At 61.7% G+C, this 56,792-nt stretch carries 54 protein-coding genes (1 of these 54 only partly in view); 42 read left to right on the top strand and 12 right to left on the bottom strand.

The features are described from left to right. Window positions 1-69 precede the first annotated feature (69 nt). The 18 genes from ACZ9H4_RS24470 to ACZ9H4_RS24385 all read left to right on the top strand — a co-directional run bounded on the left by ACZ9H4_RS24470 (window position 70) and on the right by ACZ9H4_RS24385 (window position 15,202). A complete protein-coding gene (locus tag ACZ9H4_RS24470; RefSeq protein WP_408147663.1) occupies window positions 70-336 on the top strand; it encodes a UDP-glucose 4-epimerase in 267 nt (88 codons plus the stop codon). A 360-nt stretch (window positions 337-696) separates the two neighbouring features. After that, window positions 697-1,386 carry a CBS domain-containing protein gene (locus ACZ9H4_RS24465; protein WP_476121384.1) on the top strand — a complete coding sequence of 230 codons (690 nt, stop codon included), beginning with the start codon at window positions 697-699 and terminating at the stop codon, window positions 1,384-1,386. 43 nt (window positions 1,387-1,429) lie between these two features. Beyond that, on the top strand, window positions 1,430-1,945 hold the full coding sequence (gene phaP / locus ACZ9H4_RS24460) for a TIGR01841 family phasin (protein ID WP_476121382.1): 516 nt from the start codon (window positions 1,430-1,432) through the stop codon (window positions 1,943-1,945). Between the two features lie 323 nt (window positions 1,946-2,268). Continuing rightward, window positions 2,269-3,744 (top strand): F0F1 ATP synthase subunit beta, encoded by a 1,476-nt coding sequence (gene atpD / locus ACZ9H4_RS24455; RefSeq protein ID WP_408325592.1) that lies wholly within the window; start codon window positions 2,269-2,271, stop codon window positions 3,742-3,744. Beyond that, entirely contained in the window at window positions 3,741-4,199 is a 459-nt protein-coding gene (locus tag ACZ9H4_RS24450; RefSeq protein WP_476121380.1) for a F0F1 ATP synthase subunit epsilon, read from the top strand. Before atpD ends, ACZ9H4_RS24450 begins: the two co-directional genes overlap by 4 nt. Beyond that, complete coding sequence (locus ACZ9H4_RS24445) at window positions 4,196-4,513, top strand: AtpZ/AtpI family protein (protein ID WP_476121377.1); 318 nt, start codon at window positions 4,196-4,198, stop codon at window positions 4,511-4,513. Before ACZ9H4_RS24450 ends, ACZ9H4_RS24445 begins: the two co-directional genes overlap by 4 nt. Next, window positions 4,506-4,799 carry an ATP synthase subunit I gene (locus ACZ9H4_RS24440; protein WP_408147676.1) on the top strand — a complete coding sequence of 98 codons (294 nt, stop codon included), beginning with the start codon at window positions 4,506-4,508 and terminating at the stop codon, window positions 4,797-4,799. The genes ACZ9H4_RS24445 and ACZ9H4_RS24440 overlap by 8 nt, the downstream gene beginning before the upstream one ends. Further along, a complete protein-coding gene (locus ACZ9H4_RS24435) occupies window positions 4,796-5,491 on the top strand; it encodes a F0F1 ATP synthase subunit A (protein WP_476121375.1) in 696 nt (231 codons plus the stop codon). The genes ACZ9H4_RS24440 and ACZ9H4_RS24435 overlap by 4 nt, the downstream gene beginning before the upstream one ends. Next, window positions 5,488-5,736, top strand: coding sequence for a F0F1 ATP synthase subunit C (locus ACZ9H4_RS24430; RefSeq protein ID WP_408325603.1), 249 nt, complete (start codon window positions 5,488-5,490; stop codon window positions 5,734-5,736). The genes ACZ9H4_RS24435 and ACZ9H4_RS24430 overlap by 4 nt, the downstream gene beginning before the upstream one ends. Before the next feature lie 9 nt (window positions 5,737-5,745). Further along, window positions 5,746-6,495, top strand: coding sequence for a F0F1 ATP synthase subunit B (locus tag ACZ9H4_RS24425; protein WP_476121372.1), 750 nt, complete (start codon window positions 5,746-5,748; stop codon window positions 6,493-6,495). Further along, the gene (locus ACZ9H4_RS24420) at window positions 6,473-8,029 is read left to right on the top strand and encodes a F0F1 ATP synthase subunit alpha (RefSeq protein ID WP_476121370.1); all 1,557 of its coding nucleotides are present in this window, start codon (window positions 6,473-6,475) and stop codon (window positions 8,027-8,029) included. Before ACZ9H4_RS24425 ends, ACZ9H4_RS24420 begins: the two co-directional genes overlap by 23 nt. Continuing rightward, window positions 8,026-8,877 (top strand): F0F1 ATP synthase subunit gamma, encoded by an 852-nt coding sequence (locus ACZ9H4_RS24415; protein WP_476121368.1) that lies wholly within the window; start codon window positions 8,026-8,028, stop codon window positions 8,875-8,877. Before ACZ9H4_RS24420 ends, ACZ9H4_RS24415 begins: the two co-directional genes overlap by 4 nt. Window positions 8,878-8,950: 73 nt before the next feature. After that, window positions 8,951-9,538, top strand: a complete 588-nt coding sequence (locus tag ACZ9H4_RS24410; protein WP_408147688.1) for a LemA family protein — start codon at window positions 8,951-8,953, stop codon at window positions 9,536-9,538. Window positions 9,539-9,755: 217 nt separating this feature from the next. Then, complete coding sequence (locus ACZ9H4_RS24405) at window positions 9,756-10,232, top strand: universal stress protein (protein WP_408325617.1); 477 nt, start codon at window positions 9,756-9,758, stop codon at window positions 10,230-10,232. Between the two features lie 103 nt (window positions 10,233-10,335). Further along, entirely contained in the window at window positions 10,336-11,289 is a 954-nt protein-coding gene (locus ACZ9H4_RS24400; RefSeq protein ID WP_476121364.1) for a universal stress protein, read from the top strand. After that, a complete protein-coding gene (locus ACZ9H4_RS24395; RefSeq protein WP_476121362.1) occupies window positions 11,286-11,879 on the top strand; it encodes a carboxypeptidase-like regulatory domain-containing protein in 594 nt (197 codons plus the stop codon). The genes ACZ9H4_RS24400 and ACZ9H4_RS24395 overlap by 4 nt, the downstream gene beginning before the upstream one ends. Before the next feature lie 2 nt (window positions 11,880-11,881). Next, the gene (locus ACZ9H4_RS24390) at window positions 11,882-14,356 is read left to right on the top strand and encodes a cation-translocating P-type ATPase (protein WP_476121360.1); all 2,475 of its coding nucleotides are present in this window, start codon (window positions 11,882-11,884) and stop codon (window positions 14,354-14,356) included. 195 nt (window positions 14,357-14,551) lie between these two features. Beyond that, window positions 14,552-15,202 (top strand): BON domain-containing protein, encoded by a 651-nt coding sequence (locus tag ACZ9H4_RS24385; protein ID WP_476121358.1) that lies wholly within the window; start codon window positions 14,552-14,554, stop codon window positions 15,200-15,202. Window positions 15,203-15,261: 59 nt separating this feature from the next. On the opposite strand, the gene ACZ9H4_RS24380 is transcribed toward ACZ9H4_RS24385, so the two are convergent. Together ACZ9H4_RS24380 and ACZ9H4_RS24375 are read right to left on the bottom strand one after the other, a co-directional pair. Next, on the bottom strand, window positions 15,262-16,260 hold the full coding sequence (locus ACZ9H4_RS24380; protein WP_476121356.1) for an LOG family protein: 999 nt from the start codon (window positions 16,258-16,260) through the stop codon (window positions 15,262-15,264). A gap of 83 nt (window positions 16,261-16,343) precedes the next feature. After that, window positions 16,344-16,925, bottom strand: a complete 582-nt coding sequence (locus ACZ9H4_RS24375; protein WP_408147702.1) for a lipocalin family protein — start codon at window positions 16,923-16,925, stop codon at window positions 16,344-16,346. 774 nt (window positions 16,926-17,699) lie between these two features. Here ACZ9H4_RS24375 and ACZ9H4_RS24370 point away from each other — a divergent pair. Continuing rightward, the gene (locus ACZ9H4_RS24370; RefSeq protein WP_476121354.1) at window positions 17,700-18,671 is read left to right on the top strand and encodes an acetyltransferase; all 972 of its coding nucleotides are present in this window, start codon (window positions 17,700-17,702) and stop codon (window positions 18,669-18,671) included. Between the two features lie 51 nt (window positions 18,672-18,722). Here ACZ9H4_RS24370 and ACZ9H4_RS24365 read toward each other — a convergent pair whose 3' ends face one another. The 5 genes from ACZ9H4_RS24365 to ACZ9H4_RS24345 all read right to left on the bottom strand — a co-directional run bounded on the left by ACZ9H4_RS24365 (window position 18,723) and on the right by ACZ9H4_RS24345 (window position 23,613). Next, window positions 18,723-19,319: a chemotaxis protein CheB gene (locus ACZ9H4_RS24365; RefSeq protein ID WP_408325632.1), complete on the bottom strand. Its 597-nt coding sequence runs from the start codon at window positions 19,317-19,319 to the stop codon at window positions 18,723-18,725. A gap of 581 nt (window positions 19,320-19,900) precedes the next feature. After that, window positions 19,901-21,013 (bottom strand): PAS domain-containing sensor histidine kinase, encoded by a 1,113-nt coding sequence (locus tag ACZ9H4_RS24360; protein ID WP_476121351.1) that lies wholly within the window; start codon window positions 21,011-21,013, stop codon window positions 19,901-19,903. Window positions 21,014-21,297: 284 nt separating this feature from the next. After that, window positions 21,298-21,615, bottom strand: coding sequence for a chaperone modulator CbpM (locus ACZ9H4_RS24355; protein WP_408325638.1), 318 nt, complete (start codon window positions 21,613-21,615; stop codon window positions 21,298-21,300). A 6-nt stretch (window positions 21,616-21,621) separates the two neighbouring features. Beyond that, window positions 21,622-22,563 carry a DnaJ C-terminal domain-containing protein gene (locus tag ACZ9H4_RS24350; protein ID WP_408147713.1) on the bottom strand — a complete coding sequence of 314 codons (942 nt, stop codon included), beginning with the start codon at window positions 22,561-22,563 and terminating at the stop codon, window positions 21,622-21,624. Between the two features lie 381 nt (window positions 22,564-22,944). Continuing rightward, entirely contained in the window at window positions 22,945-23,613 is a 669-nt protein-coding gene (locus ACZ9H4_RS24345; protein WP_408147715.1) for a nitroreductase family protein, read from the bottom strand. A gap of 86 nt (window positions 23,614-23,699) precedes the next feature. Between ACZ9H4_RS24345 and ACZ9H4_RS24340 the strand changes: the two genes are divergently transcribed. The 5 genes from ACZ9H4_RS24340 (at window position 23,700) to ACZ9H4_RS24320 (ending at window position 26,685) form a co-directional block, all read left to right on the top strand. Further along, window positions 23,700-24,068: a hypothetical protein gene (locus tag ACZ9H4_RS24340; RefSeq protein WP_476121348.1), complete on the top strand. Its 369-nt coding sequence runs from the start codon at window positions 23,700-23,702 to the stop codon at window positions 24,066-24,068. 170 nt (window positions 24,069-24,238) lie between these two features. Beyond that, complete coding sequence (locus ACZ9H4_RS24335) at window positions 24,239-24,781, top strand: hypothetical protein (RefSeq protein WP_476121346.1); 543 nt, start codon at window positions 24,239-24,241, stop codon at window positions 24,779-24,781. Window positions 24,782-25,090: 309 nt separating this feature from the next. After that, on the top strand, window positions 25,091-25,573 hold the full coding sequence (locus tag ACZ9H4_RS24330) for a CreA family protein (RefSeq protein ID WP_408325646.1): 483 nt from the start codon (window positions 25,091-25,093) through the stop codon (window positions 25,571-25,573). A 244-nt stretch (window positions 25,574-25,817) separates the two neighbouring features. Next, on the top strand, window positions 25,818-26,252 hold the full coding sequence (locus ACZ9H4_RS24325) for a YeeE/YedE family protein (protein WP_476121344.1): 435 nt from the start codon (window positions 25,818-25,820) through the stop codon (window positions 26,250-26,252). 1 nt (window position 26,253) lies between these two features. Beyond that, complete coding sequence (locus ACZ9H4_RS24320; RefSeq protein ID WP_476121342.1) at window positions 26,254-26,685, top strand: DUF6691 family protein; 432 nt, start codon at window positions 26,254-26,256, stop codon at window positions 26,683-26,685. A gap of 94 nt (window positions 26,686-26,779) precedes the next feature. On the opposite strand, the gene ACZ9H4_RS24315 is transcribed toward ACZ9H4_RS24320, so the two are convergent. The 3 genes from ACZ9H4_RS24315 to ACZ9H4_RS24305 all read right to left on the bottom strand — a co-directional run bounded on the left by ACZ9H4_RS24315 (window position 26,780) and on the right by ACZ9H4_RS24305 (window position 30,752). Further along, window positions 26,780-27,733: a 1-phosphofructokinase family hexose kinase gene (locus tag ACZ9H4_RS24315; RefSeq protein WP_476121340.1), complete on the bottom strand. Its 954-nt coding sequence runs from the start codon at window positions 27,731-27,733 to the stop codon at window positions 26,780-26,782. 39 nt (window positions 27,734-27,772) lie between these two features. Further along, the gene (gene ppsA / locus ACZ9H4_RS24310; RefSeq protein WP_476121338.1) at window positions 27,773-30,172 is read right to left on the bottom strand and encodes a phosphoenolpyruvate synthase; all 2,400 of its coding nucleotides are present in this window, start codon (window positions 30,170-30,172) and stop codon (window positions 27,773-27,775) included. A gap of 106 nt (window positions 30,173-30,278) precedes the next feature. After that, a complete protein-coding gene (locus ACZ9H4_RS24305; protein ID WP_408147727.1) occupies window positions 30,279-30,752 on the bottom strand; it encodes a hypothetical protein in 474 nt (157 codons plus the stop codon). A 370-nt stretch (window positions 30,753-31,122) separates the two neighbouring features. Between ACZ9H4_RS24305 and ACZ9H4_RS24300 the strand changes: the two genes are divergently transcribed. From ACZ9H4_RS24300 to ACZ9H4_RS24285, 4 genes are all read left to right on the top strand, one after another. Beyond that, the gene (locus ACZ9H4_RS24300) at window positions 31,123-31,773 is read left to right on the top strand and encodes a BON domain-containing protein (protein ID WP_476121335.1); all 651 of its coding nucleotides are present in this window, start codon (window positions 31,123-31,125) and stop codon (window positions 31,771-31,773) included. Between the two features lie 220 nt (window positions 31,774-31,993). Continuing rightward, window positions 31,994-33,739, top strand: coding sequence for an aspartate-alanine antiporter (aspT, locus tag ACZ9H4_RS24295; protein WP_476121333.1), 1,746 nt, complete (start codon window positions 31,994-31,996; stop codon window positions 33,737-33,739). A gap of 361 nt (window positions 33,740-34,100) precedes the next feature. Next, a complete protein-coding gene (gene mgtA / locus ACZ9H4_RS24290) occupies window positions 34,101-36,773 on the top strand; it encodes a magnesium-translocating P-type ATPase (protein ID WP_408325662.1) in 2,673 nt (890 codons plus the stop codon). Between the two features lie 805 nt (window positions 36,774-37,578). Beyond that, on the top strand, window positions 37,579-38,028 hold the full coding sequence (locus ACZ9H4_RS24285; protein WP_476121330.1) for a cytochrome b: 450 nt from the start codon (window positions 37,579-37,581) through the stop codon (window positions 38,026-38,028). Window positions 38,029-38,876: 848 nt separating this feature from the next. Here the strand turns inward: ACZ9H4_RS24285 and ACZ9H4_RS24280 are convergent. Further along, window positions 38,877-39,830, bottom strand: coding sequence for a DNA-binding protein (locus ACZ9H4_RS24280; RefSeq protein WP_476121328.1), 954 nt, complete (start codon window positions 39,828-39,830; stop codon window positions 38,877-38,879). Window positions 39,831-40,009: 179 nt separating this feature from the next. Here ACZ9H4_RS24280 and ACZ9H4_RS24275 point away from each other — a divergent pair, with 179 nt between their 5' ends. The 4 genes from ACZ9H4_RS24275 (at window position 40,010) to ACZ9H4_RS24260 (ending at window position 44,062) form a co-directional block, all read left to right on the top strand. Continuing rightward, on the top strand, window positions 40,010-41,179 hold the full coding sequence (locus tag ACZ9H4_RS24275) for a tyrosine-type recombinase/integrase (protein WP_476121326.1): 1,170 nt from the start codon (window positions 40,010-40,012) through the stop codon (window positions 41,177-41,179). Window positions 41,180-41,481: 302 nt separating this feature from the next. Then, window positions 41,482-42,102, top strand: coding sequence for a restriction endonuclease subunit S (locus ACZ9H4_RS24270; protein WP_476121324.1), 621 nt, complete (start codon window positions 41,482-41,484; stop codon window positions 42,100-42,102). Further along, entirely contained in the window at window positions 42,095-43,534 is a 1,440-nt protein-coding gene (locus tag ACZ9H4_RS24265) for an N-6 DNA methylase (RefSeq protein ID WP_476121322.1), read from the top strand. Before ACZ9H4_RS24270 ends, ACZ9H4_RS24265 begins: the two co-directional genes overlap by 8 nt. A gap of 114 nt (window positions 43,535-43,648) precedes the next feature. Then, complete coding sequence (locus tag ACZ9H4_RS24260) at window positions 43,649-44,062, top strand: hypothetical protein (RefSeq protein WP_476121320.1); 414 nt, start codon at window positions 43,649-43,651, stop codon at window positions 44,060-44,062. Between the two features lie 346 nt (window positions 44,063-44,408). On the opposite strand, the gene ACZ9H4_RS24255 is transcribed toward ACZ9H4_RS24260, so the two are convergent. Next, window positions 44,409-44,996 (bottom strand): DUF6602 domain-containing protein, encoded by a 588-nt coding sequence (locus ACZ9H4_RS24255; protein ID WP_476121318.1) that lies wholly within the window; start codon window positions 44,994-44,996, stop codon window positions 44,409-44,411. 56 nt (window positions 44,997-45,052) lie between these two features. Here ACZ9H4_RS24255 and ACZ9H4_RS24250 point away from each other — a divergent pair, with 56 nt between their 5' ends. The 10 genes from ACZ9H4_RS24250 to ACZ9H4_RS24205 form a co-directional block, all read left to right on the top strand. After that, window positions 45,053-45,772, top strand: coding sequence for an IS6 family transposase (locus ACZ9H4_RS24250; protein WP_476121316.1), 720 nt, complete (start codon window positions 45,053-45,055; stop codon window positions 45,770-45,772). A 617-nt stretch (window positions 45,773-46,389) separates the two neighbouring features. After that, the gene (locus tag ACZ9H4_RS24245; protein ID WP_476121314.1) at window positions 46,390-47,820 is read left to right on the top strand and encodes an aldehyde dehydrogenase family protein; all 1,431 of its coding nucleotides are present in this window, start codon (window positions 46,390-46,392) and stop codon (window positions 47,818-47,820) included. Window positions 47,821-47,976: 156 nt separating this feature from the next. Then, complete coding sequence (locus ACZ9H4_RS24240) at window positions 47,977-49,062, top strand: alanine racemase (protein ID WP_476121505.1); 1,086 nt, start codon at window positions 47,977-47,979, stop codon at window positions 49,060-49,062. A 118-nt stretch (window positions 49,063-49,180) separates the two neighbouring features. Continuing rightward, complete coding sequence (locus ACZ9H4_RS24235) at window positions 49,181-50,242, top strand: transporter substrate-binding domain-containing protein (RefSeq protein ID WP_476121312.1); 1,062 nt, start codon at window positions 49,181-49,183, stop codon at window positions 50,240-50,242. Between the two features lie 64 nt (window positions 50,243-50,306). Beyond that, a complete protein-coding gene (locus ACZ9H4_RS24230; protein ID WP_476121310.1) occupies window positions 50,307-51,596 on the top strand; it encodes an ABC transporter permease subunit in 1,290 nt (429 codons plus the stop codon). After that, window positions 51,596-52,732, top strand: coding sequence for an amino acid ABC transporter permease (locus ACZ9H4_RS24225; RefSeq protein ID WP_476121308.1), 1,137 nt, complete (start codon window positions 51,596-51,598; stop codon window positions 52,730-52,732). Before ACZ9H4_RS24230 ends, ACZ9H4_RS24225 begins: the two co-directional genes overlap by 1 nt. Before the next feature lie 69 nt (window positions 52,733-52,801). After that, a complete protein-coding gene (locus ACZ9H4_RS24220) occupies window positions 52,802-53,560 on the top strand; it encodes an amino acid ABC transporter ATP-binding protein (RefSeq protein WP_476121306.1) in 759 nt (252 codons plus the stop codon). Window positions 53,561-53,736: 176 nt separating this feature from the next. Beyond that, window positions 53,737-54,585, top strand: a complete 849-nt coding sequence (locus tag ACZ9H4_RS24215; RefSeq protein ID WP_476121304.1) for an ureidoglycolate lyase — start codon at window positions 53,737-53,739, stop codon at window positions 54,583-54,585. A gap of 288 nt (window positions 54,586-54,873) precedes the next feature. Next, complete coding sequence (locus ACZ9H4_RS24210) at window positions 54,874-55,845, top strand: ornithine cyclodeaminase family protein (RefSeq protein WP_476121302.1); 972 nt, start codon at window positions 54,874-54,876, stop codon at window positions 55,843-55,845. A 191-nt stretch (window positions 55,846-56,036) separates the two neighbouring features. Then, a protein-coding gene (locus ACZ9H4_RS24205) for an aldolase (protein WP_476121300.1) crosses the window boundary here: on the top strand, window positions 56,037-56,792 show its 5' portion. Its footprint extends 48 nt past the window's final position; 756 of the gene's 804 nt are visible here — the first part of the coding sequence; its start codon is at window positions 56,037-56,039; its stop codon lies off the right edge, out of view.

The following is a 56,792-nucleotide window of genomic DNA, read 5'->3' as shown; positions in this document are numbered from 1 at the left end:
TGCTTGCGGCGGCAGGCGCCGCCGCGCGTGGCGCATCGACGACGCATCTTAAGAAGCAAGGAGCGACTCATGACGATTTCGGGCAACGTGGGCGACGCCGACTGGTCGGTCGCCGCAACGACACATCGCACAGAGGGCGGTTTCGACTGCCATATCCAGCTGAGCCATCGCCAGCGCGAGGGAATGTTCAGGCACGCGTTCATGCACAGCAGTATCTTTCCCACTGAACGCGAAGCCGTACTGGCTGGCTTGCGCGAAGGGATGGACTGGATCCAGCTCAAGATGTCGAACACATTGTCGGTTCAGCCGCCGGAATGTCCTGCCGAGCCTAAGTGATGCGTGTGAGCGGTGGCTGGTTCCGCCCTGATCCATCCCTCGCTTTGCCTTCGTGCGCCCATCTTGACTTGCCGTGGTTCACCTCCGAACGATCCATCCGTACTGCGGGTGAAGAGAGAACGCGAGCCGGGCAGGCGCTCGCGTCCCCTTTAGCTTGTCGAACCTGCCGTTGCGGCACGCGGTCACGGTGGATAAACCGGCGTGTTCACGCGTCGGCCCTCGAGATGATCCATGTCAAACGAGTGCTTCGCGCGCGGGCTTAATCTAAAACTACACGAGGACCCGCCGACGCCCGGATACCGATGGCCGCAGCGGCGAATCCTCCGAATCGAAGGACCCTAACTGTTCAGGAGGCTTACCATGCGCGCATCCGATGTCATGACCAGCAACGTGATATCAGTTACACCCGACATGACCGTTCGTGAGGTCGCCAGAATCTTTGTCGACAACGGCATCAGCGGCGCGCCGGTTCTCGATGCCGACGGGCGAGTCGTCGGGATGATCAGCGAGGGCGATCTGCTTCGCCGCAGCGAAATCGGCACCGACGAGCGCACGCGAGCCTCGTGGCTCGATCTGTGGAGCGCGAGCCATGAAGCACGCGACTACATCAAGACCCATGCGGTGAAGGTACGTGATGTCATGAGCACCGACGTGGTGACCGTCGAGCCCGACACGCCGCTCGGCAAGGTGGCCGGCATGCTCGAAACACGGCGCATCAAACGCGTACCCGTGACCCAAGCGGGGCGGCTCGTGGGCATCGTGAGCCGCGCTAATCTCGTGCAGGCGCTCGCGAGCGTGCCGGACGAGCCGGCGACGGACGTTTCGCTCCCGGACGCCGAGATTCGCGCGATGCTGATGGGTGAACTGGCAGGGCATAAGTGGAGCTTCGCGGGACGCAATATTGTCGTCACCGACGGCGTCGTGCACCTGTGGGGCGTTTTCCAGTCAATGGAGGCCGTCGATGCGGTTCGTGTGGCAGCGGAGAACATCCCCGGCGTGAAGCGCGTGGAGGATCATACGGAGCCCTATCAAATGATGCCCGGCATTTAGCGGGTGGCGAACAGAGCGCTTCGGCAATCGACACATGGGAGGCATGATGGCTCAGAACTTTTCCGGGCAATGGCCTGGTACGGTAGGGGATGGCTTTAACACCCTGTTCGGCGTGACCACGCGGTACTTCGACGCTTTTGAACGGCTGAGCGCGTTGAATTTGCAGGCAATCCGGTTCGGACTCGCTGAAAACCAGGAGACCCTTGCCCGCCTGTGTGCTGCAAAAAGTCTGCCGGAAATGCTCTCTCTGCCGACCTTGCTCGCCCCGGCGGAATTCGCCCAGACGCTGTCGTACAACCGCCAGTTCTTCGAGATCGTGTCTGATCTTCAGCGGGGTTGCGCGCTTCAGGCGCCGCTCGACGCGGCCGGGGAGCCGCGTCAAGCGGACAACCTGCCTGGCGGCCTGGCCGCCCGGTCGCGCGTGGCCTGCGACGTTCCGGCAACGCCGCAGACCTCTGCGACGAGCGCAGGCGCGCACGCGTCACCCGCGACAACGACAACCGAACGCGAGATCGGGCAGCCGGAGAAGCAGGCGATCCTGCCAATGCGTACAGAGTAGCGGTCTCGCGCTGCCAGTCCGATTGGCGTTCGTTGCCGAGGAAGGTGTCGAAAATGAATCGGCCAGGCGCCTTCTGACGACCTTCGCGGTTGTTTTTCGATAAGTGCTGAGGTTACCCAACGAGGCCGGCCCGTCGATCTGCATCGTTCGGTTTTGAGGTCGGCTTCGCGTTCGGAGCGATTGGCCACCAATGGGGCGGCCGGCCTGTTCCAACTCGGCATGGCTCATGCCCGATCTCTCAAACAGTTGATCAAAATCACTTCGCCGACGCGTTCCGACGATATCTTTTCGACTGGTCATGAGCGGCCGTGGGAGGCCTGAGTATGTCGACTCGCCCAGCAGCAGCTTTTCCGGTCAGCCCATCGAGCGCGCGCGACGGACACGTTGTCGCCGTGCGGGGTGCGATCGTCGATGTCAGGTTCGGCGGGGACTCGCTCCCCTCGATTGGCGACGCACTCCTCGTCGTGCCCGACGATCTCGCGCCGGTGCTTGCCGAAGTGCAGGCGCACCTGAGCGAAACCGCGGTGCGCGCGCTGGCATTGCAGGGCACCGCTGGCTTGCGGCGCGGCACCCGCGTGCAGGCGCGTGGCGGCCCCATCGACGCGCCGGTCGGCGACGCCGTGCTCGGCAGGTTGATCGACGTGACGGGCGCGACTTGTGACGATGGACCGGCACTGCCGTCCGAGATCGAGCGTCGGCCGATTCACCGCGCAGCGCCGCCACTCGCCACGCAGAAAGGTACGACGGCGCTGTTCTCCACGGGCATCAAGGTGATCGATCTGCTTGCGCCGCTCGCCCAGGGGGGCAAGGCCGCCATGTTCGGCGGCGCCGGCGTCGGCAAGACCGTGCTGGTCATGGAACTGATACACGCAATGGTCGAGCGTTATGAAGGAATCTCGGTGTTCGCCGGTGTCGGCGAACGCTCGCGCGAAGGGCACGAGATGCTGCTCGACATGCGGACCTCAGGTGTGCTCGCACGCACGGTGCTGGTCTACGGACAGATGAACGAACCGCCCGGCGCACGCTGGCGCGTGCCTTTCACCGCGTTGACGATCGCCGAATATTTCCGCGACGAACGCCGGCAAAACGTCCTGTTGCTGATGGATAACGTGTTTCGCTACGTCCAGGCGGGCGCCGAAGTGTCGGGGCTGCTGGGACGCATGCCGTCGAAAGTCGGTTACCAGCCCACGCTGGCAAGCGAGGTCGCGGGTTTGCAGGAACGCATCGTCTCCGTGGGTGGTGTGGCGGTCACGGCGATCGAGGCGGTGTACGTGCCGGCTGACGATTTCACCGATCCCGCCGTGACCGCGATCGCAGCGCATCTGGACAGCATGGTCGTGCTGTCCCGCGCGATGGCGGCCGAAGGCATGTATCCCGCGGTCGACCCGATCGCGTCGTCGTCGATCCTGCTCGACCCGCTGGTGGTGGGCGAAGAACACGCCGCGGTGGCAACGGAAGTGCGCCGGATCATCGAGCACTACCGCGAGTTGCAGGATGTGATCTCGTTGCTGGGCATCGAAGAACTCGGCGCGGCCGACCGCGCACTGGTAGGACGCGCGCGGCGGCTGCAGCGCTTTCTCACCCAGCCCTTCGCGGTCACCGAGGCTTTCACGGGCGAGGCGGGCCGCTCGGTCGCGCTCGCCGACACGATTGCCGGCTGTCGGGCGATTCTCGCGGGCGAGTGCGATACGTGGCAGGAGAGCTCGCTGTACATGATCGGTGCGCTCGATGAGGGCCGGCGCAAAGAAGAGGCCGCCGAGCACCGCGCCGCCACCACGACCGGGGAGCAGGTGGCATGAGCAAGGGCGCTTTGAGGCTGACCATCGCGACGCCGTCGCAGGTGTGGTTCGACGGCGTGGAAATCGTTTCCTTGCGCGCGGAAGACCCCACCGGTTCGTTCGGCGTCCGAAGCGGCCATGCCGACTTCGTCACGCTACTGACGTCGTCCATCGTCCGCTGGACGGGAGCGGACAACGTGCCACGCTACTGCGCGGTGAGTGGCGGCGTGCTGCTGGTTCTGGGCGGCGCGACGGTGTCCATCGCTTGCCGCGAAGCGATTCCGGGCGAATCGCTGGAAGGGCTCGAGGCAATCGTTCGACACCGCCATGCCGACGAAAGCGATGCAGCGCGGCGCGCCCGTATCGATCAGATGCGGCTCCATGCGCGCGCGGTGCGCCAGATGTTGCGCTACTTGCGGCCGCGCGCCGGCACCGATGGCGCGAATCCCACCGCTGCGGGAGCGTCGCTGCAATGAACAGCCCCCGACACGACGAGCGTCATCCCCATGACGACGGGCTGGCCGACGCGGCCCAGCAGGCTGCGCGGCGGGCGGCGCGCGGGCGCGAGGAGCCGGAGCCGTCGCTCGGCAGCCGGCTCGGTCAGATCGGCATTCTTGGATGGGCCATCGTCGTGCCGACCCTGCTGGGACTGGCACTGGGCCACTGGCTCGACCGCATGTTCGGTACGCGGATATTTTTTTCGGCGCCGCTTCTGATGGTGGGTGCGGCGTTCGGTTTCTGGTCCGCCTGGAAGTGGATGCATCGGCAACAGGGAGCACACCATGATTAGTGCGTTGACAGGGCCGCCGCCGTCGCTAGCCGCCCAGTTCGCGATTGGACTCGCGGCTGGCATTGTCGTCGGCGCGTGGCATTTCGTTTCGTTGAACTGGAACTGGCCGTTGTTCGCCAACGGCAAGACGGCGGCGGCGCTGGCGTTGCAGTGCGCGCGGATCGCGCTGACCTGCTCATTGCTTCTGATCCTCGCGCGCGTCGGCGCGCTGGCGCTGCTCGTCGGCATGGCGGGCGTGCTGCTGGCGCGCCGGCTCGCCATGCTGCGTTACGGAGGCCTGCCATGACCGAGTCACCGCTGACGACTACGCCGGTTCTGCAACTGGGCCCGCTTCCGATCACCGGGCCCGTGCTGGTCACCTGGGCGATCATGGCTGTCGTCGCTGTCGCGGCGATCCTGCTGCGCCGAAGTCTCACGCTCGCGCCTGGTAAATGGCAAACCGCGCTCGAGCTGCTCGTCGACACGACCGACCAGCAGATTCGCGACACAATGCAAGCGGAGGCCGCGCCCTATCGCGCGCTGATCGGCTCGCTGTTTGTCTTCGTATTGATTGCAAACTGGTGCGCCCTGATACCAGGCGTTACGCCACCCACCGCTCACCTCGAAACCGACGCCGCGCTCGCGTTGATCGTGCTGGGCGCTACTGTCTTCTACGGCATTCGCAGCCGGGGTGCCACGGGCTATCTCGCGTCGTTCGCCCAGCCGAGCTGGGTGATGATTCCGCTGAATGTCGTCGAGCAGATCACACGGACGTTCTCACTGGTCGTGCGTCTGTTCGGCAACGTCATGAGCGGGGTATTCGTGATCGGCATCCTGCTGTCGCTCGCGGGCCTGCTCGTGCCGATTCCGCTGATGGCGCTCGATCTGCTGACGGGCGCCGTGCAGGCCTACATCTTCGCTGTTCTCGCGATGGTCTTCATCGGCGCCGCGATCGGCGATCCCCACCATGCCGGCGTCAAAAAGGGCCAAGCCTCATGAATAATCTCGTCGAAATCGTCAGTATCGCTGCGGCCGCGCTTGCGGTCTCGTTTGGCGCGATCGGGCCCGCACTCGCCGAAGGCCGCGCGGTCGCCGCGGCGATGGATGCGATCGCGCGTCAGCCGGATTCGGCAGGCACTGTCTCGCGCACGCTCTTCGTCGGACTGGCCATGATCGAGACGATGGCGATCTATTGCCTCGTGATCGCCTTGCTGTTGCTGTTTGCCAATCCGTTTGCGAAATAGGCGGACGCCATGCGGATCGACTGGTGGACGCTCGCGCTGCAGACAATCAATGCGTTGGTGTTGATCTGGCTGCTCGCGCACTTTCTGTTCCGTCCGGTGGCGGGCATCATCGCGGATCGGCAGAAAGTGGCTCGGGCCCTGATCGCCGATGCCGAGGCGGCAAAGCTCGCGGCCGTGCAAGAGCGCGACGCGGCAGCCCGCGAAACCCAGCAGCTTCTTGCTGAGCGCGGCGAAGCGTTGAAGGCGGTCGCCGTCGAGGCGGCAGCACAAAGGCAGGCGCTTTTGCGCGTTGCGCAAGGCGACGCGGACGCGGTGCGCGCGGCGTCCGCCAGCCAGGCCGCAAGTGCGCGCATCGACCAGGACAAACTCGCGGCCGAACGGGCTTGCCTGCTTGCCGTCGATATCGCCGCGAGGCTGCTCGACCGGCTGCCTGGAAACGCACGCGTGAACGGCTTCATCGACGGGATCGCCGCGGGCGTCGCACAACTCCCGGAGCCTGCTCGGGCGGCGCTGGGCGCTGACGGCGCGGCGCCGGTCCTGGCCGCGCCGCGAGCGTTGAGCCCACAGGAACAGGAACGCTGCCGCACGATGCTGACGACGTGCCTGAAGCGGGATGTGTCCGTCAACTTCGAAGTGGATCCGCAACTGATTGCCGGCCTCGAACTGCGATCGCCGCACGCGCTGGTGCGCAACAGCTTCGGTGCGGAACTCGCCCGGATCAAGGAGGCGCTGCTCCATGACGGCCATGCTTCCGGCTGACTCAGCTGACGACGTCTGGCTCGCCGCGCGGCGCGAGACGCTGTCCCGCACGGCGGGCGCACCTTATGCCGACACGCGGGGCCGGGTGGAACGCGTCGGAGACGGTATCGCGTTCGTCTCGGGACTGGCCGACGCGGCGCTCAACGAGCTGCTGCGCTTCGAAAGCGGCGCGAGCGGCTTCGTGCACACCCTGGAAGCCGACCTCATGAGCGTGGTGCTGCTGGACGACGACGCCACGGTCGAAGCCGGCGCATCGGTCACGCGCACCGGCGCGGTGATCGAGGTGCCGGTCGGCGAGGGCCTGCTCGGCCGCGTGATCGATCCGCTCGGCCGGCCGCTCGATCGCGACGAACCGGTCTCCGAGGCGACGCGCATGCCGGTGGAAAGAGCGGCGCCGCCCATCGTCGCACGCGATCTGGTCAGCGAGCCTGTCGAAACCGGCGTGCTGATCGTCGACGCACTTTTTGCCATCGGTCGCGGACAACGGGAACTGATCATCGGCGATCGGGCAACGGGCAAGACCGCATTGGCTCTCGATGCCATCGTCAACCAGAAGCACACTGACATGATCTGTGTCTATGTCGCAATCGGGCAGCGCTCGACTGCCGTGCAACGGGCGATCGACGCCGTGCGCCGCTATGGCGCCCCCGAGCGGTGCGTGTTCGTGGTGGCGGCTGCAGCTTCGGCGGCCGGACTCCAATGGATCGCGCCGTTCGCAGGGGTCACGATCGCCGAATACTTTCGCGACCGGGGGCAGCACGCGCTGGTCGTCATCGACGACCTCACCAAACACGCCGCGACCCACCGCGAGTTGGCGCTGCTGACGCGGGAGCCGCCCGGTCGCGAAGCGTATCCCGGCGACATCTTCTATGTTCACGCGCGTTTGCTGGAGCGCGCGGCGAAACTGTCGGCGAAGCTGGGAGGCGGTTCGTTGACTGCACTGCCGATTGCCGAAACCGACATGGGCAATCTGTCGGCGTATATCCCGACCAATCTGATTTCGATCACGGACGGCCAGATCGTGCTGGACGCCGCGCTATTCGCGGCCAATCAGCGCCCAGCCGTGGATGTCGGACTGAGTGTAAGCCGCGTCGGGGGCAAGGCGCAGCATCCGGCCCTGCGCAGCGTGTCAGGCCGTTTGCGGCTCGACTACGCACAATTTCTCGAACTGGAAATGTTCAGCCGCTTCGGCGGCCTCACGGATGTGCACGTCGCCGGCAAGATCGCCCGCGGAGAGCGTATCCGGGCATTGATCGCGCAACCGCGGTTCAGCGCACTGCGCACTGTCAACGAAATCGCACTGCTTGCGGCACTGGAGGAGGGCGTGTTCGACGCCGTGCCACCGGCTATCGCGGCCCAGGCTCGCACCCAGCTCGCCGGCCAACAGGCGGACGGGCGCAGCGAAGCCGTCGGTGCGAACGCGGCGTTCGACTCCGATGCCCAGATGGCGCTCGTCACCGAGGTACGCGCGACGGTGCAGCAGCTGTCCCTGGAAGCGACGGATGACCCCGCCCGCAAGGGGAACGAACCATGAGCGGCAAACTCGCCGAGATCGAAATGCGCAGCGCCACCGCGCGCCAGCTGGACGCCGTGATCGGTGCGATGCGCGGCATTGCGGCAGCCCGCTCACGCGAAGCGCAACGGCGGCTGCCCGGCATCCGTTCATCGGCCGCGACGGTGGGGGCCGCGATCGGCGCTGTCCTCTCGCATGGCCGAGGCGAGGATGCGTCCACGACCGCGCCGGATCACGGTGCCCGGATCGTGATCGCGCTGTGCTCGGAGCAGGGCTTTGTCGGCTCGTTCAACGAGCGCATTCTCGACTATGCGCGAAGCTGTCTCGAGCGCACGCCGTGCGAACTTCTGCTCGTCGGCACGCGCGGCGAGATGGTGGCCAACGAACGTCGTCTCCCGTTCGTCTGGCGTTCACCTTCGGCTTCCCATGCCGATGACGTCTCGCCGCTGGCGAGCCGCATCACGGATGCGCTGTACGCTCGGCTGGCAAATCGTGCGGCACACCACGTTTCAGTCGTGCATGCGGTCCCCTGCGTTGCATCCTCGAATGAGCTGGTCGAGCACAGCCTGATTCCATTTGATTTCTCGCGTTTTCAGGCGGTCGATCACGCGCAGCCGCCCTTGCTCAACTTGCCCGCCGACAATCTGCTTACGGGGCTGGTGGAAGCTTATGTGTTCGTCGAAATTTGCGAGGCGCTCATGCTCTCGTTCGCAGCGGAAAATGAAGCAAGGGTACGCGCGATGCTGGCCGCGCGAGCGAATGTGAGGGACACGCTCGACGAACTGACGCAAAGCTATCGCCGCGTCCGTCAGGACGAAATCACCGCCGATATCGCGGAACTGGCGACAGCGGGTATGCAGGCGATCTAGTGTGAGGGCGGCGGGCATGGGAACCGGGACGCGTCGGGAGTGGACAATCAGCAAAGCTGTCGCGTCGGCCGTCTTGTTGCTCATCGCCGTCGTTTTCCTCGGCGGCTGCCTGCCTCGCTGCGCACCGCTGGACGACGCCGAGGCGAGCGCCGCGCTGCGGGACGTTCTTCAGCAATATCAGAAGCGCGGCGAGCTCGCGAAAGATCTGATCGTGCTGGTGCACCCGCCCGGGCATTCAAGCGATACGCCCAACGCGGAAGTAGCGGCTGCGCAAGCGAGTCTCGACCGTATGGTGGCTACTCGGCAAGCGCGCCCCGACCAGATCGAGTTCGAGCGGTTCAAGGTTGCGCAACGGCAACTGGGCGATGCGATATCACGTCTTCTGATCGAATCGGGCAATGACCGGCGTCTTCGTCAGGATTCACGCTTCCGATCGCTGCGCAGGCAGCTTGCCGCGGCGGACAGGCGAATCGCCACGGCGCAAAAGGCATACGACGAGGCCGCCGACCGCTATAACGCGAGCCTCGCTGTGTTCCCGCACGACGTCGAAGCGCACCTTCTGGCGTTGCATGCGCTGCCTAAGTTCGATGTGCTCGACAGAACCGCGAAGCGGCCGCCGCGCACCGATTTCGGTACGCTGCGCGGCTCGATGCAAGTTTGAGAAAGGATCAGTTCATTGTGGGCGGAGGCGAGCATCGGTCGTTGAACTCGACTAGCCATTAGTCCGGCGTAAGCCCCGAGTTTCGCCGGCTCGCAACGCGATTGCTTGATTCAGGTCACGCGCCCGGAATCATTTGCGCCGATGATCCAGTTACCTGTCGCGACAGCAGTATCAAGAAGTCGAGTGGGTTTGCCGCGACCGAAATGAGGAGCGGTTCATGTATCAGAAAATCGTCGTGGCTCTGGATGGCAGCGATTCGTCCAGATGGGCGCTTTATGAAGCGCTCGAGTTCGCTCAGCTCACACAGGCGCGGCTTCATGCGGTTTATATCGTTCATCCGTGGTGCCTGTCCCGATACGCGGGTTATTTCGACGCGGAGCAGCTTCGTAAAGTGCTCCGTGAAGACGGCCGCATTGCTCTGGATGAAGCGCGCCGGGCCATGGCCGGGCGTGGCGTACGCGGCGACACCGAAATCGAAGAGACGGAGAATGCCGCGGATGACGTCCCTCACTGTCTGGGCCGTTGCGTTCAACGTGAGGGAGCCGGACTGGTGGTGATGGGCACGCAGGGCCGGGACGGCGTGGGGCGGCTATTACTGGGCAGCGTCGCGGAAACGTTCTTGCGGCGTGCGGACGTTCCGGTGCTTCTGGTCAGGTGCCCGCAGGATCAGGACGGGATTCCGTCGGGGCTGTAAGCCACCGTCATCTTGACGTACGTCAAGTCATCAAGCGTCGCCGCGAAGAGAATGAACTATCGATGTCCACGGCGCCGTCTGAAGCGCCCCTGGAGACTGGATCATGAACACGACGAGCACTGCCGCTATCGCCCCCCGCGCAATCAAACGGATACTCATCGCAGTCGACTCTTCACCGGAGTCGGCACGCGCCGCGGCCTACGTGCGTCACCTGACGCTGCCGGGGGCCAGGATCCGTGTGATGAGCGTCGCCGAAAATCCCCGTGCCATCTTGCCACTTGGATCGATGACCAATGCCGAACTGCAGCTTGCGCGTGCCGAGTTGGCTAACGATGCAGCCGAGGCCGTCGCGCGGGCCAGGAAGATATTCACGGATGCTGGAACCGACGTGGAGTCGGGCGTCGTGGAAATCTCGAAGCAGGGCGGCTACACCGCCAATGCATTGATCGATGCCGCGGCTGACTGGAAGGCGGATCTGCTCGTCGTGGGTGCGCGTCAGCATCATGGCTTGCTGCGCTGGGTCGAAGGCACCGTATCGGAATTCGTCACCGCTCAGACGCCGTGTTCGATTCTCATCGTGCCGGCGAGCTACGACGCGCCGATCGAGGCATCGCCGGGGCGAATACTGTTCGCGCTCGACGGCAGTAAGGCCTCGCTCGACGCATTGCATTTCGGACTGCAGATAGCGACGCCCGAGTCCCGCCTTCGTGCGCTTTATGTGGTCGACCAGGCCGTCCGGCTGACCGATATCGTGCCGATCCACGTTCTCGAGGACGCGTTCATCGAGGAAGGCAAGGTGATTCTCGAGGCGGCTGCGAGAGTCTTCGAAGACTTGCCCAATGCCGCCGAGACCGCGCTCGTCAAGACGGAGCCTGTGAGCGACGACGTGGCGCATGCGATCGTCCGCGACGCCGGACAATGGCGCGCCGACCTGATAGTCGTCGGCACTCACGGACGACGCGGCATCGCGCGCTGGTTCCTCGGCAGCGTCGCCAGCCGCACCGCGCGCCTCGCTCGCACGCCGTTGCTGCTGGCGCGGCCAGCACCCGAGGCTTGAAACGGGCGACAGACATTCAGGTCGATACGCCGAACGAATCCAGTTGCGGGCTGCCCGCGACCGGATCGTCTCAGCCGCTCACGAACCGGGAAGGCCTTTCCGACATGCAAATCGTCAATTCGCGCCTGCTTCGAATCGGTCTCGCATTCGCGCTCGTTGCCGTGAACGCCGTGGCATCCGCGCAATCGTTGCCTGAGGCTGTGAGCCGCGATGGCGTGCTCTACATGACCGGCGGAATCGGCGCCGATGAGGCTAAAACATTTCTCGCGCTCGCGCCTCGTTACAGTCTGCGCATGATGTTTTCCGCTGCCTCCGGCAACTACCTCTCCGATGTCGACGTGACGATCGCCAATGCGGCGGGGCACGCCATTCTCGACACGCGCACGGAAGGGCCGTTCCTGTTCGTGATGCTGCCGGCCGGGCGCTATCGTATCGCCGCGCATGCCGGACGCGCGGAAATGACGAGGACGGTGGACGTTCCGCGCCGTGGCGGCGTGGACCTGCACATCGTCTTGCAGGCGCGCACCGGCGATGCGCAACCGGACTGCGCGACGTGTCGCGCGGCGAAGCGCGCTCAGGGCCAACCCTGATCATGCGGACGCCGGGTCCCGCGTGCGCGGAGCCTGCCGCCTCGGCGCAGGGGCTGACCCACGCTGAGGTGAAGGCGTTGCAGGCGTTGCACGGCCGCAATGTGACCGCGCGCGACAATCCGCACCTCTGGTGGAGCACTGTTCGCGACGCACTCACGGAGCCCATGTTCCTGCTGCTGCTCAGTGCGAGCGGCCTGTATGGTCTCGTCGGCGAGATGGCGGAGGCATTGACGCTGCTCGCTTTCGTCGCTGCCGTGCTGTCGTTCACGATCGTCCAGAGTCATCGCACGGCGAGCGTGCTCGAAGCGCTGCGCGATCTGTCCGCGCCGCAAGCGCAGGTATTGCGCGACGGCAAACGTGAATACGTCCCGGCGACGGAGTTGGTGCCGGGCGACGTCGTCTTTATCGAGGAGGGCGCAAAGGTGCCGGCCGACGGCGCGGTGACGGAAGCCCACGAACTGAGTGTCGACGAATCATTGCTCACTGGCGAGTCGGTCGCCGTCGTGAAGTTCGCCAGCGCGTCAGGCGAAACGCCGCTGGACGTGTCGCAGCGTTGCCTGTATGCGGGTTCGATGGTGGTGCGCGGTCAGGGCCGCATGCGTGTCACCGCGACGGGCGGACAGACCGACCTTGGCCGGCTCGGCACCAGCCTTGCCGCGGTGAGCGAGCCGCCTTCACCGTTGCAAGTGGAGATCCGGCGCTTTGTCAGGCGTTTCGCGACGCTCGCGGTGACCATCTGCGTGCTGCTCGTCTTTGCCTATCGTTGGCGTACAGGTGCATGGATACCCGGCCTGCTGGCCGGCATCACGCTCGCGATGGGCATTCTGCCCGAAGAACTGCCGATGATCTTCACCGTCTTCATGGCGCTCGGCGCGCGCCGGATCGCCAAAGAGGGCGTGCTGACCCGGCGCCTGAGCGCGATCCAGACACTCGGGCAAACCTCGGTGCTGTGCGTCGACAAGACGGGCACGCTGACCCAGAACCGTATGTCGGTGCGCGCGCTCTACGCGAACGGCGAAGAGCAATGGCTGAAGGACGGCGCGCTCGATATCGGCGCGGCGTTTCATGAGCTGCTGGAATACCTTGTGCTCGCGAGCGAAATCGAACCGCTCGACCCCATGGAGCGTGCATTTCATGAGACCGGTCGTTCCAGCCTCGCCGGCACGGAGCGCCTGCACGAACGATGGTCGCTCGTGCAGGAATACGCATTGACGCCTGAACTGCCAGCCATGTCGCATGTATGGGAGACGCCCGAACTCGATCATCGGGCAGTGGCATGCAAGGGCGCGCCCGAGGCAATCTGCTCGTTATGCCACCTCGAGCCGGACGAGGCGCACGCGCTGATGGAGCGCGCCACGCGCATGGCGGAAAGCGGACTGCGTGTGCTCGGCGTGGCGCGGGCTCGGCATCATGGCGACGCATGGCCGGAACAACAGCACGACTTCGCGTTTTCGCTGGTGGGGCTGGTCGGACTGCTCGACCCCGTGCGGCCCGAGGTGGCGGGCGCGGTGACGGCGCTGAAAGCCGCGGGTGTGCGGGTCGTGATGATTACCGGCGACTATCCGTCGACGGCGCGGGCCGTCGCGACCGATGTCGGGATAGACAGTGCCCGCGTCGTGACGGGCGTCGAGCTCGCTGCCATGGACGCCGCCGCGCTGCAACGGGCGATCGACGGCGCGAGCGTGTTCGCCCGCGTCAGGCCGGAGCAGAAGCTGAAGCTCGTCGACGCGTTCAGGCACGCGGGCGAGGTCGTCGCGATGACCGGCGACGGCGTCAACGATGCGCCCGCGTTGAAGGCCGCCCATATCGGCATCGCAATGGGCATGCGGGGTGCCGAGGTCGCTCGCGAGGTCGCGTCCCTCGTGCTGCTGCGCGACGAGCTGACGCCGATCGTGTCGGCGCTGCGGCTCGGCCGGCGCATCTACGACAATCTGAAGCTGGCCGTGGCGTACACCATTGCCGTCCACATTCCGATGATCGCCGCCGCGACCGTTCCTGTTCTGGCCGGCTGGCCGCTCATGCTCGCGCCGGTGCATATCGTGTTCCTCGAAATGATCATCACGCCCGTGTGCTCGATCGTCTTCGAGAACGAACAGGAGAGCCGCTCGATCATGCGCCGGCCGCCGCGGCGAATCGGCGAACGGCTCATGTCGAATCGCACGCTGGCCCTGAGCATCGCGCTGGGATGCGCGGTCGCGCTGATCGTCGTCGGCATGTATGCGTCGCTGGTGAGACACGGGTTCGATCCGGTCGCCGCACGCACCGCTGCCTTCGTGTTGCTAGTGGCGGGCAATATCGGCCTGATGTTTGCCGTGCGCGCGTTGCCGCATGGGCGGGCGGGACGCCGCCCGCACGCGACGAATCCATACGGCTGGGCCGTGGTGCTGGCGGCCACGCTCAGTGTGGGCGCATTGATGGCGTGGCCGGCACTGGCGCGGCTGTTCGGCCTGCGCCCGCTCCTTGCTGTGTGGGCCTGACAGCGTCCATGCTGGCGGGCGCGAAGCCGTCGCCGCGCTTGACCTCGATCAATCGACCTGCGCGGCGGACCACTAGGCTGAGTGTGTGACGCCGTCTGGCCGGACGCGACTTGCCCTGCCGATGATCGTCGCACGGGATCAGTCAGCCGTAGCGGTACGAATCGCGCCGCACGGTAATTTTCGGAGGAAACGACGATGAAGCCGGATAGTCAACTGAAGCAGGAAGTCGAAGACGAACTGATGAGCAGTCCGGCCGTCGACGCAAACGGGATAGGCGTTGCCGTAGTCGACGGCATCGTGACGCTCAGCGGACACGTTCCAGACTATGCGACGAAAGTGGCGGCTGAAAAGTGCGCGCTCAGAATCGGCGGCGTCGTCGCGGTGGTCATCGGCATCGACGTGAAACTGCGCGAGTCGGAGCAGCGCACCGACGAGGACGTCGCCTTGAGCGCGCGCGCCGTGCTCGACTGGATCGCGGGCCTCGAAGATCAGGCGATCAAGATCAAGGTCGAGAAGGGCTGGGTGACGTTGAGCGGCGAAGTCGAGGACGGCTATCGCAGCCGCATTGCGGAGAAGAATATCGTTCATATGCGTGGCGTGACGGGCGTCACGAACGACATCAGGATCCGAGGCTCGGCATCCCCGCTCGATATCGAACACAACATCCGCAAAGCGATTCAGCGCCATGCCGAGCGGGAGTTGAAGCACGTGGGCGTCGAAGTCGATGACGGCATGGTGACTTTGTCGGGCCGTCTCAGTTCGGCCATCGAGCGCTCCGTCGTGACGGGGGCGGCACGTTCGACGCGCGGCGTGAAGGCTGTCGTCGATCGACTTGTAATCGGCTGACGCGACAGGCGCCGAGGCGGGCAGTTCGAGGGGCCAGCCAGGTCCAGCCGGTTTCAGCATCACTCGAGCGCGAGTCCCCGCCCGGACGGCGACTCGCCGTGTTCTTCATGCCACCGGACGATGGTGGACCAGACGTCCGCCGCGGTTTCGCGGAAACAGAACAACGCGGCGTCCTGCGGCGCGATCATGCCTTCGCTGATCAGAAAATCGAAATCGATGGCGCGGCGCCAGAACGACTCGCCGACCAGCACGACGGGCAAGCGCCGGATCTTGTTCGTTTGCAGCAAGGTCAAGACCTCGAACAATTCGTCGCAGGTTCCGAAGCCGCCAGGGAAGAACACGGCGGCTTGCGCGCGTTCCAGCAGATGGAGCTTGCGAACGGCGAAATAGTGGAGCCTGAAACAGAGCGCCGGCGTGAGATACGGATTGGGTTTCTGTTCATGGGGCAACGAGATATTCAGGCCGATGCTCGGCGCATGGCGATCGTGCGCGCCGCGATTCGCCGCTTCCATGATGCCGGGGCCGCCCCCCGTTACAACCGCCAGCGTCGAGAGGGCTCCCGTGCACCGTGCGCTGCCGACAATACGGCCTAATTCGCGGGCGACGCCGTAGTAGCGGCTGTGCTTGAGCAATTTCCTCGCGACTCGCAAGGCGCTTTGGCGCTGCGCATCGTCGGGCCGAGTCTCCAGCGCTTGACGGGCATCCTCAACCCGCCGACGCGCAGCGGCCGGCGCAATGATTCGTGTGCTGCCATAGACCACGATCGTGTGCCGGATCGCGTGTCGCTGCAGCGTTTCTTCGGTCTTCCAGTAATCGAGTTGCAGCCGGATGCCACACATTTCGGGGCGTCGCAGAAAGGCGACGTCTTCGTCCGCCTGCAGATACGTGGGGCTGTCTGTCAGACGGCGCACGCGCTTCGATTGGGCCGAAGTGGTGGCGCCGCCGTGCTCTGGCAAGCTTCGCGCGGGGGCGTGCCGACGCGGGGCGCGCGTGCCATCCGCATGATCCTCGATTGCCACACCGGCCTGCGTGGACGCGTGCTTTTGCATCGTGGTCATCCCCATTCCCGCTCTGTTCGCTGGTGCGCTCTGGCACGGCGCAGGTCTGCCGCTCGTCTGTCAAACCTGTCCCGTCCCGAGCTCTATTGGAAACCGGGCCGGCCGATTTGCCCGGCGTCTTGCGCAACCCGGTGGAGCAGCTCCGGGGCGTAGCCCATGGCGGCAAGCCGCGCCAGCATGTCCGAATAGGTGGCCTCGTCCATCGTCGGGGCGCGCGCCAGCAGCCATACCATGTTGCCATCGGCCATGCAGCGGATCGTGTAACGATACCCGGGGTCCACATACGCGGTCACCACCACCACTTCGAATGGCCAGATCAATCCGACCCGCCATGTCGTGTTACCCGTGCCGGACACCACCTTGGCCACAAAATGGCTCCCCGTAACGGGCTGGTCGAAACCGTGGCGACGGCCGAGATACCTGTCTTCGATCTTGCCGTCCGCGCGCAACGTCCATTCGTCGTAACTGCCAACGTAATCGCGCTCGCCGAGATACGGTGTCTCCGCGATCACGAACCATCTGCCCATGTACCGTTGCAAGTCGATCGGCGGACCCGCGACACACGCCGGGCGGCGCGCCTGCTCTTGCGGCGCAGCCGTCGGATCGTGCGCGCAGCCCGTCAGGCAGACGAGCAGCGCGGCGAGGCACGCTATGGACTTGCTCATAAGGGTGATCTGGTTAGGGTCACTGCGTGAAGGCACGCATCACGCCACGAGAAATGTCCGGCCGTATTCCCGAACGGTGCGATTGATGCGGGTCAATCGAATGCCGGCCTCCCGCGTGCTCATACCGGGCGCAGCAGTCTTGTCCGCAATGACGTGTAGAAATGAACCGTCTTTGTCAACGGACTGGAGAGTCCGCTTTGGCGAACGATCTCCTTGCGAAGTCGCGGATGGATACAGGCCAGTCCGACGATGAGGAATGCGCCCGGCAACATTAAAAGACCAACGAGTACGGTACTTCTCAGCATATCGCCTCCGATCCCTGATTCATTTCGCCATGGACCGAGCATAGGGCTGCTTCGACAGAACGGATTGACGTGCATCAAGCTACCCGAGCGCGGACCGGATCGAACGCGACAGCCCACGTCCATGTCAGTGCCGGTGTTCCTGGTTGCGCCATGCGTGCGCGGCAATCGTTTCCCGCGGGCTCGCGCATCGGGTCGTCGGAATTCGAAGCACCCTACGAGGCATGAGTCGTCCCGTTCTGGAACCGCGATACAGTTGACTACCGGTGAGCGGGCGCGTTGACCCATGTCAACGCGCAGGATGAGCAAAACAATAGAGTGAATCGGAATCCAGGCGACGCGCGGTGGTCACCAATAAGCCATTGGCACAGGCTGACGTTGTCGCCGAACGCACACGACGCATCGAGCGCGAATCACAGCACTTCGGCAGTCATGGCCCGGTGACGGTCCATTCACGGCGGGGTGACAGGGCATGAAACATTTTGACGTGTTCAATGGCGACGCCGATGGGATCTGCGCGTTGCATCAACTGCGTCTGACGAAGCCACTGAGGTCTGTGCTGGTCACCGGTGTCAAGCGCGACGTTCAACTGCTCGCGCGCGTTCCCGTGCGCTCCGGCGTCACTGTGACCGTGCTCGACATCTCGCTGGACGCCAATCGGGCGGCGCTGCTTGCGTTGCTGAGCCGAGGAGTCGAAGTGGAATACTTCGATCATCATTTTTCCGGCGTCATTCCTGACGATCACAACCTGACGCCACACATCGATACGTCGCCTGAAGTTTGCACGAGCCTGCTTGCGGACCGTCATCTCGGAGGGAAACAGCGGCTCTGGGCAATCGTCGGGGCCTACGGAGACAACCTCTTGCGGGTGGCCCGCACGCTTGCTGAGAACTACGGACTGCATCCGGAGCAAATCGAACAGTTGCGCGAACTGGGGGAGTCTCTCAATTACAACGCCTACGGGGAGAACGAGGCGGACCTCCTGATCTCTCCCGCGAGGCTTTATGCCATTTTGCGCCGATACGCCGACCCGTTCAGACTCATGGCAAGCGAGCCGATTGCGCAGTTGCTCTGCGATGCACGACGCCGGGATCTGGCAATGGCACTAGGTCTGCCGCCCGACAAAGTGTTCGCAGGAGGCGTCATCTACGTGTTACCGAACGAACCATGGGCGCGAAGGGTGCGTGGGGCTTTCGGCAATTTCCTCGCGACACGCGCTCCCGATCGTGCCCACGCGGTGCTGAGCCCGAGCGCTCACGCAGATTACACAGTGAGCGTGCGCGCCCCGCTCGCGAATCCCTATGGCGCCATTGACCTGTGCAGGCAGTTTGCCGATGGCGGAGGGAGGGAGGCTGCGGCTGGTATCGATCGACTTCCGCATGATCGTCTGGGCGAATTTGCTCTTGCATTTGAGCGGGCGTTCGTGGGCGGCTCGCGGGCTTAGGCTCGCACCACCTGCATCGTGCGACCCGCTTCGCGCCAAGGGCTGCAGAAGTTATCCCGTGGCGTTGTCGGTCATGGTCAATCTGGAGAGAGCCCACGCCAACGCGGGAAGATTCCCGACAAAGCTGATCGGGCCGTCGTAGTCGATCGCATTGCGCTGCATGCCGCGCGGCTTGTCGTGGGGATCTAGCACCATGGTAATGCCGCCGGCCTCACGGATTGCGGCAAGACCCCGGCTTCCATCGTCGAGAGCGCCGGACAGAACGACCCCGACCGCAGCCGCGCGAGCATCATGTGCGACTGACCTGAAGAGGAGGTCAATCGTCCGATTCCGGAAGCGGTCGCCCTTGCCGTCAAGCAGCAGGGCATGCCTGCCGGGGCCGACCGTAATCGGCTGATCCGGTTTGCCTATGTAGCAGACCCCACGGCACAAACGGTCGCCATTTTCCGCGACGACGACCGGCACTCTGCTTGTTCTCTGCAGCACCTCGCGTAAAAAACTTTGCCGGTCGCTGGGTCTGTGAAGTACCGCGACTATGACTGCGTTCATGGCGGGCGGCCAGATCGAGAGCAGATCTTTCAGATCGGTGAAGCCCTCACTGCCGCTCGCGCCAATCGCAACTGTACGGGCTGTCAGAAAAGAGTCCATTCATGCCTCCGGCTTGCGCTTCGGGCGTGCGCATATTGCGCTGGTTCATCGGGCGGCTTCCGACTCAGTGGCCCCGCAGCGATAGGTATGGATCGCGCAGCGGTACCGCATGCCTTCGCGGGTAACGCCGCTCACGTACGAACCGGGACGCTTCTGTTGTGACTCTGACGAGCATCCGAAGCAAGTCGGTCAAAAGCGTTCTGCCGTCGACGCGGTTCGCACCCTATGAAACACTATGTCGCTCAACCGGCCAGGTCTGTTTGATCTGCGTCATGCGAACGGATTTCGTCTTCACGCATCAGGTGGACGCGCCGATCAACGTCTCGCGGCGCACTCGTTCGCGCAGTTACCCGTCAACGGGTTGGGGCTTTGCCAGTCTGCGGCAGCGACACCGAAAATGAGGTCTGTGTGTCGTCGGAGCGCGCTTTAATCGCGCCGCCCTCGCGACCGGTGGCGGCGTAGGCGTGAGGCCCGGGACGGCGAGCCGGATGCCGTCACCGTGCTGGAAAGACGGGGCGAGCCGGAGCCGGGGCAGCAAATCCGGAATGCTCAATCCTCACGCCATGCGCGGCATCGAGACATCACGGCGTAGCTTCCACCAGGATCCGCGCTAGCGGGACGTGCGCGGCAATGGTGACGCCATGGCCCGGGGTGCTCTGGACAGACAGGACGCCGCCCAGTTGGAGAATCCGTTCGCGCATGCCGAGCAGACCGAACGCATCGCCTCGCAGCGTGGAGCCCTCCGCCAACCCGACGCCGTCGTCATGAATTCGCAGATGACAGTGCCGCTCATCCGCTGAGAGTGTGACCGATACCTCGTTTGCCCGGGCATGGCGCGCTACGTTGGTCAATGCCTCCTGGGCGACGCGATACAAGGAGATGGCCGCCAGATCGTTCAGACGCAACGGCAGGGCCTGGATGTCGCACCGTACAGGGAGACTGTAACGTTGCTCGAACGCTTCCGTCATCCATTCGAGCGCGGCTTCGAGCCCCAGGTCGTCGAGGACCGGCGGGCGCAGATCGGCCGCCACGCGCCGCAGAGATTTCGCCATGGTGTCCATCTGGGCGGCAATCTCACGAACTGAGCGCAGGAGCCCGGTCGCCTCTTCGCTAACGTGCTGCAGCAGTTCGGTTTCGTGCCGCGCGAGCGCCATTTTCAGCGCCGTGATCTGCTGGCCAAGATCATCATGCAACTCGCGTGCGATGCGCTTCTGCTCATTCTCGCGCGCTTGATGCACGAGTGCCGAAGCCGCAGCGGCACTTTCGAGCTCTCCCAAGCGCTGCCGCTCGCTCAAGTCTCGCGTGATTTTCGCAAATCCTAACAAGATGCCGTTTTCATCATGCACGGCCGTGATGATGACGTTCGCCCAGAACCGGCTCCCGTCTTTACGCACGCGCCACCCCTCGTCCTCCACGCGCCCGCGCAACGCGGCAGCGGCCAGCAGCCGCGCGGGCTTGTCAGTGGCTAGATCGTCGGGCGTGTAGAAAACGGAAAAGTGCCGGCCGATAATTTCTTCTGGAGGGTATCCCTTGGCTCGCTCGGCTCCGGGATTCCAGCTTGTCACGTTCCCGGCCGCGTCAAGCATGTAGATCGCGTAATCTTCCACCGTCTCGACCAGCAGCCGGTAGCGATAGCTGAGTTGGATGTCGCTCAGGTTACATGAGCGGTATAACGCAGAGTTGCTCTTCGGCATGGCGGTCTCCCAGGAATCGGGCTCGACCTGGGCTCACGATTACCTCATGAATTCAATGCTAGATCCGCAACCCTGTCGATCCAGCACTGTTACATAATTACCGATTCTGAAGAAATTCGCGTGCTGCGCCGGACAAAATCTTCCGCAGCCGTGAAGTTGGCATACGCCATCGTCATCGCGCGAGGAGACTGGCAGCGGTGCAGCATGGATGGCACCGAACGTTCAGTGCATTGCGGGATCGGCTGACAGTGTGTGGCGAAGCCGGGCTCGATGTCCGGCTCCGCTCACTTGCCGGGCGAACGCCTGGGGCGTGACTTCAATGCCTCAATTTCGTCGAGCAGATCGAGCGCCAGCGCAATGCCCGGTGCGTTGATCTCGAGGTCGCGAGCCAGCCGGAAAGCGGTGCGCACACGAAACAGCGATGCGCCGCTGAAGCGCCATTCCTGCGGCCCGGCGCCCTTCGGCTCGAAGGCGCCTTCAGCAACCCAAAGGGTTATCTCTTCTGTGGATGCACCACTTGCCCGACTCAGTTCGACGAGCGTGAACTCGACGTCTTCATCGACAATCTCTGCTGTCAGATAGGTCGTCCCGGATTCTTTCATGATGAACTACCGATAAAATCGCGCGCGCGGATCGAAGTTGAACGCCTGGCGCATCGTGTTGTAGGCGGCTTTGGCAGGTTCGCTGTCTGCTGGCGGCAATACGATGTTCAAGATCACGTACATGTCTCCGGGCGGATTCCCGGGAATTCCCTTACCTTTGAGTCGCATGCGCCTGCCGCCCGCCGAGCCGGCCGGCACTGACATCTCGACCCATCCATCGGGCGTCGGTACCGTTACGCTCGAGCCGAGGGCCGCTTCCCAGGGCGCCACTGGCAGGTCGAGCAGGACGTCAGCCCCGTCCACGCGAAAGTGCGGATGTTCGCGGAACGCAATTTCCAGGTAAAGGTCTCCGGCAGGGGCGCCACCGGCCCCCGTTCCGCCCTGGCCCGCAAGACGCAGGTGCTGCCCGGCGCGCACGCCCTTCGGAATGGAAACGTCCAGGCTACGTGATTGCAGCGATATGCGGCCTTGCGCGTCGACGACAGGCAATTGCAGCGAAATCGAGCGCTGCGCTCCCCGATAGGCATCCTCGATATCGATGAATACCCTGGCATGGTGATCCTGTCCCATCGCATGCGAGGGCCCGCGTCGCGCATGGGCTGCTCGTGCGCCGCCAAACATCGCTTCGAAGAACTCGTTGAGGTCGGCATGCGTGCCGGCCTGATCGCCGGCACCGCTGAATTCGAACCCTTCGTCCCAGTTCGGCGGAGGCTGGAATTCTTCGCCGCTATGCCAATGCGTGCCCATGCGATCGTAGGCTGCACGTTTTTCCGGGTCCTTGAGCACCTCATAGGCCTCGCCCAACTCCTTGAAGCGATCTTCCGCGTCAGTGTGCTTGCTGACATCCGGATGGTATTGGCGCGCAAGCTTGCGATACGCGCGCTTGACTTCGTCCTGAGCCGCCGACCGCTCCACGCCGAGAATCGCGTAATAGTCCTTGTATTTCATCTGGAAGCCGCGCTAATAACGAGTGAGAAAGTCAGCACGCTCGGGCAACACAGCGCTTATGCCGTGAGTCGACTCTACATGAATATGGTGCGGCCGTGACCGCAAGCGTGCGCCGAACGTCTGTTGGCGAATCGTCGCGTATCTTTGCACCGGGCAGGTTGGCGGCTGACGGCGAATGAGCGCCACATTTTCCGCGGACTCCATCCAAGGGGCCGCGAGCCTGTGCTTTCTTCGGGCCAGCGGCGATCCAATGGGATTCGCCCCGTCCCTTCTTACGACCCTGCGCCGAGAGCGGTTTGGCCCAGACAGAGGCCATCGCGATGTCCGGGCGACTTCGGGCTCAAGAAGCTCTTTGAGCAGACGAGGCGATGTCGGGAGCGATCAATCCGCAAGAGACGTCAGCGCCGTACCGAGTGCGCCGACGGTCTGCGCGAGGATAGGCAGTTCATCTTCGTTCAGCTTCAACGCATCGCTTAGCAAGCGGTGATTGATCCAGCCGCGCACGACGCAGCCGAGTCCTTCAGACGCGCAATAAAGTGCTACGTTCTGCGCCATCGCGCCCGCGGCGGCGGCAGAAAAGATATCGCGCTGCTGAGGAGGCATTTCGAGCAGGCGCGACATGTTGACCACATACACGAGATCCAGAGGCGCATCGCCGACGAAGTCCTGATAGCCGGTTAGATTGCGCGCATCGCTTGCGTGTTTGAGTACGAGCCGATGCGTAGGCGCATCGTAGCGATAGACGCCGTTCGGCAGGACGGCGTAGATATCTATTTCATTGAATGCATGCGCGGAGGGAGCCGTGCGGCCCCCTGTGGCGGAGCGATTGATGCCATCGGCAGCCCACATTAGCGCACCGAGCGTCGCAGGCGCAAGCGGCGCCTCGGAGAACTCGCGCGTACTGGCGCGCAGGGCGAGCGCCTTCATCAGCGGCACGCCGGAAGACATGTCGGGCTTGGGCAGCTCGATGAAAGCGGGGCTTGCTCCGCGGGCACGAGACGGTCCACGACCGGGCGTCGGCTCATAGGTCAGCAGTTGCGTGTCGGTCATGGTCAACTTCTCCTCGGACGGTGTGATGCTTTCGCGGGCGCGTCAGGGCAACGTTTCCACGATAGTGGCGACCCGATGCATCGCGTTTGACCTCGGTCAACCCCATCGTGATGCTTCATCGAAAACCAGGAGCCAATCGGCATGACAACGTCGATCGTAGCGTCGAAGCGCGCAATCCCCAGTATGCTTCCCGTAAGGCAGCCGGCAACATCGCGCGCAGTCCGCGGTTGGCGCGCCAAGACCCGGGCGGGTGCCGCCGCGCGCCTGGTGGGCGGGCAGGGGGAAGGCCCGGCGGCGGTTCCGGCAGCCCGATCTTCAGAGGCGGCGGATTGGGCGGCGGCGGCGCGGATGGGGTGGTGAGCGGCATCGAGCAGGTCACGAAGTTGCTCAGCAAACATTTCCCGGCGCAAGCTGGACAGCGTGAGCAATTGCCGGGTAAGGCGGCTATTCTTTGAGCGAAGCACCAGCTTCGGCGGCCGTACAAGGTCTCCGCGAGCCGATTGCCGCTAGTCATGCGATACAGACTGGTTCATTGGTGCCGCTGGCCGTCGACAGCAAGTTTGAGTCAGGGTCCCGGCGTACCGAAAGGGAGAGCACTATGAAGGATGCGTACGAGCGCCGCGCATTGCTGCTGCATCTGGGCGGCGTGCTGCACGCGGTCAATCGTCTCATGATTTGCAGCGCTGACAAACAGACTCTGCACGAAGCAATGGCCGCGAATGCATCGCTGGAGGGTTTGACACTGCTGATGCACGTCTCGCCATCAATGACCACACGGGATTTCGTTGAGCGTGCCGCCGCGGCCTTTCAGTCGTGGCCCGAGGAACTGCTCGCGTTGGAACTCAATCGCGAGCAACTGGCGCGCACGGTCCGACAGGCGCTTTTTGCCGGCAACGGGCAAGGCTGGCAGGCCTATGTCGCGAGCCTCCGCGAGGCGGTTGCGTGGTTCGGCAAAGGAGTGGATCCCGTTGAAGCGAGCCCGGCTGGCGAGGCCGGCGCGAGTGGCGATCCGGAACAACCCGACCGTGCCGCCCCCGACATAGATGGAACGCGGCCGGACGCTGGCGATATCGAACGCGACGGAGCCGCGCAGAAACAGACTTCGCGTGCGAGCGTCGAAGACGACCGTCGCTTTTATCCGTCATGGCCATGGAAACCGGAAGTCTGAGTCGCTTGAACAACTGACCACGTGAGCCTGAATTGAGTTAGCGCAAAAAATCTCAAGCGGCAGCGGTGTAACGTTCAAGGCGTGGGGCTCCCCCCACAAAGTAGCGTGTTAGGCCCGGTCCCGGGCCTTTTTTTGCACGCCTTCTCCGCACGAGGGCAGGCCAGGTTCCGGCTCAATGGGGCATGGACACGCAGGCGTTGACTTGCATCAAGCAGCTGGCCGCTGGATGAAATAGCCTGAAGTCAGATTTCCGTCGCCGCAAGGGTGAGCGATCGAAAACACTGTCTGACGCGTGCCTGGAGGTGCAAAGTGATCAAGCTATTTCCCCGGAAAACGGGCCTCCTGATCGCACTGCTGTTCGTTCCGTTTTCAGCCGCCGTGGCCAGGGAGTTGGCGACAATCGAAACCCACAGCCAGCGATACGGTTCGCGCATCGCCATCTCGGCTTACGCGGATCCTCTCGTGAAGGGCGTGACCTGCTACGTCTCGAAGTCGCACTCCGATAGCGCGTTGGGAAACTCCCGCATCTCCGGTGCATCCGACGCAACCGCATCCTGCGCGCAGACAGGCACAATTAGCGTCCCTGAAACCATTCCCCGCCAAGCGCAAGTGTTCACGGCTGCCGTCGACCCGACGTTTGACTCACTCCACGTCATCCGTGTAATGGACACCGAACGAAACGCAATCGTTTACTTCTGCTACACGGAGGATGACGTCGCAGGGAATTTGCCAGGCCAGATACACATCATCCCGCTACCCGCCGATCCCAAAGTGCCCGCCGGACTCCAGTAAAAAACCGCGTGCGCACTGCTGAAGGCTCCGGCTAGTCCAGACCCGTTGGTGTTGAGGTGCAGGTAACAGCGCATCCTCTTCCAGCAACTCGGGGTGCCTCGTTCGTGGTGCCTCGTGATAACGAGTAAGTCGAGACGCGGCGGGTGGGGAAAACATTTATCATCCCATCGCGAGCAAGGGAACGACGGCGGCCCTCGCCGTGCTGTATGACCAGTTTTGTACTTTATTCATCCGGGGAGCGCTCATGTCGATCGATATGGCGAATTTCACACCAGGCCTCTCGCTGGCTGGCGGCCTGATGATCGGTGCGGCGGCGGCCGTGCTCGTCTTGTTTAACGGACGTATCGCTGGTATCAGCGGCATATTGGGCGGCTTACTGGGTTCGTCGCGCAACGATGCGGGGTGGCGCGTCGCTTTTCTGACGGGGCTGCTCGGGGCGCCTGTGCTGGCAAGCCTGCTCAGCAAACCTATCTCGATCGATGTTCAGGCTGGATGGACTGAATTACTCCTGGCAGGGTTTCTGGTGGGTATCGGCACGCGTTACGCGAGCGGTTGTACGAGCGGTCATGGTGTCTGCGGCATCTCACGCGGCTCCGTCCGTTCGTTTGTAGCCACGGCAACATTCATGGCGAGCGGCGTTCTGACGGCCTATGTTTACAGGCATCTGCTGGGAGGGTGAGATGGGTTGGCTTACGGCATTCTTTTCCGGGCTTCTTTTCGGCGTCGGCCTGATCACCTCCGGTATGGCCAATCCGGCAAAAGTGCTTGGCTTCCTCGACATTGCAGGAAAGTGGGACCCGTCTCTCGCTTTCGTGATGCTCGGGGCGATCGCCATCGGCACTGTCGCGTTTCTGTTTGCAAAGCGTCGAAAAAAGTCGTTGTTGGGCTTACCCATGCAGATTCCCGCCGACTCACCCGTGACGTTGAGATTGGTTCTTGGTAGTGCGGTATTCGGCGTAGGTTGGGGGCTTGCGGGATTTTGCCCGGGTCCGGCGCTGGTCGCGCTGGGCGCCGGGTTCCCGAAGGCGTGGGCGTTCGTGGTCGCCATGCTGGCCGGCATGGCCGTTTTCGAGTGGCTAGGGCGCGCAATGTTAAACCGACAGCGAGCATGAGTTGTCGCGCACACACGGAGCGTAGGTGTTCATTTCTTTCAGCGAGGAAACTAACCCATTTTTCTTCGCTGCTCTCCGGGCAATGCGGGCTTTGCTATCGAGTCCTGTCGGACACTACCTCGGTGGAAATCCGTAGATAGCATCGTTCAATGTCCGCCCGCTCACAAAGCGCCGTGCCCGGCTGAAGCAGGCTTGCCGATGCCGCGGCCATCCCGTATCGAAACGCCTCGTCGAGATTTGCATCGCGGCTCATCGCCCAGATGAACGCAGCGATGAAGCTGTCGCCTGCGCCAATGGAGCTCGACACTTTGACTGCCAGTCCCATTGCCCTCAGACACCGGTCAGCGCTGACCAACAGTGCACCTTGCTCACCCAACGTCAACGCAACGATCTGGCTGCGCCCGTCCCGTACGATTCCGCGCGCAGCCGCAATGCACTCTGCTTCGTCGACAAGAGGTCTTCCCGTCAGGTCCCGCAACTCATTCAGGCTGGGCTTGACGGCCCAAACGCCCGCGCTGAGCGCTGCGGCAAGCGCTGGGCCCGACGTGTCCAAGACGACCCGGGTTCCTCGCGCACCGGCAACGCGGGCAAACTTCGCATAAGTATCAACTGGCGCGCCAGGCGGCAAGCTCCCACTCATGACCAGATAGCGCGAGGGCACTGCCAGCTTATCGATTATGTCGGTGCAGCGTTGCCACTCGTCATCCGTGAGCGTGGGGCCGGGAAGCACGAAGCGGTATTCGAGTCCAGTGCACTGCTCGAAGATGCAAAAATTCTCGCGCGTTTCCTCCGCGATCTCGATGCACTCGCCGACAAATTCTTCAGCATCCAGCAGTTGCCGCAAAATCCGGCCCGTCACACCGCCCGCGAGATAGACGGCGGTACAGTCCGCACCAAGGCGCTGTATCACGCGCGCGACGTTGATCCCGCCGCCGCCGGGATCGCGCCTCGGCGCAGCGCATCTGAGCTTTCGCGTGTGAATGACCCGGTCGATTATCGTTGCGATGTCGACGGCGGGGTTCAATGTGACCGTTACGATGTCTGCCATGACCAGGGAGCTTCCAGTTCAGTTCTTCACTGCACGCGGCTAGATCGTCGGAACTGATTGCGCGGTCTTTTCTGCGGCCGCAACCCGCCGCTTGACCGCGATGAAGCTATCGGGGCTCACCGACATCGAGTCGATACCGCATTCGACCAGAAACCCGGCGAACTCAGGGTGGTCGCTGGGCGCCTGGCCGCACAAACCGATATGCACGCCCGCCGTGTGCGCTTCTGCGATGACACGCTCGATCATCCACCTGAGCGCGTCGTCCTCTTCGTCGAACAGCCCGGCGAGTTCAACGGAGTCGCGATCCACACCGAGCGTCAGCTGCGTCAGGTCGTTGCTGCCTATTGAGAAGCCGTCGAAGCGGTGCGCGAAAGCCTTCGCCAGAATCACGTTAGACGGGATCTCGCACATCACATACACCTCGAGACCGGCCTCTCCGCGTTTCAGGCCGTTTTCCTCCACGACCTGAAGTACGCGGTCGGCTTCTTTCGTCGAGCGGCAAAATGGGATCATGACAACCACGTTGTCAAATCCCATGTCGTTGCGCAGGCGGCGAATAGCCTGACATTCGAGGGCAAACCCTTCCTGATAGCGTGCCGAGTAGTAGCGCGAAGCGCCGCGGAACCCGAGCATCGGATTTTCTTCTTTCGGCTCGAACTCGGACCCACCGATGAGATTGGCGTACTCGTTCGTTTTAAAGTCGCTCATGCGCACGATGACGGGATGGGGATATTGGACCGCGGCAATCCGCCCCAGACCGCGCGCGAGGCGGTCCACGAAATATTCTGTTCGGGGCTCGTAGCCGGCCGTCATTTCCGCAATGGTCCGTTTTGCGTCCTCGTCCTTCAGCGTGTCGTAGCGGACAAGGGCCATCGGGTGAATCTTGATGTGGTTGCTCACCACGAATTCCATACGCGCCAGTCCGACGCCGTCGGCCGGGAGTCGCCACCAGCGAAACGCCGCAGCCGGATTGGCGAGGTTTAACATGACCTTGATGCGTGTCGTCGGGATGCTGTCGAAATTGATCTCTTCGACCTCGTATTCGGCCGTCCCTTCATAGACGAATCCCTCGCGGCCTTCGGCGCAGGAAACGGTCACGTTCTGCTCATCGTGCAGCACATGCGTCGCATTGCCCGCGCCGACGATAGCGGGAAGACCGAGTTCACGGCTAACGATCGCCGCGTGCGACGTGCGGCCGCCATAATCAGTGACGATTGCGCTGGCACGCCTCATGAGCGGCACCCAGTCGGGGTCTGTCGTTCGTGTCACCAGAATGGCGCCGTCGACGAAGCGATCCATCTCGTGCGGGCTTTCAATCACGCAGACCGCACCGGCCGCGACGGCTTCGCCGATGCTCACACCCGATGCCAGCTGGCGGCCCGCCTTGGTGACCCGATAGGTCTTCACGGCACCGGGCTCCTTGCGAGACTCGACCGTTTCGGGACGCGCCTGGACGATGAAGATTTCGTCGGTATGGCCGTCTTTAGCCCATTCGATGTCCATCGGCTGTCCGTAGTGCTCTTCGATGACGCACGCCCATCTTGCAAGGGTGAGGATTTCGGCATCGCTCAGCACGAAACAGGCGCGCTCGGCTTTCGACGTCGGCACATTCCTCGTGGGCTGCTCGCTGCCGCTCGTGTAAATCATCTTGAATCCCTTGCCGCCTCGCTTCTTGCCGACGATAGGCGAGCACTTCGGGTCGCGGAGCAGGGGTTTGAATACCTCATATTCGTCCGGATCAACCGTGCCTTGCACGACGTTCTCGCCGAGGCCCCAAGCCGCGTTGATCAGGACAATCTTTTCAAATCCGGTTTCAGTGTCGATGGAAAACATCACGCCGGCCCCGCCGAGATCCGAGCGCACCATGCGTTGCACACCGACCGAGAGAGCCACCTTCAGATGGTCGAAACCCTTCGCCTGCCGGTAACTGATCGCGCGATCGGTGAAGAGCGATGCGTAGCAGCGTCTGCAGGCATCGAGCAACGCACGTTCACCTCTGACATTGAGAAAGGTTTCCTGCTGTCCGGCAAAGCTCGCGTCAGGCAGATCCTCTGCCGTCGCGCTCGATCTCACAGCCACATCCACGTCGGTCAACCCCGCACGACTGTTTAGCTCCGCGTAGGCGCGTCGAATGGTCCGCGCCGTCTCTTCAGGCCATTCGCCCCGCAGGATGGCGCGCCGGATCGTATCTCCAGCTTCGGCCAAAGTGACCTTGCCGTCGGCAAGGTCCGCAAGCGTGCGTGAGAGCGTGAGCGTCAGGCCATTCGTTTCGATGAACTGCCGGTATGCGTCGGCTGTGATGGCGAAACCTGGCGGAACCTTGATACCGCAGGTGGCGAGATTGGCCACCATTTCGCCCAACGAAGCATTCTTGCCGCCAACGCGAGGAACATCCGCGCGCCGCAGTTCCTCGAACCAGGCAACGTTGCGTTCGTCCATGTGCTGCTCCTTTTCCGTGGCGACTACCTGCCCAATATCTCGCGACCGGCGAAATACTGGACGCAACCGTCACCGTACGCGGGGTCTGTCGACCATGGCCCCGGTGTCAGATCGTAATAAAGCCCTGGAACGTCCAGGGGAGTTTCAATTGGGAAGGATGCTGCGGCTCATCGAGCGGGCTCATGCACGAGCCGGAGAAACCGGGGCTACCGTCGGACGAAAACGCTGGCACGAATGAATACGCGTCATTGATCGTGACCAGAAAATCAGGATTGAATCCGGACGGCGCGTAAATTGAAACTTTTCTAAAAAACTGTCGTGACTGGTCATCGAGAAGTGCGTCCGACGCGGAGGCGATCAAAGGTTCTTCAGAGTCATAGTGCGCAGGCAACTCGTAGCGAAACTTTCCGTGCGTGATGACTTCCGGCGGCGTGAACGTAAGTTGTACGCCTGGATAGCTCAGCACGTAGGCTGGCGGCGCAGCAGGCCCTTCTGGTCCGACACGAAGGGGCGGGAAGGCCCATAGGCCCAGTGTCAACGGGCCGGTCCGCTGGGCAAAATATTCTGCCAACCAGTTCATGTTGTCTCCTCCTGCCGGAATGGGGTCACCGTCAGCGCAATGCCAGGCCCAATAGCGTCCGGCGTTCCCAACGCGATGGAAGGCGCGGAGCAAGCTGACCACCTGCATGGCTTGCCGCGACTGCTTCCAGAATAGGCGCGCGGTCCTACCGTCACTTGATGTGCATCAATCCTGGGATAACTGCTGCCGCTAACCGGCGCGACATCGCGCAGGCGTGTCATGTGGACTGGTCGCGTTTGACCTGAGTCAATCGGGTGCCGCGATCGCGGGACTAAGGTTCTCGCATCCGTTGTCAGATCCCTCCGCATCGTCGCGCTCATCGCGTGTTGCGAATAAATCTGTGTTCGACGTATATCCCCAGGAGAGATCGATGAAATCAGACCAGGAACTCAAGAATGACGTCGAACAGGAGTTACTTTGGGACCCCGCACTCGATTCCCGGAACGTGACTGCTACGGTGCTCAACCGTGTCGTCACGCTCGAAGGATCCGTCAGGAGCTGCGCCCAGAAACTCGCTTTGCAAAAGGCCGTGCAGAGGGTCGCCGGTAGCCGGGGGGTTGTACTTGACCTCGTGGTTCGTGCGCCGTCCCCGCTCAGGCACTCGGACGAAGAGCTTGCCGCCGCGATTCTCGCGGCTTTGCAGTGGCAGGAAGGTCTCCCGGAGAACGCAATCGGTGTGGTGGTGGAACACGGTTGCGCTACGCTCACCGGGACAGTGGAGTATGGCTATCAGCGCCAGGCCGCCGAAGTATTGGTGTGTCGAATGCGGGGGGTAGTCGGCGTCGCCAACCAGATCGAGGTGCGAATCGATCCGCTGGCGGCCGACGTGAGTCGACAGATTGCCGATGCATTGCAGCGGCGCGCACGGCACGAATCAGGCGATATTTCGGTTGATGCACATGATGGCGTCGTCAGATTGACGGGTGTAGTCGACTCGATACTCGACAAGCGTGTCGCATGCAGCGTCGCGTGGGGGACCAAGGGAGTACGGTGGGTGGTAGACCAACTGAGCGTCGCGTGAATGGCGGCGGGGCGGTCGACGCGCATGGCATGCGCCGGCCGAAGGAATAAGACGCGCACGCGAACCGGAAGGACGTGTGGGACCTTGACCCACGTCAAGGTGTCTGCGGGGCAGAGATTGATGATTCATCAGGTTCGACAACTGCGTCAAGTTACCGACTCATCGACAACACGCAAGTGCATGGACCCTATGTTATCGAGCAACCGGATGCGAGGGTACTATGTCGTGGCTAACGGAAACATTGCGGCGCTATCCCGAGGTTGCCATATTTCTGGCGCTCGGCGTGGGCTATTGGGTTGGCGGCAAGAGCTTCAAGGGGTTTAGTCTGGGCGCCGTGACGGCAACCCTGTTGGCCGCCATTGCGATTGGGCAGCTTCATATTACGGTTTCGCCCAACGTCAAGTCAGTTTTCTTCCTTATGTTCCTGTTCGCCGTGGGCTACGGGGTGGGGCCGCAGTTCGTGCGCGGAATCGCTAAAGACGGTTTGCCACAAGCACTGTTCGCCGTCATCCAGTGCGGCCTTTCGTTGGCCTCGGTTGTCCTCGCCGTCAAGTTGGGTGGATATGACATCGGGTCCGGCGCTGGGCTACTCGCCGGTTCCCAAACCATTTCAGCTTCCATGGGACTCGCGACGGACGCAATCAACCGGCTGGGCCTGCCGCCCGACCAGGCAAAGGCATTGCTGGACGCGATGCCGACCGCCTATGCCATATCCTATATTTTCGGCACGATAGGCTCGGCGGTGATCCTCGCGACATTAGGGCCGAAGCTCCTGCGGATCGACCTGATTGCCGCATGCAAGGAATACGAGGCAAGTTTGGGTGGGGCAAAGGAACTGGGAGGCGCCGCCCAGGCGTGGCATCGGTATGAACTGCGCGCCTATCGCGTAACACCGGAAAGCGTGGTTTGCGGCAAGACGATCAGCCAGGTTGAAGCGCTTCAACCGGAGGGAATGCGGTTGTTCATCGAACGCGTGAGGCGGCACGGTGTGATACACGAGGCGACGCTCGATTACGCGTTGCAAGCCGACGACGTGGTGGCGATTGCGGGTCCCCGCGACCAGCTGGTTTCGGTGCTCGGCGCGAGCGGCACGATTACGCGCGGCGATGGCGACCTGGTCGTGTCGGATCGCAAGGTGAGGGCGGTGGAGGTGGACGATCCGGAACTGCTGGCTGTGCCCGCCGAAGGGGTGGACGTGTATGTGACCAGCAAGGCAGTCGATGGAAAGACATTGCAGGAACTCGCCGGCTTGCCAGTTTCGCGCGGCGTCTTCCTCAGGAAGATCAAGCGCGGCCCCACGGAAACGCAAATTCCCGTCCTGCCCAACACAAGACTGCAGCGCGGCGATACCATCACGATCGTCGGGCGCACGCAGGACACAAGCGCTGCCGCGAAAGCAATCGGTGTACTGGACCGGCCAACCAATGTGACTGACGTGGCGTTCGTCAGCCTCGCAATTACCGTTGGCGCGATGCTGGGAGCAATCGTCATCAAGGTCGCAGGCATTCCAATGACGCTGTCGACCGCTGGCGGGTCGCTCCTCGCCGGAATTCTGTTTGGCTGGCTGCGGGCAATACGTCCCACCTTTGGCCGTATCCCGGAGCCAACGGTCTGGTTCATGAGCTCGGTCGGGCTGAACGTGTTCATCGCGGTGGTCGGTCTCACTGCGGGACCGGGTTTCGTTGCCGGTCTACAGCACCTCGGCGTCGGTCTGTTCTTGTGGGGCATTTTCGCCACGACCGTTCCTCTCATTCTCGGCATGCTGATCGCGCGTTACGTGTTTCACTTTCCGCCGGCCATCCTGCTTGGTGTGTGCGCTGGTGCGCGAGCGACGACTGCCGCATTGGGAATGATCTGCGACGCGGCAAAAAGCCAGATTCCCGGGCTCGGATACACGGTGAGCTATGCGGTAAGCAACACAATCCTGACTATCTGGGGCATGGTGATCGTGATGATCCTGGCTTAGCCCGAAGCGTACTTTGAGCTTTTCGCGGCTGTCGGACCGACGCGGCAGACACGGCGGGTCCGAGCTATGGCTGGCTGGGACCGGTGCGGTCGAGAGCGCCGAATTTATAGCGTCGCCGAGCTATCTGTGCGGATGGGGAAGCGGGCTGCCCACGTGACACTTCCCTCGCAGTGGCAACTGCTCGGGCTTTCGTTGATACGCATCAACTGTGTACTGTTTCATCCGCGCGAGCATCCGCAAGACCGCCCATCAGGTGTGCGGGTTGCATGATAGTCAGTGAGAAACTCGCCGCCGGATTGTTCCCCCCTTTCCTGATCCGCCATCGAAGGGCGCCGATGTTCATCTTCCGACTGACCTCGTCATGAGATTGCTCGACGGCAAATTTGGCGCGGACGCCTTGATCCCGGTCCTAAGCTGGTTTCGACGTTCGTCGCCGGCAGGCGCACACACGACGAGCGCAAGCAGCGAAACGCTCGGCGATTTCGCGCGGATTTCACCTGACGAAGCGCTCCGGAGGCTACACAGCACGGCGAGCGGTCTTGCCACCGACGAGGCGGAACAGCGATCGCGCACAGCCGGTCTCAACCAGGTGGCCCACGAGGCGCGCCACACGATCCTGGGCGAACTGGCCAGCCGATCGATCAACCCTCTGAACCTGCTGCTGTTGTCGCTGGCGACAGCGTCGTACTTTCTCGGTGAGCCACGCGCTGCGATCATGATCGCGGTGATGGTTGTCCTTAGCGTTTCACTCGGCTTTCTTCAGGAGCACCGCTCGAACAAAGCCGCTGACGCACTGCGCCGGATGGTGCGTACGACCGCCACCGTGCGCCGCCCGACAACGGGGGGCGGCCCGGACCATGTGGACATTCCAATCGAACAGCTTGTCCCGGGCGACGTCGTCCTGCTGTCGGCCGGCGATATGATTCCGGCTGACCTGCGGCTGATATCGGCGAGAGATCTGTTCGTCAATCAGTCTGCGTTGACCGGCGAGGCCATGCCACTCGAGAAAGTCGCGCATGCCTGCACTGCGTCGACCGAAACCCATTTCGACCTGCCGAACATCTGCTTTCTGGGCAGCGCTGTCGTGAGCGGCATCGGCTGCGGCGTCGTTGTCCTGACCGGCAGCCGGACGGCTTTCGGCCGACTCGCCGATATGATAGCCGCGCAACGCGTGCAGACAAGCTTCGACAAGGGCATCACACGGTTCACATGGCTGATGATTGGCTTCATTCTGGTGATGGTGCCCCTGGTATTCGTCATCAACGGCCTGACCAAGGGCAACTGGTTCGAAGCGCTGCTTTTTGCCGTAGCTGTGGCGGTAGGGCTCACGCCCGAAATGCTGCCGATGATCGTGACGGTCAATCTCGCCAAGGGCGCCATTGCGATGTCGCGCAAAAGAGTCATCGTGAAACGCCTGAACGCAATCCAGAATTTCGGCGCAATGGATGTTCTTTGCACGGACAAGACGGGCACCCTGACTCAGGACCGCATCATCCTCAAGCGCCACCTGGATCTTCAGGGCAATGAATCGGATCAGGTGCTCGAATATGCTTATCTGAACAGCACCCACCAGTCCGGCCTCAAGAACCTGCTCGATGTCGCCGTGCTGAAGCACGTCGAGCTTCATGAGCAACTCAAGGCCCATGAGCAATTCACCAAAATCGACGAGATGCCGTTCGATTTCGAGCGGCGCCGGATGTCTGTCGTTCTCGCACGGGGAGACGGAGCTCACATCCTGATCTGCAAAGGAGCGGTCGAAGAGATTTTCTCGGTGTGCACCCGTTACGCCATCAACGGCGATACGGGCGTCCTCGACCAGAGCCATTTCGCAGCCGCGAAGGAAACCACCGCTGCGCTCAATTCAGATGGGTTTCGGGTCGTGGCGGTTGCCTACAAGGAGATGCTACCGGAGCAGGGCGCCTATTCGGTCAGTGACGAGGCCGATCTGACACTCCTCGGCTACATTGCGTTTCTCGACCCGCCGAAGGAGACGGCGGCGGCGGCCATTGCTACGTTGAAAGCGCGCGGGGTGCAGGTGAAGATTCTCACCGGGGATAACGACATCGTTACCCGCAAGATCTGCCATGAGGTCGGACTTACGGTAGACCGGGTCGTGCTTGGCAAGGAACTCGAACTACTATCGGCCGCCGGGCTGGCTGAGCTGGTGGAGACCGCTCCCGTCTTCGCGAAGGTATCGCCGTCGCAGAAGGCCTCTATCATCGATGCCTTGCATCGGCGAGGGCATGTCGTCGGCTTCCTGGGCGACGGCATCAATGATGGACCGGCGCTCAAGGCCGCAGACGTCGGCGTTTCCGTCGATAGCGCCGTCGACATCGCGAAAGAGTCGGCCGATATCATTCTGCTCGAGAAGAGCCTCGCCGTACTCGGTGAAGCGGTACTCGAAGGCCGGCGAGTGTTCGGCAACATCACCAAATACATCAAGATGGGAGCAAGCTCGAATTTTGGGAACATGTTCAGCGTGCTGGGTGCCAGCATCATGCTGCCGTTTCTGCCGATGGCACCTATCCAGGTGCTCACCAACAATCTGCTATACGACTTTTCGCAAACCGCCATTCCTACCGACAACGTCGATGAAGAATACCTGCGCGTGCCACGGCGATGGGACATCGGCAACATCGTGAAATTCATGCTTCTGATTGGGCCGATCAGTTCCGTATTTGACTATGCCACGTACTTCATGATGCTTTACGTCTTCAACGCATGGGACAAGCCTGCCCTGTTCCAGACCGGCTGGTTTGTGGAATCGCTCCTCACCCAGACGCTGATCATCCACATCATCCGCACGGCGAAGGTGCCATTCCTGGAAAGTCGTGCAAGCGCGGCGTTGATCACGACGAGCCTGGTCATCGCTGCCGTGGGCATTGCCATACCCTTTACGTGGCTCGGCACGTTTCTGGGCTTTATTCCCTTGCCACCGACTTACTGGCCAGCGCTTCTGCTAATTCTCCTGAGTTATGCGGTGATGACGCATCTGACGAAGACGTGGTTCATCCGACGCTTCGGACTGGATTGAGTCGGCAGGTCATCACATCGGACACGCACCAGCAATCAGGCAGAGTGTCCACAGCTGCGATCGAAAAAGGAAAAATCGCGGCAATCGGGGTGCGGCGATGAAACGGGCGCGGGCGAGGTTGGTTGAATGTACTTTCTCGAATCGAGTGCATGCGGCTTCAACGGTCCAAATAGAGGTCGGGGCGCCGCGGAAAGACCGCGGTTCGGGGCAGATTCAACCGGTGGATGCAACACACTTCTATGGGGCATTGGAAGTCAAGCCCTTGGGTGGTCTGCTTTCCGTGGGTCAGCTGTCTCCAATTGAGGGTGCTGCGAGTTATCCACCGCGGCCAGGGGGTCGTCTGTCATGACCACGTTGCTGGCCGCGGTGGATAACTCGCATGGCGAAGATTCCCTATTTCAGTTTGGAATCCTTTATATAAATCGTCACTTCAACGGGAGTGAGGTCGGAGTGTTTGATGTCCGGGCGTTTGCTGTGGGTTCCCAGCGAAGAGCGTTTATTGATGATGCATGGGAGTAATAGCAAGAAGCCGGCCCGTGACGTTGCCTGCTATGGCGCAAACTGTTCCCGTGATTCAAGCGGAAAACCTCGGCATACCGGTCTTGCCGCCCCTACGTTGGCGGCTGTGCGGAAACAGCAGCGGAGTCGAGCATCCGGATCGCCGTTGCCCAGCGTCAGGTTTCCTTAAGGTAAGGTTGCTAACATCAGTCGGATTTGTGCAGCGCTTTTTTCGGGCGGTCAGTTCAAAATTCGCAGGCTGCGCGCCTCATCAATTCATCAAGTCGTGACAAATTGAGGAGCAAGAATGACTAAGGTCTTCGAAATGAAGCGTCCGGCATATGATGCAGTCGCGCGCACGCTGCACTGGCTAACCGTCCTGTTGGTCGCCATGCAATTTGTGATCGGCTGGACGATGCCGGATGTCCACAAGGACACGCAGCCCGTTAATCTGATCGCCTGGCATCTTGGCGTGGGCGCGACGCTCGTCGCCGTGATGGCAATCCGCGTGATCTGGCGATTGACCCATTGGCCCACGCCGGACGAACTCCCGCCGCTACTCAGCGTCGTTTCGCACATAACGCATGTTCTCCTCTATGCCGCGCTCGTGCTGGTGCCGCTGCTCGGCTGGATCAACGCGTCCTCACGTGGCTGGACGGTGCGCTTGCTGGGGGTCGTGCCCTATCCGGCACTGAGCGAACCGGTACGGCAGAAGCATTGCCCCAATGTAGGCTTAGGTCAGGCTCACAGTCGGTGACGCGGCTCGACAACCCGGCGTATGCAGATTGCCAGCTCACCGCTGAACCGGACCGAGAACTATGAACTAGGATCTCGGATTAGCGGCGTTGGTCGACGGGAGATAGGCGGCTAGACAACTGGAGTTTGTGCGAGGATTTAGAGAGCCTGACAGCGATGCGGCAGCATCGCGTCGATGTCGCTGGCTCTATGGTGCAAGCTTTACCGGCTTGCGGTTTATGCGTAAGCGCTAATCTGAGCGCACGGCCACGCGCTTGAACGTCGCCTAGCGCCGCGCTGCTCTGGCGAAACCAAGACCGAGTTCTCAGCGTCATTGCTGCGCGTAGGCGAGATGGCGCCGGCATCGACGACCCGTCCGAGCGGTCACCGATGAGTCGTACCGTCGGCAACGGTGCCCGTGCCAGATGCACGAGGATTGTTCCGGTTAATTATGCTGGACCGGGCGCCGGCCCGCAGAAATCGCAACTTGACCGATGGGCGACCGCAATTCCTCTCTAAGCGGTCGTTTAGCGTTGCGGAGACATGAACGGCAGCTCAGCGGGCGCGTACCGCCGATCGCGGACAGGCGGATGCAGAGACGCGAGCAGGGAGATCCGTCGAACCTTCATGTCCTTTATGGCCGTAGGTGATTTCCATGCGTGATCGCCGGCTTGCGTCACGCAGCCGTGCTTCATCACATGTTGGCCAGCATCGGATATCGTTTGGCGCCTTCTTGGGTCGCATCCGGCATGTCACCTTGCTTCGGTGCAACAGAAAACGAGCACGGAACCTGATGACCACTTTGCCGGGATATTTTAGCGTTCTCAGCGGGCAGGGCAGTGTGGCGGCGTGCGCGGACTCCTCGCGTGATCAGGTTTGCGGACGCGAAACTCTGGCTCGACGGGCTGACGGGGATTTTTCACGAACCTTCAATTGCCCTTGTAACAACGCAACCTGCTTAGCGAGACCGTCGCGTTCGTGCCGCAAACCACGGGCCTCCTGCGTGACCCGATCGTGCAGCTTCTCATGCCGCTCGGCAAGGCGCCTGTGTTCGGCGGCGTCCGCCGATATCCGCTCGACGTCGCAGACAAGCTGCTCATTGCGCTTCCGGACCTCGGAGAGCGCAGCCTCCGCCCGACGTTGTGCGTCGCGTGCCTCCTCGGTCTGCAGCATGACGCGTTTCTGGACACCTTCGAGCCGCGCCGTCGCACGGCCGACCTCTGCACGCAAGGCCGCTTCTTGTTCGGAGTAGGTGGCTCTCAACGTCTCGATTTCACGAAGATGGGCTAATCGCATGTCGCGCAGCAACTGTTCGGATTGCGCGCGCACAGCGTCCCTTTCCGTCATGGCTGCTTCGGCCAGCCGGCGATCAGCGTCACGACTAGCCTGGACCTGCGCGTGGTCAGCAAGCACTACGGCAAGTCGTGCCTGCTGGCTGTCAAGCTGGGCGCGAACGTTGCGAACTTCGGCCTGAAGTTCCGCATTGACGCTCCCGAGCGCCCGCGCGCGAGCGATGGCGGCCGCTGCTTCCGCTTCGAGTTCGTCGCCACGTCGCGCAAAGACCCGTTCGCCCTGTTCGACCGCGAGCGCCCACACCGACAGCATCGCATTGGCAACCGCTGGCGGCAGTGCGGCGGCGAGCGCGTCGTTGCGCGTCTGCTCGTCCTTCCAGAGCTTCAGTTCGTCATTGATGGTGGTGCGGCTGCCCTGGCGGATTTCCGCGTAGATCAGGTCGACGGTGAGTTCATGCGGGAGCCGGCCCGAGGTGACAAGTTGCGCGGCGGCTTCCCGGGTGCGGATTCGGGTATCGCTGATTCGGCTCATGGACAGATTTTCACGGTGAAAAGCGGTGAGAAGGACGCTTTGTCAAAAAAATTATAATCGTATATCGCTGTATAACGTTATACCGGTAACGATATCGACCGAAAATTTGTGATAACGCCCATAATCGCAAGTTCTGATCGTGTACGCTGCCGAAAGCCCCGATCAAAACGCGTCGCACCATGAACCTGCCCGTCGCCGTCCCGGAATCGCCTGATATCACCCTGTCGCTGGCGTTGCCTGCCGCCCTTGACGGCCACGACGGCACCAACCGCGCCCGCAGCGGGCATCGTCAGATCGCTGCTGACAGCGACGTCGAGGCCGTGCGCCTGTGGCTCGCGGAATATGCCGGCTCGCCGCACACGCTGCGTAGTTACCGCAAGGAAGCGGTGCGCCTGCTGCTGTGGGCCACCCGGACGCTCGGCAAGCCGCTCTCGAGCCTGACACGCGAGGACTTTCTGCTGTATGAGCGCTTTCTCGCGGCGCCGACCGGCGACTGGGCCGATCCGACCCGGCCGCGACGGGGTGGCGCGCGACGGCTGTTCGACGGGCCCCTGTCCGAGCGCAGTCAGCATCAGGCGCTTGGGATCGTGTCGGGCCTGCTGTCTTATCTGGTCAGTGCCGGCTATCTGGCCGGCAACCCGCTCGCGTTGCGCCGCCGGACGGGCGCTTCGGTCAGGCGCACTCGACGGGTCGAGCGGTATCTGGATCACGCGCTCTGGGAGCATGTACTCGACAGCGTCGAGCAATGGCCGCGGGTCACCGCGCGCGATCAGCAGCACTACGAGCGCAGCCGATGGCTCATCCGCCTGCTATACCACACGGGGCTGCGGGTCTCGGAAGCGGCGCATGCGAAGGCCGCAGACTTCTATCAGCGCCGGGGCAAATGGTGGCTGCATGTGGTTGGGAAGGGCGGCACCGAAGGGGAGGTGCCCGTGAGCACCGCGCTGATGGCGGACCTCGCGCGGTACCGCGTTTTCCACGGGCTGACACCGACGCCGTCGGGGAATGAGACGGCGGCCGCGGTCATGAGCGTCGCAGGCGACCCGCAGAGACACCTGACCCCCGCGGCGGTTTATCTGATCGTCAAGGAAGTGTTCCGGCGCGCCGCCGATATGCTCGCGACGACCAATCCAGCCGGAGCAGCAACGCTGCGACGTGCATCGACGCACTGGCTCCGGCACAGCGCCGCTTCGCATCAGGCCGATGCCGGCACGGATCTGCGCTTCATCCAGAAGAACATGCGTCATGCATCAATCCAGACAACCGGCATCTATCTGCACGCCGAAGATGACCAGCGACACACTGAAACCGTGCGCGAGGGTGGCGATACACCGCGACCCAGCTCCTGACGCGGGCAGAATGCCGACATTCGACCAATCACCGGCCGACTTGCCCGTCGCCGGGCAACTCGCTACGTCAGCCTCGCGCCTGCTGACGTCAAAAAGGCTTTCACGCCACGCCCGCGATCGATGGGGTGCACGGGCACCCGGCACAGTGATCCGCGAAAGTCATATTTGATATGTCCCCTATATACTGGCGTCTCCTTCATTTAAACGGAGCCAACTGGAGATTCTCGCTTTCACTTGCTGTCACACAATTGCAGTAGGCGACTACTGTTTGACATTGGCGATGCTGTGCAATAGACTTCCGTGTGTCCGAAATCCGCTCCGCGCGCCAATCGATGCTTCTACCTCTTTCTGCTCTCGCGACCGTTCAGGTGCCCGCCACTTTTCGGGGAAGTTCACCGAAGGAGACGTCGGACGGCAACGTTCACGTACTCACCACAGGTGACCTGTTCGCGAGCCAGCCGCCGCGTTGCGAGAGGCTTCCCCGGATTCTGTTGGGGGAGAAATACATGACAGGCTGTCTTCTACCGGGCGACGTCGTGCTGCCGTCGCGCGGGGATCGTTACAGGGCCTGGCGCTTTGGTGGCACTCGCACCGGTGAAGCAGTATTTCCAATGGGACTCTACGTCATCCGGCCGCATGCTGAGGTTCACCCGGGTTACCTCGCGTGGTACATCAACCAGCGTTCCGCTCAGGCCCAAATCGCTTTGCTTCTCACTGGTTCAAATATCAAGGCTCTCACGAAGGCAGCGTTGCTCAAGCTGGAGATAGAGGTGCCGTCGCTGGACAGACAGCACGAAATTGCTGATCTTGAGGACACAATGCAGCGGATCATCGCAATCCGAAATCGGATAAGCGAAATCGAGCAGCAAGAAGTCGCATATGCGACTGACCGGCTTTTACGCAATGAGAGCGCCCATGCTTGAACCTCAACGTGAAGAGGCAATTCGCCACGCGCTGCAGCGTGCACTCGGGACACTTGCTGAACGCGGCTTCGACTTCTCTGCAGGTGGCTACACATTTGCGATGCTCTTTCTGAAGTGCATCTCTGGGGGCGCCTTGCGAACCGGCACGGTATTGACTATCCCTGACGCATCCCGGTTTGAGTCACTGTATGCGAGGAGATTTGAAGCGGGCCAGCAAGGGCACGTCGATGAGGCGCTCGCGTTGCTGGAGGCGGCAAACCCAACGCTCGGCGGGGTGTTTGAGCAGATCCGCTTCGGAAGCTCCGGACTTGGGAACGACGAGTACACGGATCGTGTGATTCGCCGTCTGATTGAGGAGTTTGCCGACGATGCGCTGTGCTTTCGCGGAACGGCAGCTGACGTGGGGCGGTGCGTTGATTTTGCGTGCGATACGCTCATTGAGCTGGCTTTCGAAGCCGGGCGGCGCAGCGATGAAAGTTTTACTCCAACAGAAATTGCCGGGTTAGTTAGCCGGATAGTGAGCCCCGCACAAGGCGAAACGATCTGTGACCCCTGCTGTGGCGTGGGGACATTTCTGGTGGCTTGCCAGAGACGCGTTGACGGCGATCTTGGACTCTTTGGTCAGGAGATCGACGGCCGCACCTGGGCGATAGCCAAAATGAACCTGATTATGCGTGGTCAGCCCGGGCATCAGATTGAATGGGGCGATACGTTGCGCTACCCGAGGTTGCTGGACAGCGAGGGCAAACTCCGCAAGTTTGACGTCGTCGTCTCGATGCCTCCGCTCGGCGCGAGAGCCTGGGGGCAGGAAGAAGCCATGTATGACCATCACAATCGGTACCGGCGTGGCATTCCTCCGCGATTTTCCTCGGAGTTCGCCTTTATCAGCCATATGGTCGCGACTCTTGACCCTATGCATGGAAGGCTGGCAGTCGTTGTTCCGTTTGGTGTTCTATTCCGCGGTGCGGCTGAGAAGCAGATTCGTGAGCGCCTGCTAAGCGAAAATCTGGTGGACGCTGTGATTGCTCTGCCTCCGAGGATGCTCGGACATACGAGCATCCCGTTAGCAATCATGGTCCTGAGAGCGGGGAGAGCGGTCAGTGATGTGCTTTTTATCGATGCAGGTCGGACCTATCAAGCCGGAAAGACCAGGAACGTCCTCACAGAGGATCAGATCGAGCGTATCGAACAGACTTATCGAGAGCGGCAGGACGTCCCCCGGTTTGCACGCAAGGTGAGCATTGAAGAAATCTTCTCCCACGAAACATCGTTGAATGTCGCACGCTACGTTGACGTGACCGAGGTCGAAGCCCCCGTCAATCTGGCGGCCCTGAACGAAGAGCGTCTGCTCCTCATTGCGGAGCTGACCGAGCTGGAAGCGCGGATGTCTGTGCTGCTCTCCCGGACTGGGCCTGCCTTGGATGAAGACTGACATGGTGCGCTGACAGAGCAAACCTTGTCTGCTGTGAAGGGAACCGGTTGTCCAGCAGTTAAATTCGTAGTCCGAAATTGGTTTGCGAGTATCAGACAAATAACGGTGAAAAAGATGGCCTTGACACTGACCTGGGGTGTGGTCAACCTCGTTTTACCCGTCGCCCTTCCGCCTGTCTCAATGGGACTTGCGGGAAAATTCATGGCACGAACGGATGTAGACAGAAAGAACGCAAGGATTCTTCGTACTGTCCAGGAGGGGCAAATGGGGTGGCTCGCCATCGCCTGGTCGGCGCTCGGGCTGTATGAGAGCTGGACTGCGCTCGAAGCCAATCCGGAGCTTTACACTTTTGTTGTATCCACCACGGTTGCATTTCTTTGCGTTATTTTTGGCTCTATCTTTATCTCGGTTGGCGGGGCGATGAATGCGTCAGAGAAGGAAGAGGAGAAGTGGAAATACACCTGCGCGAGCACCGTCGCGACCGGAGCCGCAGCCTTTCTGTTCGCGATCGTCCACGCAAAGGTTTGAAAGTTTGAAACTGATAAAGGATGAGCGTGCGAAAATCGCGCAATTGCAATAGTATCTTGATCCTCGGTGGGCCTAGTGTTGTACGCGATCGGACTCGGCGTGGGGCAAGGTCATCCAGGAACTTGTCTCGCAACCTGAGGAAGAAGGACGGGCATCCGGTTTAACGATTACAAGGTTCTGTTGCCATGGCGAATCGCCGCAGCAACAGCCGGCGCGATGCGCAAGCTACGTGACCGATTGCGCGTTTATGATGCACTTTGCTCCAGAAGATACTTCCGCTGTTCTGGACCTTTAGGTTTCTTAAACTATGGTGTATTAATTGAACCGGCCAAGGTTTAACGGCAAGTTAAGGTTTGGTTAGCCACTTGGCGTAGGCTTCGATGTCGATCATTGGCACAGTGCCGCTAAATTGAAGCGTCGCTATCAATTTGAAAAGAAACGCGGTGGCGGGTTTGCCTTCTTCAATGAACTGATAGTCGGACGTGGTCCCGTCAAAGAAGAAGTGCCCATGCGAGGCGACGCAGCCGATATCCAGCCTACCTTCGCCCAAGTCGTTGTGCAGCGCCTTATTCAACGGTTTGCCAAGTGCAGGGGTCCAGTCGCTCTCAAACGCAAGGAGGCCGCCCAGAATCGGAATCAGTGGTTTGGCCGGATACGTTCCACCAGCGTGAGGAATAGGGAGGCTCGTTCGATGCAGTTGGCGCACGCTCGCTACCTTCTTCTGGGCGTAGTCTACGAGTGTCGCATTGGCGGTTTGCTTCGCCTCAAACACAGCATAAACGCTTTCCGCTGGAACGATCGTTTCGCCCTCGTACTTGAAGATGAAGGGCGAGTACTGTCTGTCGAAGACGACCACATCCATCTGCTGACTGAATGTGCCCTGGCTATCAACGACATGCGCTTTCGCGGCTTGGTATCGCTGGCTGTGGTGCAAATAGCGCGATCAACGAATCGGTTAGAGTGTCGATCTGATCGATTCGAGGAGCCGCGATGAGCAAGCTTGAGGGTCTGGACGGGCTATTCGCCGGCCGTCACTTTGACCGTGACGTGATCATTCTTTGTGTGCGCTGGTATCTGCGCTACAAGCTCAGCCTGCGCGATCTCGTCGAGATGATGGCCGAAAGGGGTTTGTCGCTGGCGCACACGACGATCATGCGTTGGGTGAAGCGATTTACACCGGAGTTCGTGAAGCGCTGGAATCGCTTTGCCATACCGGCAGGGCGGTCATGGCGCGTTGACGAAACCTATCTGAGGATTCGCGGCAAATGGGTTTATCTGTACCGGGCGGTGGATCGGGCCGGCCAGACGGTGGACTTCACGCTCAGGGCAAAGCGCGACGTGGCTGCGGCAAAAGCCTTTTTTAGCAAGGCCATCCGGCATCAGGGCCAGCCACCGGAGACGATCACGCTCGACGGGTATGCCGCCTCACACCGGGCGGTACGTGAGATGAAAGCCGATGGTCTGCTGCCGGAAGACACGAAGGTTCGGTCCTCGAAGTACCTGAACAATCTGATCGAGCAGGACCATCGCAACATCAAGTCCAGAACGAACGTGATGCTCGGCTTCAAACGGTTCAGGAGCGCCGCGCCCACGATTGCCGGCATCGAGTTGATGCATCGCATTCGCAAGGGACAATTTGGGCTTGCCAGCTTGCGACTCAAAGATACGGCTGTATCCACTACCTGGAATGCAGTACTTTCGATTCAATAAGATATCCTATATATAGATATAACATCGTTCAGACCGACAATTTTGCACCAGATCCGTTTTAGGCAGGATCGGCATGGAATGCGAATCACGTAAAGGTCTGTGACCTCGGGTGACCAATTTCGCCGCGGCTGAAGCGGACCGCGTCTCGGTAGCGTCAGCCATTGCGCGTGATCTTCTACCGTCATCGCTTCAGGCGGCCCTTTGCCGAGCCGCTTGCCGCGACGTCGCGTTCGAACCGCCGAGCAAATGTCCGAAGGTCCTCAGCGAGATGCTGCGCTCGTGCATCGACGGAACATATTCGGCAAGCCGGGCGGTGTGCCCCGATCGGCTTACTGCAACAGAACCCAGAACGGTGCGCCCGAGCACAGGATTGGGGAATGCCGGCCTACCGGGCGGAGCCCACCTCCGCGCTACGTGTCCGATACCACCAGCGTGTTAACGCGTGTGTTAACGGTGAAGTCAAGCGGCGTTAACCCCCTCGCTATTTTGATTCGAGACACTTCGTCCCGTCGTATGCCGTTGCGTGCTCGCAGGCACAGCAAGCCCCGGCGAATTTCCAGGGATGGGTCTCTACCTATCGATGATGATCCATCCACGATTGATCAAGGAGTCAAGCAATGAAGCAGGTAGGCGCAGTCATCAACGGTGAATCCTTTCAGACACGCAACACCGTCGCGGTGTTGGATCCATCCAGTGGCGAAGTCATCGCCGAGACGCCGGACTGTGGTCCTGCGGAAATCGACCTTGCTGTTACCGCGGCACGGGGCGCGTCGCATCAGTGGCGCAAGGTGGCGGTCGCTGACCGCGCGCGGATCTTGCGACGCTTCGCGCAACTGATCGAACGTGACCGGGATGAACTGGGCCATCTTGAAGCGCTGCAGACGGGCAAGCCTTTGCGGCAAGCGCGGCGTGATGCTGAACTCACTGCGCGGTATTTCGACTTCTACGCGAGCGCAGTCGAAACACACTACGGATCGTCGATTCCTCTGAACGCCGATACGATGATTTTTACGCAATGGGAGCCGCACGGAGTCACGGCGCACGTGATTCCATGGAACTACCCCATGCAGATCTTCGCGCGCACCATCGCACCGGCGCTGGCGATGGGCAACTGCTGTGTCCTGAAGCCCGCTGAAGAAGCACCGTTGACCGCCGTCCAACTGGCCTTGCTAGCCCTCGAAGCGGGCTTGCCCGCCGGCGCACTGAACGTGGTGACGGGCTATGGCGAGACGGCAGGTGCGGCGTTGACGGGCCATCACGACATCGACCATATCTCGTTCACCGGATCGGTCGAAGTGGGTCGCCTGATTGCTCACGCAGCCGCCAATCGTGTGATTCCCGTGACGCTGGAGCTGGGCGGCAAGTCGCCCAACATCGTGTTCGCCGATGCCGACATGGATCGCACCGTGCCGGGCGTGGTCAACGCCATTCTTCAGATGGCCGGCCAGACATGCTCGGCCGGGTCGCGCCTGCTGGTCCACGAAAGCGTGCACGACGTTCTGGTGGAGCGCATAAAGCAGGCCTTTGACAACGTGACAATCGGCCCTGCGCTGAGCGACCTGGCGCTCGGGCCGCTCATTTCGCAGGTGCAGCGGAGCCGCGTCCTGTCGTTCCTCGAGCAGGCGCGCGGCAACGGCGCGAAGATCGTCGCCGGCGGCAACGCGCTGAATGGCGGCGTGTTCGGAGAGGGCTTCTTCCTGCAGCCGACCTTGATCGACGATGTCCACCCCGATAGCCCGCTGGGCCAGGAAGAAGTTTTCGGCCCGGTGCTGGCGGTGACGCGGTTCCGCGACATCGACGAGGCGGTGCAGTTCGCCAATGGCACGGACTACGGTCTGGTGGCAGGCGTGTGGACGCGCGATCTGAGCACGGCTCACAGAATGATTCGCGAGGTGTTGGCCGGACAGGTCTTCGTCAACACCTACGGTGCTTCGGGCGGCGTTGAACTGCCGTTCGGCGGCTTCAAGCGCTCGGGCTATGGCCGCGAGAAAGGCGCGGAAGGACTGCGCAGTTTCGCGCAGATCAAGACCGGCGTCGTCGCGCTGTAAGGACCCGCAACCCATTCCAAAGTCGGATATATGCCAAGCACCATACGAGTATCAACGGACCCGGGTGAGCCGGGCAGCAACACCGAATCGCGCACAGCAACGTCTGCTTCAATCGAGTGCTTGTCCACCCCCGCGTTGCTGCTCGACGAGAGCCGCATGATGCGCAACATCACGCGTCTGCGAGCACGTCTCGCGGAACGCGGCGTCACGTTGCGCCCGCACCTGAAGACGCCGAAATCGATCGAAGTGGCACGCCGCGTGATGGATTCTCCGGGCGGACCGGCTACGGTTTCAACCCTGCTGGAAGCGGAGCAATTTGCCGCCGGCGGCGTGCGCGACATCCTCTACGGTGTAGGCGTAGCGCCCAGCAAGCTCGAGCGCGTGACAGCGTTGCGCCGGCAAGGCGTCGACCTGTCGGTCGTGGTGGATAACATCGACGCCGCGCGTGCGGTGGCCGAGCATTCGCGCCGTACGAATGACCGTATTCCCTCGTTGATCGAGATCGACTCGGACGGTCATCGCGCCGGCGTGCGGTTAGAGGACACGGCCAACCTGCTGGCGATCGGAAACACGCTGCATGAGGGCGGCGCCGAATTGCGTGGCGTCATGACGCATGCGGGGGAATCGTACTCGTGCAGGAGCATCGAAGAGATCGTCGCGATCGCCGAGCGCGAACGCGCTGCCGCAGTCGGTTGCGCAACGGTGCTGCGCGCGGCGGGATTGCCAGCTCCTGTCGTTAGCGTGGGCTCGACGCCTACCGCTCATTTCGCGGCCGACTTGACGGGGGTCACGGAAGTGCGTGCGGGTGTGTTCGTCTTCTTCGATCTTGTGATGGCGGGTCTTCAGGTTTGCGCGGTCGACGACATCGCGGTAAGCGTGCTGGCCACCGTCATCGGTCACCAGGCCAGCAAGGGATGGATTCTCGTCGATGCGGGGTGGATGGCGATGTCGCGCGATCGCGGTACGGCGTCGCAGCGCATCGACCAGGGTTATGGCGTCGTGTGCAGTGTCGACGGCGTGCCCCACCCGGATCTGATCATGGTCCAGGCGAATCAGGAGCAGGGGATTATCGCCGTACGAAGCGGTAGCGGGGCGTCGTTGCCTGAGTTGCCAATTGGTTCGCTGGTGCGAATCCTCCCGAATCACGCCTGCGCGACCGCGGCCCAGCACGCCAACTACGAGCTGATTCGGACGGGCTCACGGAAAATCGCAGCGCAGTGGCCACGCTTCCGGGGCTGGTGAGGGGTCGCGCTCGATTGGAACGCGAATCGAATATTGATAGCGGGTTAATTTTTTGCGTCGCGCCGATGGTGCCCGGGACAGGCGGGCCGACGTCATCTTTCCGGGCTGGAGAAGTGTCATGAAGATTCGCTTTGATGCGGGACGTCGCTTCGCGTTGCTAGCGGTGAGTTGCGCTGCGTTGAGTCTGGGAATGTCAGCGGCTCACGCCGATGAAGATCACCTGAGCACGGTCGTCAAGCGCGGCACGCTGTTGTGTGGCACGGACAATGCGACACCGGGCTTCGGCTATCTGAATACGAAGACCGGCAAGATGGAAGGGATGGATGTCGACCTGTGCAAGGCGACCGCTGCCGCTGTGCTCGGTGATCCGACGAAGGTCCAGTACGTGATCGTCACGGACCGGAGCCGCTTCAACGCGCTTCGCACCGGACAGGCCGACGTGGTGTTCGCCCATAGCACGGTCACTCCGACGCGTGAGACGTCGGCGCTCAGCATTTCGTTCTTGCCCACCAACTTTTATGACGGCACTGGCGTTCTCGTCAAGACCGCAATGAAGGTCAAGCACATTAGCGATCTCAATGGCGCAACGTTCTGCACAACCCAGGGTTCGGAAACGGAACAGATGCTGGCCGGCTATTTCAAGGCTCACAACTGGAAAGCATCGACCAAGGCGCTGACGTATCAGGACACCAACAAGCTGTTTGACGCCCTGAATTCCGGCCGTTGCGATGCGATGGTGACAGACAAGTCCGCCTTGGCTGGCTGGCGCGGCAATGCGAGCAATCCGGCTGCTTTCGAGATTCTCCCTGAAGCGTTCGACAAATCACCGCTCGCTGGATTCGTATCGCAGGACGATCCTCGCTGGCACGCTGCATTGACGTGGGTTGTGTATTCGACCTTCGAAGCGGAAGAGCATGGCATCACGTCGGCTAATCTCGCGACCTTCGTGAAGACCACCGATCCGTACCTGCAAAAATTCCTCGGCGTGAACGGTACGCTCGGCAAGGACTTCGGCCTGCAGAGTGACTTTGTGCAGAAGGTCATCGCGGCCGTCGGCAATTATGGCGATATCTACAACCGCAACATTGGCCCTAAGACACCCTATTCGATCGAACGCAAGGGTTCTCTGAACGCGGCGTGGAACGAAGGCGGCATGATGTATTCGCCGCCCTGGTATTAAGTAGCGCAAGTCGCTCTGAAGACAGCGGTGGGCAACCTGCCGCCGTCTTCAGCGGAGTACGGATATGAAACCAGATGAACTGTCCGACCGCGGAAGTTCTGACGTCAGTGGAGATGGAACCGTGTCGCAAGTAAAGCTGTCCAGCACGGAAAACAGACCGGTCGGACGTTCTCCTTTGCCCGCTTCACGACCGGAGTTGAAGCGGCGGAACCTGGCTCGCACCCAGGCAGCGGCGATCCAGACGCTGATCCTTGCGGCCATCGTCGCGGCCGTATTGGCCTTCATGGCCATAGTATGGGCAGGTCTTAAACGCCATGGCATCGGTTTTAGCCTCGACTTTCTCGCGCAGCCCGCGGGATTCAATCTCAGTGAAGGCCTGACGATCGCCAGGGGGCCGCACGGCCTGTCGCTGGTGCCGTTCGATTCCCAGCAGACCTACGCTCAGGCGCTGATTGCGGGTCTATATAACACGCTCGTCGTCTCGCTCATCTCGATCGTGCTTGCTACTGTGGTTGGCGTGATTGTCGGCGTTGGGCGGATGTCGAAGAACTGGGTTGTCAAAAACTGGGCGTGGGCGTTTGTCGAACTCATCCGCAATACGCCGCTGCTCATCCAACTCATCTTCTGGTATTTCGCTGTGCTCGTGCAACTGCCGAATCTGCGGGATGCGTCGCTGTTGCATGGCGCCTTGATCGCGAGCCGGCAAGGTGTGTTTGTCCCGTGGCTAGTCGAGACGCCGGCTGCATCCCACTATGCGTTGTTCGCAGGCATCGCAGTGACCGTGTTCGTGATTGGTATGCTGGTTCGCACACCGGGCCAGCGTCGCGTGGCGTTTGCAGCCGGTGCCGGACTGCTGGTGCTGGGTCTGCTCTTTGCCGGACGGCCGTTCAGCATCGACATGCCGCAGGCCAGCGCCTTTTCAGTGTCGGGCGGGGCAGGCTTCTCTCCGGAGATGGCCAGCCTGATCATCGCACTCGGCGTGAACTTCGCCGCGTATGTGGCTGAAGTGGTCCGCGGCGCGGTGCAATCGATCGACAAAGGGCAGTGGGAAGCCGCCGCGGCATTAGGTCTTGGTCATCGCGAATCCCTCTGGGTCGTCGTCTTGCCGCAAGCGGTGCGCATCATTCTGCCTTCGCTCGGCAACCTGTACGTCACCGTGGCGAAGAGCACCTCCTTTGCGATTGCGATCGGTTTTCCCGATATGTTCAGCGTATATGGGACGGTCGCCAACCAGACCGGCCGGGCGCTGGAAGGCATCATCATCGTCATGGTGGTCTACATGCTGATCAGCTTTGCCATTAGCGCAATCGCGAATCTGTACAACCGGCATCTCATGAAGAAAGGAGCACGGTAATGGCGATGACGATCGGTCGCTGGGCGCGGCATAACCTGTTTGCGAGCCCAGCCAGTTCGCTGCTCTCTATCGTGTCGATTCCACTGACGCTCTATGTCGCGATCCTTGCCGGGCGCTGGGTCCTGTTCGCGGCGCATTGGTCGGTCGTGGTCGACAATCTGGCCGTATTGCTGGTCGGCACGTTCCCCGGCGACCAGATCTGGCGTGCGCTGGTCGCTGGGGCCGGACTGAGTGCATTGTTCGGCATGACGCTAGGCCTCGTGCTGATCACAAAACGCTGGAAGCGCTATGTCGTCATCGCAGCCGCTCTGGCGGTGGCCGCCGCAGTGTCTTATGGAGTGCAACTGCATTGGCTCGCCGGTGCGTTCGGCTGCCTGGCCATCGCAATTTCAGCTTGCGCCGCTACCAGCCGCTGGCCCCAGATCGGTCATGGCATGGGCCTGTTGTGGCTCCTGGGCGTGGCTATCCTCTGCGCGTTGCTGGCTCCGGCCGGCGTCGACCGGTGGGGTGGTCTGCTCCTGAGTGTCCTCGTGACGTTGATTGCCACCGTGCTCAGCCTGCCGGCCGGCATCCTGCTGGCGTTCGGTAGAAATAGCCGGTTCTCGAGTCTGCGACTGGCGTGCTCAGGGTACATCGAATTGATGCGCTCCGTGCCGCTCGTCTGCACCGTCTACTGGGCGTGGATCATTATTCCGCTGGTGTTTCCGCCTGATGTTCACGTTCCCGATCTGGCGCGGGGCATCGCGGGTTTCGTCCTGTTCTACGCGGCCTACGCCGCCGAGTATGTCCGTGCGGGTATTCAGAGCGTGCCGCGTGGGCAGTCGGAGGCAGCCCAGTCACTGGGTTTCAGCAAGCTGGACGAGAGCTTCATTGTGGTTCTTCCGCAGGCGTTGAAGGCGGTGATTCCGGCGCTCGTCGGCAACGTGCTTGATCTGTTCAACAACGTACCGGCGCTGTTCATCATCGGCCTGACCGATTTCCTGAAAGCAGGACAGACGGTGCTCGCCAATCCGCAGTACAGCAGCTCGCAATATGAGGTCTACGCTTTTCTGTTCGCAGCCTACCTTGCGATCGGCTCGCTCATATCGTACGGGGCTCGCCGCATCGAACTGAAGATGAGCGAAGGGGCGCGCTAAGCGGCGCGTCGAACAAATTGATGGCCGGCCCGTTTGCCGGATGAAGATATTCTTGACGAAGGAGTGGATATGTCCGCGATTGTCCAAATGCACAAGCTGAACAAATCGTACGGCGCATTTCACGTATTGAAAGACATAGAACTGCAGGTACAGAGCGGCGAGGTGGTTGTCATTATCGGTGCGAGCGGCTCCGGCAAGTCGACCCTGATTCGTTGCGTCAATGGGCTGGAGAATTTTGGCGACGGTCGGCTGATTGTCGATGGCATCGAACTGGCGCCATCGGAGGATGGGTTCGGAACGTCGAGGACGGAACTGGCCAGTATCCGCAGGGAAGTCGGCATGGTGTTCCAGCACTTCAACCTCTTTCCGCATAAGACCGTTCTGGAAAATGTGATGCTTGCGCCGATCCGCGTCCGCAGGTGGCCACGTGCGCGCGCCGAAACGATCGCCCGCAAGTTCCTCGAGCGCGTTGGCCTGCGCGACCATGTCGACAAGTACCCCTCCCAGCTTTCCGGCGGACAGCAGCAGCGGGTCGCCATTGCCCGTTCGCTGGCAATGGAGCCGCGGATCATGCTGTTTGACGAGCCGACGTCGGCACTTGACCCGGAAATGGTAGGCGAGGTTCTTGAAGTGATGCGCGAGCTTGCCGGTTCGGGGATGACGATGATGATCGTTACCCATGAAATGGGCTTCGCGCGCGAGGTGGCAGACCGGGTCATCTACATGGACCACGGCAAAGTGCTCGAACAGGGCAAGCCGGCAGTCATTTTCGACAGTCCCACGCATGAGCGAACGCGATTGTTCCTGTCACGGGTACTCAAGCATTGATGCCGCAGCGACGCTCCCCGATTCAAGAACGTGTCCCGCCGGCGCACCGTGAGGGTGATATTGACACGGCCAGCGTCGACATGAGAGCGGCTGATACGTCACGCGGCGAGAGGTCGAGGTAATCGGTCGACTAAAAGAAGCTCACTTTTCAATAGAACACCTTAGGAAATACAGCGATGAAACTGCTTCGTTATGGGCTGAAAGGTCAGGAAAAACCGGGCTTGCTGGATCACGAAGGCAAGATTCGCGATCTATCGGATGTCATTTCCGACGTCGCTGGTGACGTGCTGACGGAGGCCGGACTTGCTCGTTTGCGCGCCCTCGATCCAGCGTCGTTGCCTCTCGTGCAGGGCGAACCGCGCATCGGTCCGTGCGTCGGCAACGTCGGCAAGTTTGTCTGCATCGGCTTGAACTACGTCGATCACGCGGCTGAGTCGAATCTGCCGGTACCCACGGAGCCGATTGTTTTCAACAAGTGGACGAGCGCCGTGTGTGGCCCGAATGACGGCGTCGAAATCCCGCGTGGCTCAAAAAAGACCGACTGGGAGGTTGAGCTCGGAGTCGTCATCGGCAAGCCTTGCAAGTACGTCGACGAAACGGATGCGCTGGCGTACGTAGCGGGGTACTGCGTCATCAACGACCTTTCGGAGCGGGAATGGCAGACTGAACGCGGTGGTACTTGGGATAAGGGCAAGGGCTGCGATACGTTCGGTCCGATCGGCCCTTGGCTCGTGACACGCGAAGAGGTGGCTGATCCGCAGGCACTCGATTTGTGGCTCGAAGTCGACGGCCATCGCTACCAGAGTGGCAACACGCGCACTATGGTGTTTAGTGTCGCGAAGCTGGTGTCGTATCTGTCCCAGTGCATGAGTCTGCAACCGGGTGATGTAATCTCCACCGGCACGCCGCCAGGAGTTGGAATGGGTGTAAAGCCGTCGCCGATCTACCTGACGGCAGGTCAGACGATTCGCCTTGGCATCGAGGGCCTCGGAGAGCAACGCCAGACTGCATACGCGGCCGGGTGACGCTGCTCTGGCGGTCTGTATTTAACGGCTCGCGCTCGAACACGCCGAATCACCGTACGCCAGTTAGAGTGACACCGGGAATGAAGATCGATCGATGAAAGGTCCCGCATGGCTATGCGCGGCTTCGCGGTCGGGCAACCCCATCGGGGCAGGCATTCTTCGCCGGCACATGCGTGAGGTCAAACAGAGGGGCGTTCGAGGCTCTGACTCTCCCGTTGATATGCGTTGGTCATTGCAGATCCGAATGATCCGCAAAATTGGACTATTCACTAACAAAGGTTCACCGCAATGCGAAATGATGCCACGCTTATTCTTCTCGACAAACATCAGGTCGAGGCCTTGTTAAAGGCTGACGATGTAGTTGAAGCGGTACGCGAGGCGTTCGCTCTGCACAGTCAGGGCGAAGGTCGCGTCTTTCCGGTGGTCCGGGAGCCGCTCGTGACGGGCGGCGTATTCGGAATCAAATCGGGCGACATACAGTCGCAAGGTCTGCTCGGATTCAAGGCTGCGGGGTTCTGGCCGGCGAACCGCAGCGTGGGTGGTGAACCGCACCAGGCCACCATCCTGTTGATCGACCCCAAAACCGGCCGCCCTGTGTGCGTCATCGACGGTAATGCAATCACGACCATGCGCACGGGCGCTGCCGGAGGCTTGGGTTTGACCCTCCTCGCGCGTGCGAACAGCACTCGTCTGTGTGTGTTTGGTACTGGAGTACAGGCGCAAGTGCAGGTCAGGTTCGCCTTGCGTGCGCTAGAACAGCTTTCCTGCGTTCGCTATGTCACCGTGGACGGTGAGCGCGACGTTTCGTTTGAAGCGCAGTTCGCCGGGCACTGCGAAGTCTTGCATTCGACCGACGGTAACGCCGCGGTGGCTGACAGCGATGTGGTGGTCACTGCGACTCCAGGCAAGGGGCCACTGTTCGACGCGCAGGCAGTGCAACCCGGCACTCACCTCAACTGCGTCGGCGCGGACACCAAGGGCAAACGTGAACTGCCGGAAGGTTTGCTAGCGCGTGGCCACCTCTTTGTCGACGATCGGATCCAAGCGCGCGAAATCGGCGAAACGCAATGGGCGCCCGACACGGCATGCATCGAGATCGGCGATCTGATCACGGGCGAGGTCCGGATAGACCGGCAACCTGACGACATCACCCTGTTCGACATGACTGGTATCGCTCTGCAGGATCTGACGGTCGCGCGGTTGCTTCACGAGCGTGCCTGCGAAACGGGTACGGCGACCTCGCTGGCATGGCCCTGGTAGTATCATCGGTTCGCCGGCCGCTAGATCAGCCCCGACTCCGCAGATCGTTGAGGGGTACCGGGCTAACGACCGTACAATCCCGACCAATCAGTTTCTAAAGGACCGGTACGTCGAAGGGTTGCCCAACGTGGTTGCGCCTGCGTGTCGCTCAACCACGTGCCCGCCAAAAGTGAGACCTCCAGATAGAGAGCATGAACGATTTCACTTCCCCGCCCTCAATGACTAGTACGAGTTCAAGCTCAAGCCTAACGGCTGATGAACTGAATACTCCAGCCATTCAGCAGGCCCGTATCGATCTCGCAGCGTGCTTTCGCATGGCGTCGCTACTCGGCCTTCATGAAGGCATCTGTAACCACTTCTCCGCGCTGGTGCCGGGACATGCGACGCTCTTCCTGGTCAATCCACTCGGCTACGCATTCGATGAAATCACCGCCTCCAGCCTGCTGATCTGTGATTTTGACGGTAACGTTCTCGCTGGAAAAGGAATACCTGAAAGCACGGCCTTTCATATTCACGCACGGGTGCATATGCGCCATCCCCATGCCATTGCATGCTTTCATACCCATATGCCGAACGCAACTGCACTGTCGATGCTGGAGGGCCCTCCGTTGAGATGGGCCGGCCAGACATCACTGAAGTTCTATGGCCGGCTCGCAGTGGATGAACACTTCGGCGGCCTTGCGTTTGACAGCAGTGAAGGCGATCGCATTGCTGCCGCGCTGGGAAGCGCAGATGTGATCTTTCTGAAGAACCACGGTGTCATGGTCGTTGCTCGAAGCATCGCGCGTGCATGGGACGACCTTTACTATCTCGAACGAGTCTGCGAAGTCGAACGGATGGCGCTTTCAACGGGCGTTCCACTAAAGCCGGTCAATCCGGAGATCGCGCGATTGACCTTCGAGCAAATGGAGTCCGTCGCCGACGAAGCCAGCCAGCAACATCTCGAC

Source organism: Paraburkholderia sp. TE9906, assembly GCF_056279605.1.
This window is presented reverse-complemented; position numbering and strand designations above follow the sequence as displayed.

Excerpts from the sequence above, each read along its gene's own strand:
- ACZ9H4_RS24315 (WP_476121340.1), bottom strand. The coding sequence starts at position 27,733 with ATGGCAGACATCGTAACGGTCACATTGAACCCCGCCGTCGACATCGCA.
- phaP (WP_476121382.1), top strand. The coding sequence starts at position 1,430 with ATGATGGCTCAGAACTTTTCCGGGCAATGGCCTGGTACGGTAGGGGAT.
- aspT (WP_476121333.1), top strand. The coding sequence starts at position 31,994 with ATGTCGTGGCTAACGGAAACATTGCGGCGCTATCCCGAGGTTGCCATA.
- ACZ9H4_RS24225 (WP_476121308.1), top strand. The coding sequence starts at position 51,596 with ATGGCGATGACGATCGGTCGCTGGGCGCGGCATAACCTGTTTGCGAGC.
- ACZ9H4_RS24280 (WP_476121328.1), bottom strand. The coding sequence starts at position 39,830 with ATGAGCCGAATCAGCGATACCCGAATCCGCACCCGGGAAGCCGCCGCG.
- ACZ9H4_RS24235 (WP_476121312.1), top strand. The coding sequence starts at position 49,181 with ATGAAGATTCGCTTTGATGCGGGACGTCGCTTCGCGTTGCTAGCGGTG.
- ACZ9H4_RS24390 (WP_476121360.1), top strand. The coding sequence starts at position 11,882 with ATGCGGACGCCGGGTCCCGCGTGCGCGGAGCCTGCCGCCTCGGCGCAG.
- ACZ9H4_RS24360 (WP_476121351.1), bottom strand. The coding sequence starts at position 21,013 with ATGCCGAAGAGCAACTCTGCGTTATACCGCTCATGTAACCTGAGCGAC.
- ACZ9H4_RS24385 (WP_476121358.1), top strand. The coding sequence starts at position 14,552 with ATGAAGCCGGATAGTCAACTGAAGCAGGAAGTCGAAGACGAACTGATG.
- ACZ9H4_RS24230 (WP_476121310.1), top strand. The coding sequence starts at position 50,307 with ATGAAACCAGATGAACTGTCCGACCGCGGAAGTTCTGACGTCAGTGGA.
- ACZ9H4_RS24275 (WP_476121326.1), top strand. The coding sequence starts at position 40,010 with ATGAACCTGCCCGTCGCCGTCCCGGAATCGCCTGATATCACCCTGTCG.
- ACZ9H4_RS24345 (WP_408147715.1), bottom strand. The coding sequence starts at position 23,613 with ATGACCGACACGCAACTGCTGACCTATGAGCCGACGCCCGGTCGTGGA.
- ACZ9H4_RS24470 (WP_408147663.1), top strand. The coding sequence starts at position 70 with ATGACGATTTCGGGCAACGTGGGCGACGCCGACTGGTCGGTCGCCGCA.
- ACZ9H4_RS24250 (WP_476121316.1), top strand. The coding sequence starts at position 45,053 with ATGAGCAAGCTTGAGGGTCTGGACGGGCTATTCGCCGGCCGTCACTTT.
- ACZ9H4_RS24245 (WP_476121314.1), top strand. The coding sequence starts at position 46,390 with ATGAAGCAGGTAGGCGCAGTCATCAACGGTGAATCCTTTCAGACACGC.
- ACZ9H4_RS24400 (WP_476121364.1), top strand. The coding sequence starts at position 10,336 with ATGAACACGACGAGCACTGCCGCTATCGCCCCCCGCGCAATCAAACGG.
- ACZ9H4_RS24375 (WP_408147702.1), bottom strand. The coding sequence starts at position 16,925 with ATGAGCAAGTCCATAGCGTGCCTCGCCGCGCTGCTCGTCTGCCTGACG.
- ACZ9H4_RS24285 (WP_476121330.1), top strand. The coding sequence starts at position 37,579 with ATGACTAAGGTCTTCGAAATGAAGCGTCCGGCATATGATGCAGTCGCG.
- ACZ9H4_RS24450 (WP_476121380.1), top strand. The coding sequence starts at position 3,741 with ATGAGCAAGGGCGCTTTGAGGCTGACCATCGCGACGCCGTCGCAGGTG.
- ACZ9H4_RS24355 (WP_408325638.1), bottom strand. The coding sequence starts at position 21,615 with ATGAAAGAATCCGGGACGACCTATCTGACAGCAGAGATTGTCGATGAA.
- ACZ9H4_RS24380 (WP_476121356.1), bottom strand. The coding sequence starts at position 16,260 with ATGACCACGATGCAAAAGCACGCGTCCACGCAGGCCGGTGTGGCAATC.
- ACZ9H4_RS24445 (WP_476121377.1), top strand. The coding sequence starts at position 4,196 with ATGAACAGCCCCCGACACGACGAGCGTCATCCCCATGACGACGGGCTG.
- ACZ9H4_RS24430 (WP_408325603.1), top strand. The coding sequence starts at position 5,488 with ATGAATAATCTCGTCGAAATCGTCAGTATCGCTGCGGCCGCGCTTGCG.
- ACZ9H4_RS24465 (WP_476121384.1), top strand. The coding sequence starts at position 697 with ATGCGCGCATCCGATGTCATGACCAGCAACGTGATATCAGTTACACCC.
- ACZ9H4_RS24440 (WP_408147676.1), top strand. The coding sequence starts at position 4,506 with ATGATTAGTGCGTTGACAGGGCCGCCGCCGTCGCTAGCCGCCCAGTTC.
- ACZ9H4_RS24370 (WP_476121354.1), top strand. The coding sequence starts at position 17,700 with ATGAAACATTTTGACGTGTTCAATGGCGACGCCGATGGGATCTGCGCG.
- ACZ9H4_RS24405 (WP_408325617.1), top strand. The coding sequence starts at position 9,756 with ATGTATCAGAAAATCGTCGTGGCTCTGGATGGCAGCGATTCGTCCAGA.
- ACZ9H4_RS24325 (WP_476121344.1), top strand. The coding sequence starts at position 25,818 with ATGTCGATCGATATGGCGAATTTCACACCAGGCCTCTCGCTGGCTGGC.
- ACZ9H4_RS24365 (WP_408325632.1), bottom strand. The coding sequence starts at position 19,319 with ATGGACTCTTTTCTGACAGCCCGTACAGTTGCGATTGGCGCGAGCGGC.
- ACZ9H4_RS24300 (WP_476121335.1), top strand. The coding sequence starts at position 31,123 with ATGAAATCAGACCAGGAACTCAAGAATGACGTCGAACAGGAGTTACTT.
- mgtA (WP_408325662.1), top strand. The coding sequence starts at position 34,101 with ATGAGATTGCTCGACGGCAAATTTGGCGCGGACGCCTTGATCCCGGTC.
- ACZ9H4_RS24435 (WP_476121375.1), top strand. The coding sequence starts at position 4,796 with ATGACCGAGTCACCGCTGACGACTACGCCGGTTCTGCAACTGGGCCCG.
- ACZ9H4_RS24215 (WP_476121304.1), top strand. The coding sequence starts at position 53,737 with ATGAAACTGCTTCGTTATGGGCTGAAAGGTCAGGAAAAACCGGGCTTG.
- ACZ9H4_RS24320 (WP_476121342.1), top strand. The coding sequence starts at position 26,254 with ATGGGTTGGCTTACGGCATTCTTTTCCGGGCTTCTTTTCGGCGTCGGC.
- ACZ9H4_RS24350 (WP_408147713.1), bottom strand. The coding sequence starts at position 22,563 with ATGAAATACAAGGACTATTACGCGATTCTCGGCGTGGAGCGGTCGGCG.
- ppsA (WP_476121338.1), bottom strand. The coding sequence starts at position 30,172 with ATGGACGAACGCAACGTTGCCTGGTTCGAGGAACTGCGGCGCGCGGAT.
- ACZ9H4_RS24415 (WP_476121368.1), top strand. The coding sequence starts at position 8,026 with ATGAGCGGCAAACTCGCCGAGATCGAAATGCGCAGCGCCACCGCGCGC.
- ACZ9H4_RS24210 (WP_476121302.1), top strand. The coding sequence starts at position 54,874 with ATGCGAAATGATGCCACGCTTATTCTTCTCGACAAACATCAGGTCGAG.
- ACZ9H4_RS24305 (WP_408147727.1), bottom strand. The coding sequence starts at position 30,752 with ATGAACTGGTTGGCAGAATATTTTGCCCAGCGGACCGGCCCGTTGACA.
- atpD (WP_408325592.1), top strand. The coding sequence starts at position 2,269 with ATGTCGACTCGCCCAGCAGCAGCTTTTCCGGTCAGCCCATCGAGCGCG.
- ACZ9H4_RS24240 (WP_476121505.1), top strand. The coding sequence starts at position 47,977 with ATGATGCGCAACATCACGCGTCTGCGAGCACGTCTCGCGGAACGCGGC.
- ACZ9H4_RS24260 (WP_476121320.1), top strand. The coding sequence starts at position 43,649 with ATGGCCTTGACACTGACCTGGGGTGTGGTCAACCTCGTTTTACCCGTC.
- ACZ9H4_RS24220 (WP_476121306.1), top strand. The coding sequence starts at position 52,802 with ATGTCCGCGATTGTCCAAATGCACAAGCTGAACAAATCGTACGGCGCA.
- ACZ9H4_RS24265 (WP_476121322.1), top strand. The coding sequence starts at position 42,095 with ATGCTTGAACCTCAACGTGAAGAGGCAATTCGCCACGCGCTGCAGCGT.
- ACZ9H4_RS24425 (WP_476121372.1), top strand. The coding sequence starts at position 5,746 with ATGCGGATCGACTGGTGGACGCTCGCGCTGCAGACAATCAATGCGTTG.
- ACZ9H4_RS24420 (WP_476121370.1), top strand. The coding sequence starts at position 6,473 with ATGACGGCCATGCTTCCGGCTGACTCAGCTGACGACGTCTGGCTCGCC.